Annotated in this window: 43 protein-coding genes and 1 tRNA gene; 14 read left to right on the top strand and 30 right to left on the bottom strand. The window is 68.7% G+C overall.

The genetic code is table 11. The annotated features are described in order from the left end of the window. The 6 genes from C5F48_RS08205 to C5F48_RS08180 form a co-directional block, all read right to left on the bottom strand. On the bottom strand, nucleotides 1-672 hold a 672-nt coding region (locus C5F48_RS08205), incomplete at its 3' end, for an HK97 family phage prohead protease (RefSeq protein ID WP_107663421.1). Continuing rightward, the gene (locus C5F48_RS08200) at nucleotides 669-1,001 is read right to left on the bottom strand and encodes a gene transfer agent family protein (protein WP_107663420.1); all 333 of its coding nucleotides are present in this window, start codon (nucleotides 999-1,001) and stop codon (nucleotides 669-671) included. The genes C5F48_RS08205 and C5F48_RS08200, both read right to left, overlap by 4 nt. A 22-nt stretch (nucleotides 1,002-1,023) precedes the next feature. Next, nucleotides 1,024-1,686, bottom strand: coding sequence for a tail assembly protein (locus tag C5F48_RS08195; RefSeq protein ID WP_107663419.1), 663 nt, complete (start codon nucleotides 1,684-1,686; stop codon nucleotides 1,024-1,026). Further along, on the bottom strand, nucleotides 1,683-2,891 hold the full coding sequence (locus tag C5F48_RS08190; RefSeq protein ID WP_245941432.1) for a phage portal protein: 1,209 nt from the start codon (nucleotides 2,889-2,891) through the stop codon (nucleotides 1,683-1,685). Before C5F48_RS08190 ends, C5F48_RS08195 begins: the two co-directional genes overlap by 4 nt. A gap of 93 nt (nucleotides 2,892-2,984) precedes the next feature. After that, complete coding sequence (locus C5F48_RS08185; protein WP_107663418.1) at nucleotides 2,985-4,688, bottom strand: site-specific integrase; 1,704 nt, start codon at nucleotides 4,686-4,688, stop codon at nucleotides 2,985-2,987. 91 nt (nucleotides 4,689-4,779) lie between these two features. Further along, nucleotides 4,780-4,855, bottom strand: a tRNA-Ile gene (locus C5F48_RS08180). A gap of 159 nt (nucleotides 4,856-5,014) precedes the next feature. Here C5F48_RS08180 and purM point away from each other — a divergent pair. From purM to rnd, 3 genes are all read left to right on the top strand, one after another. Then, nucleotides 5,015-6,061: a phosphoribosylformylglycinamidine cyclo-ligase gene (gene purM, locus C5F48_RS08175; RefSeq protein WP_107663417.1), complete on the top strand. Its 1,047-nt coding sequence runs from the start codon at nucleotides 5,015-5,017 to the stop codon at nucleotides 6,059-6,061. Next, the gene (gene purN, locus C5F48_RS08170) at nucleotides 6,058-6,648 is read left to right on the top strand and encodes a phosphoribosylglycinamide formyltransferase (RefSeq protein ID WP_107663416.1); all 591 of its coding nucleotides are present in this window, start codon (nucleotides 6,058-6,060) and stop codon (nucleotides 6,646-6,648) included. Before purM ends, purN begins: the two co-directional genes overlap by 4 nt. A 114-nt stretch (nucleotides 6,649-6,762) precedes the next feature. Continuing rightward, the gene (gene rnd / locus C5F48_RS08165) at nucleotides 6,763-7,920 is read left to right on the top strand and encodes a ribonuclease D (protein ID WP_107663415.1); all 1,158 of its coding nucleotides are present in this window, start codon (nucleotides 6,763-6,765) and stop codon (nucleotides 7,918-7,920) included. On the opposite strand, the gene C5F48_RS08160 is transcribed toward rnd, so the two are convergent. Continuing rightward, nucleotides 7,917-8,366 (bottom strand): hypothetical protein, encoded by a 450-nt coding sequence (locus C5F48_RS08160; protein WP_107663414.1) that lies wholly within the window; start codon nucleotides 8,364-8,366, stop codon nucleotides 7,917-7,919. The genes rnd and C5F48_RS08160 overlap by 4 nt on opposite strands. A 140-nt stretch (nucleotides 8,367-8,506) precedes the next feature. On the opposite strand from C5F48_RS08160, the gene C5F48_RS08155 reads away from it, so the two are divergent. Continuing rightward, on the top strand, nucleotides 8,507-8,935 hold the full coding sequence (locus C5F48_RS08155; protein ID WP_107663413.1) for a SufE family protein: 429 nt from the start codon (nucleotides 8,507-8,509) through the stop codon (nucleotides 8,933-8,935). On the opposite strand, the gene C5F48_RS08150 is transcribed toward C5F48_RS08155, so the two are convergent. The 5 genes from C5F48_RS08150 to cobS all read right to left on the bottom strand — a co-directional run bounded on the left by C5F48_RS08150 (nucleotide 8,929) and on the right by cobS (nucleotide 14,484). Further along, nucleotides 8,929-9,270, bottom strand: a complete 342-nt coding sequence (locus C5F48_RS08150; protein WP_107663412.1) for a DUF427 domain-containing protein — start codon at nucleotides 9,268-9,270, stop codon at nucleotides 8,929-8,931. The genes C5F48_RS08155 and C5F48_RS08150 overlap by 7 nt on opposite strands. Nucleotides 9,271-9,334: 64 nt before the next feature. After that, nucleotides 9,335-11,131 carry an aminopeptidase P family protein gene (locus C5F48_RS08145; protein WP_107663411.1) on the bottom strand — a complete coding sequence of 599 codons (1,797 nt, stop codon included), beginning with the start codon at nucleotides 11,129-11,131 and terminating at the stop codon, nucleotides 9,335-9,337. A gap of 107 nt (nucleotides 11,132-11,238) precedes the next feature. Then, nucleotides 11,239-13,107: a cobaltochelatase subunit CobT gene (gene cobT, locus C5F48_RS08140; RefSeq protein ID WP_107663410.1), complete on the bottom strand. Its 1,869-nt coding sequence runs from the start codon at nucleotides 13,105-13,107 to the stop codon at nucleotides 11,239-11,241. Nucleotides 13,108-13,168: 61 nt separating this feature from the next. After that, nucleotides 13,169-13,501, bottom strand: coding sequence for a hypothetical protein (locus C5F48_RS08135; RefSeq protein ID WP_107663409.1), 333 nt, complete (start codon nucleotides 13,499-13,501; stop codon nucleotides 13,169-13,171). Then, on the bottom strand, nucleotides 13,498-14,484 hold the full coding sequence (gene cobS, locus C5F48_RS08130; RefSeq protein WP_107663408.1) for a cobaltochelatase subunit CobS: 987 nt from the start codon (nucleotides 14,482-14,484) through the stop codon (nucleotides 13,498-13,500). The genes C5F48_RS08135 and cobS overlap by 4 nt, the downstream gene beginning before the upstream one ends. 203 nt (nucleotides 14,485-14,687) lie before the next feature. Here cobS and msrB point away from each other — a divergent pair, with 203 nt between their 5' ends. After that, nucleotides 14,688-15,161: a peptide-methionine (R)-S-oxide reductase MsrB gene (gene msrB / locus C5F48_RS08125; protein ID WP_107663407.1), complete on the top strand. Its 474-nt coding sequence runs from the start codon at nucleotides 14,688-14,690 to the stop codon at nucleotides 15,159-15,161. A 59-nt stretch (nucleotides 15,162-15,220) separates the two neighbouring features. Here msrB and C5F48_RS08120 read toward each other — a convergent pair whose 3' ends face one another. Then, nucleotides 15,221-15,856, bottom strand: a complete 636-nt coding sequence (locus C5F48_RS08120; RefSeq protein WP_107663406.1) for a J domain-containing protein — start codon at nucleotides 15,854-15,856, stop codon at nucleotides 15,221-15,223. 74 nt (nucleotides 15,857-15,930) lie between these two features. Between C5F48_RS08120 and C5F48_RS08115 the strand changes: the two genes are divergently transcribed. Continuing rightward, on the top strand, nucleotides 15,931-16,188 hold the full coding sequence (locus C5F48_RS08115; protein WP_107663405.1) for a BolA family protein: 258 nt from the start codon (nucleotides 15,931-15,933) through the stop codon (nucleotides 16,186-16,188). 184 nt (nucleotides 16,189-16,372) lie between these two features. On the opposite strand, the gene C5F48_RS08110 is transcribed toward C5F48_RS08115, so the two are convergent. The 3 genes from C5F48_RS08110 to C5F48_RS08100 all read right to left on the bottom strand — a co-directional run bounded on the left by C5F48_RS08110 (nucleotide 16,373) and on the right by C5F48_RS08100 (nucleotide 20,448). After that, on the bottom strand, nucleotides 16,373-16,798 hold the full coding sequence (locus C5F48_RS08110; protein ID WP_107663404.1) for a GlcG/HbpS family heme-binding protein: 426 nt from the start codon (nucleotides 16,796-16,798) through the stop codon (nucleotides 16,373-16,375). Continuing rightward, nucleotides 16,795-18,960 (bottom strand): malate synthase G, encoded by a 2,166-nt coding sequence (locus C5F48_RS08105; RefSeq protein ID WP_107663403.1) that lies wholly within the window; start codon nucleotides 18,958-18,960, stop codon nucleotides 16,795-16,797. The genes C5F48_RS08110 and C5F48_RS08105 overlap by 4 nt, the downstream gene beginning before the upstream one ends. Before the next feature lie 195 nt (nucleotides 18,961-19,155). After that, complete coding sequence (locus C5F48_RS08100) at nucleotides 19,156-20,448, bottom strand: FAD-binding domain-containing protein (RefSeq protein ID WP_107663402.1); 1,293 nt, start codon at nucleotides 20,446-20,448, stop codon at nucleotides 19,156-19,158. A 90-nt stretch (nucleotides 20,449-20,538) separates the two neighbouring features. Between C5F48_RS08100 and pepN the strand changes: the two genes are divergently transcribed. The 3 genes from pepN to C5F48_RS08085 all read left to right on the top strand — a co-directional run bounded on the left by pepN (nucleotide 20,539) and on the right by C5F48_RS08085 (nucleotide 25,329). Further along, a complete protein-coding gene (pepN, locus tag C5F48_RS08095) occupies nucleotides 20,539-23,091 on the top strand; it encodes an aminopeptidase N (protein WP_107663401.1) in 2,553 nt (850 codons plus the stop codon). 163 nt (nucleotides 23,092-23,254) lie between these two features. Next, on the top strand, nucleotides 23,255-24,142 hold the full coding sequence (locus C5F48_RS08090) for a lysophospholipid acyltransferase family protein (protein WP_181247681.1): 888 nt from the start codon (nucleotides 23,255-23,257) through the stop codon (nucleotides 24,140-24,142). Nucleotides 24,143-24,222: 80 nt separating this feature from the next. Continuing rightward, nucleotides 24,223-25,329 (top strand): pyridoxal phosphate-dependent aminotransferase, encoded by a 1,107-nt coding sequence (locus tag C5F48_RS08085; protein WP_107663400.1) that lies wholly within the window; start codon nucleotides 24,223-24,225, stop codon nucleotides 25,327-25,329. Nucleotides 25,330-25,332: 3 nt separating this feature from the next. Here the strand turns inward: C5F48_RS08085 and C5F48_RS08080 are convergent, their stop codons facing one another. Together C5F48_RS08080 and gatB are read right to left on the bottom strand one after the other, a co-directional pair. Continuing rightward, entirely contained in the window at nucleotides 25,333-25,860 is a 528-nt protein-coding gene (locus C5F48_RS08080) for a DUF4177 domain-containing protein (protein ID WP_107663399.1), read from the bottom strand. A 105-nt stretch (nucleotides 25,861-25,965) separates the two neighbouring features. After that, nucleotides 25,966-27,477, bottom strand: coding sequence for an Asp-tRNA(Asn)/Glu-tRNA(Gln) amidotransferase subunit GatB (gatB, locus tag C5F48_RS08075; RefSeq protein ID WP_107663398.1), 1,512 nt, complete (start codon nucleotides 27,475-27,477; stop codon nucleotides 25,966-25,968). Nucleotides 27,478-27,646: 169 nt separating this feature from the next. Between gatB and C5F48_RS08070 the strand changes: the two genes are divergently transcribed. Further along, complete coding sequence (locus C5F48_RS08070; protein ID WP_107663397.1) at nucleotides 27,647-28,249, top strand: transglycosylase SLT domain-containing protein; 603 nt, start codon at nucleotides 27,647-27,649, stop codon at nucleotides 28,247-28,249. A gap of 168 nt (nucleotides 28,250-28,417) precedes the next feature. Here C5F48_RS08070 and C5F48_RS08065 read toward each other — a convergent pair whose 3' ends face one another. From C5F48_RS08065 to C5F48_RS08055, 3 genes are all read right to left on the bottom strand, one after another. Beyond that, nucleotides 28,418-28,738: a DnaJ family domain-containing protein gene (locus tag C5F48_RS08065; protein WP_107663396.1), complete on the bottom strand. Its 321-nt coding sequence runs from the start codon at nucleotides 28,736-28,738 to the stop codon at nucleotides 28,418-28,420. A gap of 5 nt (nucleotides 28,739-28,743) precedes the next feature. Then, the gene (locus C5F48_RS08060) at nucleotides 28,744-31,722 is read right to left on the bottom strand and encodes a valine--tRNA ligase (protein ID WP_170139657.1); all 2,979 of its coding nucleotides are present in this window, start codon (nucleotides 31,720-31,722) and stop codon (nucleotides 28,744-28,746) included. 178 nt (nucleotides 31,723-31,900) lie between these two features. Beyond that, nucleotides 31,901-32,332, bottom strand: coding sequence for an Lrp/AsnC family transcriptional regulator (locus C5F48_RS08055; RefSeq protein WP_107663394.1), 432 nt, complete (start codon nucleotides 32,330-32,332; stop codon nucleotides 31,901-31,903). A gap of 218 nt (nucleotides 32,333-32,550) precedes the next feature. Here C5F48_RS08055 and C5F48_RS08050 point away from each other — a divergent pair, with 218 nt between their 5' ends. Both C5F48_RS08050 and C5F48_RS08045 read left to right on the top strand, forming a co-directional pair. Further along, nucleotides 32,551-33,696, top strand: a complete 1,146-nt coding sequence (locus C5F48_RS08050) for a type III PLP-dependent enzyme (RefSeq protein ID WP_107663393.1) — start codon at nucleotides 32,551-32,553, stop codon at nucleotides 33,694-33,696. Between the two features lie 163 nt (nucleotides 33,697-33,859). Next, a complete protein-coding gene (locus C5F48_RS08045; RefSeq protein WP_107663392.1) occupies nucleotides 33,860-34,951 on the top strand; it encodes a T6SS phospholipase effector Tle1-like catalytic domain-containing protein in 1,092 nt (363 codons plus the stop codon). Here C5F48_RS08045 and C5F48_RS08040 read toward each other — a convergent pair. Further along, nucleotides 34,941-35,417, bottom strand: coding sequence for a PaaI family thioesterase (locus C5F48_RS08040; protein WP_107663391.1), 477 nt, complete (start codon nucleotides 35,415-35,417; stop codon nucleotides 34,941-34,943). The two genes, C5F48_RS08045 and C5F48_RS08040, sit on opposite strands and share 11 nt — an antisense overlap. A gap of 107 nt (nucleotides 35,418-35,524) precedes the next feature. Here C5F48_RS08040 and aguB point away from each other — a divergent pair, with 107 nt between their 5' ends. Beyond that, a complete protein-coding gene (gene aguB, locus C5F48_RS08035; protein WP_107663390.1) occupies nucleotides 35,525-36,397 on the top strand; it encodes an N-carbamoylputrescine amidase in 873 nt (290 codons plus the stop codon). A gap of 51 nt (nucleotides 36,398-36,448) precedes the next feature. Here aguB and gltA read toward each other — a convergent pair whose 3' ends face one another. Next, nucleotides 36,449-37,735, bottom strand: a complete 1,287-nt coding sequence (gltA, locus tag C5F48_RS08030) for a citrate synthase (RefSeq protein ID WP_107663389.1) — start codon at nucleotides 37,733-37,735, stop codon at nucleotides 36,449-36,451. Nucleotides 37,736-37,825: 90 nt separating this feature from the next. Then, nucleotides 37,826-39,229: a glutamate--tRNA ligase gene (gene gltX, locus C5F48_RS08025; RefSeq protein ID WP_107663388.1), complete on the bottom strand. Its 1,404-nt coding sequence runs from the start codon at nucleotides 39,227-39,229 to the stop codon at nucleotides 37,826-37,828. Between the two features lie 159 nt (nucleotides 39,230-39,388). Here gltX and C5F48_RS08020 point away from each other — a divergent pair, with 159 nt between their 5' ends. Beyond that, nucleotides 39,389-41,365, top strand: coding sequence for a ComEC/Rec2 family competence protein (locus C5F48_RS08020; protein WP_107663422.1), 1,977 nt, complete (start codon nucleotides 39,389-39,391; stop codon nucleotides 41,363-41,365). Here C5F48_RS08020 and lexA read toward each other — a convergent pair. From lexA to C5F48_RS07990, 6 genes are all read right to left on the bottom strand, one after another. Further along, on the bottom strand, nucleotides 41,359-42,045 hold the full coding sequence (gene lexA, locus C5F48_RS08015; protein WP_107663387.1) for a transcriptional repressor LexA: 687 nt from the start codon (nucleotides 42,043-42,045) through the stop codon (nucleotides 41,359-41,361). The two genes, C5F48_RS08020 and lexA, sit on opposite strands and share 7 nt — an antisense overlap. 64 nt (nucleotides 42,046-42,109) lie before the next feature. Then, entirely contained in the window at nucleotides 42,110-43,285 is a 1,176-nt protein-coding gene (locus C5F48_RS08010; RefSeq protein ID WP_107663386.1) for a molybdopterin molybdotransferase MoeA, read from the bottom strand. Then, the gene (moaC, locus tag C5F48_RS08005; RefSeq protein WP_107663385.1) at nucleotides 43,282-43,776 is read right to left on the bottom strand and encodes a cyclic pyranopterin monophosphate synthase MoaC; all 495 of its coding nucleotides are present in this window, start codon (nucleotides 43,774-43,776) and stop codon (nucleotides 43,282-43,284) included. The genes C5F48_RS08010 and moaC overlap by 4 nt, the downstream gene beginning before the upstream one ends. Next, the gene (gene trpC, locus C5F48_RS08000; protein WP_107663384.1) at nucleotides 43,776-44,588 is read right to left on the bottom strand and encodes an indole-3-glycerol phosphate synthase TrpC; all 813 of its coding nucleotides are present in this window, start codon (nucleotides 44,586-44,588) and stop codon (nucleotides 43,776-43,778) included. The genes moaC and trpC overlap by 1 nt, the downstream gene beginning before the upstream one ends. A gap of 41 nt (nucleotides 44,589-44,629) precedes the next feature. Next, nucleotides 44,630-45,646 (bottom strand): anthranilate phosphoribosyltransferase, encoded by a 1,017-nt coding sequence (gene trpD, locus C5F48_RS07995; protein ID WP_107663383.1) that lies wholly within the window; start codon nucleotides 45,644-45,646, stop codon nucleotides 44,630-44,632. Then, nucleotides 45,643-46,230, bottom strand: coding sequence for an anthranilate synthase component II (locus C5F48_RS07990; protein ID WP_107663382.1), 588 nt, complete (start codon nucleotides 46,228-46,230; stop codon nucleotides 45,643-45,645). Before C5F48_RS07990 ends, trpD begins: the two co-directional genes overlap by 4 nt. Nucleotides 46,231-47,157 lie beyond the last annotated feature (927 nt).

Below are 47,157 nucleotides of genomic sequence, written 5' to 3'. Positions count from 1 at the left end.
CGCCTTGCGGTCGAAATCGCCGCCTTGCAGGAACGAGGTGAAGGCCTTCCGCTCGGGCTGGTCCGGGCCGGTGATGGTCACGCCCTGCGGGCGGGCGGCTTTGGCTTCGATCCGGTCGAGCCGAGCCTTGATCTCGTCGAAGGCCTTCGTGTCGATCTGGGGCGCGTTGGCCGGGGTGTTGGGGTCGTCGTTTTCCAATGGTGCGATATCCTTTGCGGGGTAGGGTGCCTGATCGGCGGTTTTGACGGAGGTGATCTGCGCGCCCGGATGACACGGGACGGCAACAACGGAGATTTCGTGCAGGTCGAGCGCGGTAATCGTGCGGCCACGCGCGCGGGGGCTGGCGGTCTTGGTCACGAAGCCGATGGACAGGCCGGAGACTGCGCCCGCGTGGATCATCGCCCGGACCTCGCGAGCGCGGGCCACGTCGTCCACCAGCAAGCGGCCCTTTACGGTCAGGCCCGCCTCGGTCTCGGAGATCTGATCCCAGACGCCGATAACCTGCGCCTGATCGTGGCCGAACAGCATCGGCAGCGTGGCCGGGCTGGTGATCGCGCCCTTCTCGATCACGTCGCCGACGCGATCCGGGGTCCCGAACGGCCACGCTATGCCGGTGATCGCGCCCGCGTCATCGACAGTCAGAGCGGCCTTGATCTCGATCCGGTCGCTCATGCTGCAACCTCCTGCCCTTGAGGGCTGCCGGACCAGCGGGCGTCGAGGATGTCGAGGGCGAGCGGGAACACCTCCGCCATGGGGCGATTGCGCGCGTAGGTGTCGGTGAGCCGGGCGGCGTCCTGGGGAGCGGTGCCGCCGCCGATCAGGCCAAGCCGGATGATCTCGGGCAGGTCGATCATGCTGAAAGCGCCCGCGACCACGCGCTGATAGATCGCACCGATCCCGGTGTCGGTCAGGCGCTCAAGCTCGGCGATCATTGGATCGGTGAGGGCGAAGACGAAGTTCATCGTGCCAAAATAGGCGTGATGCCGGATCGTGGTGGTCATTGGTCGTCTCTCTCGGTGTTGTTCATCGGCTTGTCGCCCCTTGCTCGCCGCTCTTGCTGAAGAGGTTGAGCGCGGTGTTGATCGGCTGGCCGTCCTCCCCCTTGAGCTGGTCAATGTCCATTTCGGCGGAGATCAGGACGCCGCCGGTGATGACCTCGCCATAGACGATAGGAACAATGCTGCCCTCGCGCCCGGCATTGGTCGGGCCGGTCATCAGGAACGACTCTTCGTCGTTCTCCGCTTCCATTTCGGGGGCGAGCATCGTCGAGATCCCGGCAACCGCCAAGCTCAGGCCCAACGTGCCGACAATGCTGCCGACTGTCGTCGTCCCGAACACCGCCGCCCCCATGATGCCGCCCGTAAAGCCGAACGAGAGACCCATCAGGGCCACGCCCATAACCACCTTCAGCAGCCCGCCCCGCTTCGCGCCGACCAGCGCCGGGACGAAGTGCAGATCGCGGCTGCCGAGATTGAAGCCTTCAACCCCCTCAATATCGAGGTCGAGGCCGGTCTCGACCGTCTTGCCGACCACGACATGCCAGGCGCCGAACTGGAACTCGTCGCGGAAGCCCGGCAGCACCACCGTGAGCGCGCGCACGGCCTCGGGGATGGTCTGCACGTCGAGCTTGATCTGATGGCCGAACTTCTCGCCCAGCGAGCCGTGCAGGTGGATGGTGCGCATCATGCTGCTTCGCTCTCTGCGTCGTTGGCTGCCTCGGGGGTGCCGGTCGAGGTGTAGGGGTTGGCGAGGTCGTCGCCCTCGGGGCGCGGGGGCAGGTTCAGGCCCGCCCGGACCTCGTTCGCGGTCATCACGCCCATGCCGCGATACTGGCCGTAGGCGGTGGCGCGGGCGGCGTGGCTGGTGGTCAGCAGATCATCGGTGACGAACTCGACATAGAACTGCGCCCGCTCCGCCGGTGTCAGCAAGCAACGCGCATAGGCCCATGACCAGCTCGTCAGCCACGGCTTCAGGGTGACGGACAGGAACTGCCGGGCCATTTCCTCGGTGTTGCTCCACGTCCCGCGCGTCAGCTCGAAGAGCATCGTCGGCGGCACCCTGAAGACGCGGGCGATCTCGCGGATTTGTTCGAGGCGGTTCTCGGCGAACTGTGCATCGGCGAGGGTGGTCGAAAGGGCCTGATATTCCATCGCCTCGTCGAGCACTGCCGTGCCGCCAGCGTTACGCCCTGAGTGGGTGCTGAACCAGCTCGCGGCCAGCTTCTTCTTTGACTCCACGTCGAGGATCTTCGGCGACTTGATGATACCGGAGGGTCGTCCGCCGTTGCGGAAGAGGTCGCCGATATGGGCTTCGAACGCGACGGCCAGCGCGATGGCCTCGCGGCCAAGGGTGATGGGGGCAACACCCCCGAACGCCCGGACGTGCAGGATGTCGGTGAAGGGGCGCAGCTCGCTGCCGGAGCTGGTCGAGACGCGATAGAACGGGGTGCCGTCCGTATCCTCTTGCAGCGCCACGGTGCCGGGCTTCAGCCGGTGCAATTCCAACGGCCTGCCGTCCAGACCGCGCACGACAAGGGCGAAGCCGCCAGCGTCGTGCAGCAGAGCGTCGGCGGTGAGCTGTGTGCGCAGCTCCTCGGCGCTGGTCCACTCGTTCGCCTCGCCGTGCATGAGCCGGAAGGCGGGATGATCGCGCACCGTCGCCTTGTCGGCGCGGTTGAACAGCTTCAGGGGCAGGGTGCCGACCGTCTCTGAGATCAGCCCGACGGCGCAAGCGACAGCAGGAACGCGCATGGCGCTGCCGGGGCCGATGTGCATCCCGGTGGCGGTGGGCTGCCCGGCGAACAGCGCCAGCGCCTCGGGGCTATTCAGGCCGAACGCCTTCTCCTCGGTCTTGAAGCCGAAGGCGGTCTTGATCTTCTGGCCGATGGTCACGCGCGTTTCCTGTCAAGAATTATCTTGACAGTAGAATCTCACATCGCGAATCAGCCGACAAGAAAAATGTTATGTTATAACTCATCTGGTCCGCTAGAGGGTCAGCGGGTAGTCCGGTAGGGCGTCGATGACCCTCGCCTTCGCGACCAGCGTCACGTCGCCGTAGTTCTCGCCTGCGGTTCGGCCTGAGTGTCCCTGCATGGCGTCGATGACCCTCATGGTCAGGCCAAGCTCAAGAGCCTGCGTCTTGAGCCGGTGCCGCCATCCGTAGTTTGGGCGCACGCCCGGCGGAACCAGCTTCAGGCTGCGCAGCCACTTTCCCAGCTCGTCGGAAACGCTCTGTGCTGCTCTGGCGTAGTGCTTGGGGTCAGTCGCGCCGTGGAACAGCGGCCCCGGCGTCGCGGCCTGCACGAACTTCCCGAACCCCAGCGCGATTATCTGCCGGTGCAGGGGCACGTCGCGATAGCCGCCGGACTTCACACTTCCCGCGTCCGGGGTGATCCGCGCGATCCAGCGGTCGCCCTCTTGCCGTATATCCTCCTTCCGGAGCTGCGTGATCTCGGAGATCCGCGCGCCCGTGAAGGCAGCCAACAGGGGAGCCCAGTGCTTCGCGGCTGTCATGTGGGAGGTCTCGCGCACAAAGCCGAACTGGTTCGGCTTTGGCACATGGGCGCGGGACGCGCGCAGCAGGGCGACGGCCTCCTCGTCCGTGAAGCCTTTCTCCCTGCCATCGGTCTTCCGGGGTTTCGGCTGCCTGACCTTCTCCGCCACGTTGTCCGGCAGCCGCTCGTTCTCATAAGCCCAAGCGAACACGGATCGCACGGTGGACAAGTAGATGTCGCTCACGGTCTTGGCGGCGAGGTTGTCGATGGTCATTAGCTGCTCGCGCCACGCGATCAGGTCTCGCTTTGTGACCTTCCGGGCGTCGTCGTGCTTCAGGTAGGCCCGGAGGTGGCGCATGACCGGCTCCTGACGCCGCCCTTTGTCCCGGAGGAAGCCAGCCTGAATCCGACTGTCGCGATAGTCCTCCCAGAGCTTCGACAGCCGGACGGGCTCTAGCTCTTCCGTCTTCGCGGGCGGCTTCACCACGGGGTCAGAGGGTTGACCGCCGAAGTCGCCCTCGTCGCGTTCGAGGGTGCGCTTCAGTGCCTCAATCTCGGCCCGCATCATCTGGTTCGCCAGCACTGATCGTTCTGCGCTGCCCTCCTCCGCCGTCAGGCCGTGGCGGTCGAGGTAGTCGTCAATCTCGTGCTGCACCTGATGCGTCTCGCCCGCTGCAAACTCCCGCCGGAGCGCTGCCAGACGGGCTTCCCGGATCGCTCGGTCGATAGAGCGGGCGTCTCGCACAAGCAGGAAGTCGAGCGAGGCCGCAAGCTGGGAAAGAGCGTCATCGCCGATCAGGCCCGCCTTTGCGTCCTGCATCAGCTTGTCGCGTTCGCTCTTGATGTCGGCCTTGCCCGGATAGCTGGCACGTGCGGCTTCGTCGGCTTCCAACGCAGCCGAGTAGCGCTGCCATATGGCGCGACCGAAGTCGGCGGTCGTGATCGGCGCGCGTGTGGAAGGGGCCTTGATCGGTTCTTTTCCCGAACCTGCTCGGCTCTGGGCAAGGTCGATTTCGTGCTGAAGCCGTGCAACCGCTGCCGGGTGAAGGCGCAGTGCAACGCGCCGATCTGCGCCAAGCGCCTCGATTAACTCGCTGCGCGGGCGGTCGAGATAGGGCTGAAGGTGCTTGGGGACAGCGATCCTCGCGAAGAAGCGCCCGCCCTTTTCCTTCCAGTATCGCAACTTTCCGGCCATCGCTTACCCCGTTTCTGGCACCAGCTCTGGCACGAAAAACGGCACAACTAGCCGAAAATCAAGGTTTTTCTTTGGTATCAACAGGTTGCTTTGGTAGGCCCGGAGGGACTCGAACCCCCAACCAAGGCGTTATGAGCGCCCTGCTCTGACCATTGAGCTACAGGCCCGGCCGGGGTCTGGACTAAAGCCAACGGGGGAAGGGGTCAAGCCTTCGCTGCCGGGCGGGGTCCGTCCCAAGAGCGCGGCGAAGGGGGCTGGCTTCGCGTTGCGCGGGGGGCGGGGATCGTCTATGCGGAGGCAGTCTGATTGCTTGCAGGGGCCGCGCCATGACCACGACTCACAACGGGATGACCTATGCCGATGCGGGGGTGGATATCGACGCCGGCAACGCGCTGGTCGAGCGGATCAAGCCTGCCGCCAAGCGCACCCAGCGCCCCGGCACCATGTCGGGTCTCGGCGGCTTCGGCGCGCTCTTCGACCTGAAGGCGGCGGGCTATGCCGATCCGGTGCTGGTGGCCGCGACCGACGGCGTCGGCACCAAGCTGCGCATCGCCATCGACACCGGCGAGGTGGACAGCATCGGCATCGACCTCGTGGCGATGTGCGTCAACGATCTGGTCTGTCAGGGCGCGGAACCCCTGTTTTTCCTCGACTATTTCGCCACCGGCAAGCTTGAGGTCGATCAGGCCGCCCGCATCATCGAGGGCATCGCCGCGGGCTGCGAGGCCTCGGGCTGCGCGCTGATCGGCGGCGAGACGGCGGAAATGCCGGGGATGTATCACAAGGGCGATTTCGATTTGGCCGGTTTCGCCGTGGGCGCGATGGAGCGCGGGCAGGATCTGCCGCAGGGCGTGCAGATCGGCGACGTGCTCTTGGGCCTCGCCTCGGACGGGGTCCATTCCAACGGCTACTCCTTCGTGCGCAAGGTGGTCGAGGTTTCGGGGCTGGATTGGGAGTCCGACGCGCCCTTCGCCGAGGGCAAGCTCGGCAAGGCGCTGCTGACGCCGACGCGGCTCTATGTGAAGCAGGCGCTGGCCGCGGTGCGCGCGGGCGGGGTGCATGCCTTGGCGCATATCACCGGCGGCGGTCTGACCGAGAACCTGCCGCGCGTCCTGCCCGAGGGCCACGGCGCGCTGATCGACCTCGGCGCCTGGCAGCTGCCCCCGGTGTTCCGCTGGATGGCCGAAACCGCCAACATGGCCGAGCCGGAGCTCTTGAAGACCTTCAACTGCGGCATCGGCATGATCGCCGTGGTCGCCGCCGACCAGGCCGAGGCGCTGACCGCGCTGCTGCAGGAGCAGGGCGAGACGGTCGTGCCGCTTGGCAAGGTCACCGCCGGGCAGGGGGTCAGCTACACCGGCGCGCTGCTGTGAAACGCGTTGCCATCCTGATTTCCGGGGGTGGCTCCAACATGCTCGCCCTTGTCGCCAGCATGACCGGCGACCATCCGGCGCGGCCCGTGCTGGTCGCTTCCAACGATCCCGGGGCCATGGGCCTGAAGCGCGCGGCAGAGCTCGGCATCGCCACGGCGGCGGTGGAGCATCGCCCGTTCAAGGGCGACCGCGCGGCCTTCGAGGCGGCGCTGCTGCAGCCGATCCTCGCGGCCGAGCCCGACATCCTCTGCCTCGCCGGCTTCATGCGGGTGCTGACGCCCGCTTTCGTGGCGCGCTTCGAGGGGCGGATGCTGAACATCCATCCCTCGCTGCTGCCGAAATACACCGGGCTGCACACCCATCAGCGCGCGCTCGATGCGGGCGATACCGAGGCGGGCTGCTCGGTGCATGAGGTGACGGCGGCGCTGGACGAAGGCCCGCTGCTCGGCCAGGCGCGGGTGCCGGTGCTGCCGGGCGACACGGCCGACAGCCTCGGCGCGCGGGTGCTGGCGCAGGAGCATCGACTCTATCCGGCGGTGCTGCGGCGCTTCGCGGCGGGCGACCGCAGCCCGATCTTCCTGTCCTGAAGGCCGATCCGCCACGGTTTCCACGCCAAGCGCCGCGAGACCTTTATTTTTCCGGTCACGCCGCCTATAGCGGTCTGGCGGGATGCCCCCGTTAACCCCAGACGCGGGACATTGATGCAGACCATTACCACGACCGAGGCTCTGGCCGCCTTTTGTGAAGCCGCCAAGAAAGCCCCTTACGTCACCATCGACACGGAGTTCCTGCGGGAGCGCACCTACTGGTCGAAGCTCTGCCTGATCCAGATGGCGCTGCCCGGCAAGACCGGCGAGGCCGTGCTGATCGACCCGGTGGAGGGCGAGGACATGTCGCTGGAGCCGCTCTACGACCTGTTCCGCCACGAGGCGACGGTCAAGGTGTTCCACGCCGCCCGCCAGGATCTCGAGATCTTCTTCGTCGAGGGCGGGGTCTTCCCGACGCCGCTGTTCGACACGCAGGTGGCCGCCATGGTCTGCGGCTTCGGCGAGCAGGTCGGCTATGAGACGCTGGTGAAGAAGATCGCCAAGGAGCCGCTCGACAAGACCTCGCGCTTCACCGACTGGTCGCGCCGCCCGCTGTCCGAGGCGCAGAAGGCCTATGCGCTGGCCGATGTGACGCATCTGCGCGTGATCTACGAATGGCTTGCGGCGCAGATCGCCAAGACCGGCCGGCAGAAATGGGTGGAGGAGGAGCTGGCCATCCTCACCGACCCGGCCACCTATACCGTGCATCCCGAAGAGGCCTGGCTCCGGATCAAGACCCGCACCACCTCGGGCCGATTCCTCGCCGTGGTCAAGGAACTGGCCCGTTTCCGCGAGGTCTATGCCCAGAGCCACAACGTGCCGCGCAGCCGGGTGCTGAAGGATGACGCTCTGCTGGAGATCGCCTCCACCCGCCCGAGCAACAGCGAGGAGCTGGGCCGCTCGCGCCTGTTGATGCGCGAGGGGCGGCGCGGCGACATCGCCGACGGCATCCTCGCCGCGGTGAAGGCCGGGGTGGAGACGCGGCCCGAGGATCTGCCGAAGCCCGACCTCAGCCGCGAGCAGCTGCAGGTGAACCCGGCGCTGGCCGACCTGCTGCGGGTGCTGCTGAAGGCGAAGTCGGAAAGCCTCGGCGTGGCGGCCAAGCTCATCGCCTCGTCGGGCGATCTCGACGCCATCGCCGCGGGCGAGCGCGACCTGCCGACCATGCGCGGCTGGCGGCTGGAGGCCTTCGGCAATGACGCGATCCGGCTCTGCCGGGGCGAGATCGCGCTGTCGGCCAAGGGCAGCGAAGTCCGGGTGGTGACGCTCTAGCGGCCGCTGGTCAGGGCGTTGCCGGCGGATTGCACCGTGATCTGCCGGATGCCCTCCAACTGGTAGCTGCTGATGAAGGTCGCCACCGAGATCTCGCGCGAGCGCTGGGTCGAGACGGCGTTCGGAACCGGCGGCGGGCTGACGCGGAACTCGTAGACCTGCACCCCGTCGACCAGCGGCCGGGCCACCAGATCGGCCTGCCAGAAGCCTTGCGTCGGCGGCAGGCCCACGGCGCGCACGATGGCCCCGCCCTGCATCCGCTTCACGTCGAGCGAGATCACCTGCGCCACCAGCGGCCTTGTGTCGACCCGGGTGACCGGCCCCTCGACCGAGGCCACCGGCGCGGTTTCGCGCGCCCCGCCGAACCAGTTCATCGGGTTCAGTCGCGATCCACAGGCGCCAAGCGCCAGCACCAGCGCAAGTCCGGCCAGCAGCGGTGTTTTCATCCCCAGATCCCTCTTCTTCCGCCGGTCGCGCGGCTTTTCCCTTGGGTAGCCGATGCGGCACCGTTTGAAAAGCCGCAGCGCGCAGGGCTGGACCTTCCGCCGCCGGGGTCTTACGTCTGGACCCGACAGAGGAGACGCCGATGGCCACGCCCGCATTCGAAGAGATCGCCGAAACCTTCGACTTCCTCGATGACTGGGAGGACCGCTACCGCCATGTCATCGATCTGGGCAAGGCCTTCCCGCCCTTGCCCGATGCGCTTAAAGTGCCCGCCACCAAGGTCGAGGGCTGCGCCAGTCAGGTCTGGATCGTGCCGAAGATCGAGGGCGAGGGCGCCACGGCGCGGTTCGACTTCGCCGGCGAGAGCGACGCGATGATCGTGCGCGGCCTGATCGCCGTGCTGCACGCGCTCTATTCCGGGCTGACGGTGGCCGAAGTGGGCCGGGTCGATGCCGTGGCCGAACTCGGCCGGCTCGGTCTCAACGAACACCTCTCCTCGCAGCGCTCCAACGGGGTGCGCGCCATGGTGGAGCGCATCCGCCGCGTCTCGGCCGAGGCCGCCGCTCAGTAGCGCGCGACCTTGCTGTAGTCGGGCGAGAAGGCCAGATGGCCGGCGATCGCCTCCATCCCCGGCTTGGGCGATTCGTAGGACCAGGCCGCATCCTTCACCGTGCCGCTGGCGCCGACGATGGAGTAATAGGTGGCCTCGCCCTTGTAGGGGCAGGTGGTGACGGTCTCGCTCTTGTCGAACATCACCATCGCCACATCCTCACGCGGGAAATAGATCACCGGCTCGCGGTCGCCCTCGGTCAGCTCGATCCCGTCCAGCGTCTCGCCCAGCACGCCGGCCTCGGCGCGGATCACCCATTTGCCGACCGCCTTGCGCAGGTGGATATGGTCGCTCATTGGTTTGCCCCCAGAATTGCTGCGTTGCGGCAAGATTAGCCGCAACGCGCCCGAGGGCAAGACGTCAAAGCGGCGCAGTCGCCGCTTCGAGCCAGTCGCGCACCGCGCCCGAGACCCGCGGCCCGATCTTCTCGCGCACCTCAACGTGATAGGCATCGACCCAGGCCCGCTCGCCCGGCGCCAGCCGCTCGGTCAGGATCAGCCGCCGGTCGAAGGGCACGAAGGTCACCGTCTCGAAGCAGAGCTGCGCGCGGTTGTCGCCGAGGGCAGGGGCCTCCTCGACCACGATCAGGTTCTCCAGCCGGATGCCGAAGGCGCCCTCGCGGTAATAGCCCGGCTCGTTCGACAGGATCATCCCCGGCTCCAGCGGCACCTCCGAGATCCGCGACAGACGCTGCGGCCCCTCGTGCACCGACAGGAAGGCGCCGACGCCATGGCCGGTGCCATGGTCGTAATCCAGCCCCATCAGCCACAGGTTGTAGCGGGCCAGCCCGTCGAGATCGCGTCCCGCCAGCCCCTTCGGCCAGCGCACCCGGCTGATGGCGATCAGCCCCTGCAGCACCGCCGTATAGCACTCCCGCGCCTCGCCGCCCGGATCGCCGACGGCGACGGTGCGGGTGATGTCGGTGGTGCCGTCGAGATATTGCGCGCCGGAATCGACCAGCAACAGTTCGTCCTGACCAACGGCCCGGTTCGAGCCCTCGGTCACGCGGTAATGCATGATCGCCCCGTTCGGCCCGGCGCCGCAGATCGTGTCGAAGCTGATGTCATGCAGCGAGTTGGTGGCCCGGCGGTAGCCCTCCAGCGCCTTGACGACGTCGATCTCGGTCAGCCCGCCCTCGGGCGCCCGCCCGTCGAGCCAGGCGAGAAACTCTACCACCGCCGCCCCGTCGCGCAGATGCGCCTCGCGGGTGCCGGCGATTTCGGCCGGGGTCTTGCAGGCCTTGGGCAGGCGGCAGGGGTCGTCGCCCGCCGCCACCGCGATGCCCGCGTCCTGCAGCTCCAGCGTCACCGCCAGCGGCGCGGTCATCCGGTCCACCCGCACCGGGCCCTGCAGCGTGCCCAGCGCCGGCACGAAAGCCTCCGGCGGGCGCAGGGTGACATGCTCGCCCAGCTCCGCCCGCAGCTCGTCGTCGAACTTCGCCGGATCGGCGAACAGCGTCACCCGCCCGTCGTCATGCAGCACCGCAAAGCCATGCAGCACCGGGTTGCGCGGCACATCCGCCCCGCGCAGGTTCAAAAGCCAGCAGAGCGAATCCGGCAGGGTGATCACCGCCGCCCGCTGCCCCTCGGCCCGCAGGCCCTCCGCCAGCTCCGCGCGCTTCTCGGCGCTCGACCGCCCGGCCAGCGCCTCGGGATGGGCGAAGGCCCGGCCCTGCGGCGGGGCGGGCTGGTCGGGCCAGATCCGGTCGACGTAATTCTCCACCGGGCGCAGGCTGACGCCGCTGCCCTTCAGCGCCGTCTCCAGCCGCTCGATCTCGTCGGCGGTGTGCAGCCAAGGATCGAAGCCCACGACCCCCTCCGTCAGATGCTCCCGCAGCCATTCGCCTGCCTTCACCTCGGGCCAGGGCACCGGGGTGAAATGCCCGAGATCCACCTGATGCTTCACCTGCACCCGGTAGCGCCCGTCAATGAAGACGCCCGCGATCTCCGGCAGCACGATGGCGAACCCCGCCGATCCGGTGAACCCGGTCAGCCACTGCAGCCGCCCGTCGCGCTCGGCCACATACTCGCCCTGATGCGCATCGGCCCTCGGCACGAGAAACCCGGCAAGCCCGTCAGCCGCCAGAAGCGCCCGAAGATGCGCCAGCCGCGCCGGCCCCTGCGCCGGGGAAGAGGTTGCATCGAAGGATTGGAACATGTTGGCCCCGTTGAGATATGCGGTTGTGAGCGCACGAAGGCGCCGCTCTTGTCAGATGTGTCTATGTGCCCTGCGGGGGCCGGTCGTCGGGACTGCGGAAAGCCGCCTCACGCCACCCGCCGCCCCTTGCCCGAGCGCTTCTTGGGGTCGGCGTCGAACAGGCTCGCCAGCTGTTCGGTCATCGCGCCCGCCAGTTGCTCCACATCGGTGATCGTTACCGCGCGCTGGTAGTAGCGGGTCACGTCATGGCCGATGCCGATGGCGATCAGCTCCACCGCCTTGCGCCGCTCGACCATGGCGATCACGTCGCGCAGGTGCTTCTCCAGATAATTGGCCGGGTTCACCGAGAGGGTGGAATCGTCCACCGGCGCGCCGTCCGAGATCACCATCAGGATCTTGCGCGCCTCGGGTCGGGCCAGCATCCGCCGATGCGCCCATTCCAGCGCCTCGCCGTCGATGTTCTCCTTCAGGAGCCCTTCCTTCATCATCAGCCCGAGGTTCTCCCGCGCCCGCCGCCAAGGCGAGTCGGCCCCCTTGTAGATGATGTGGCGCAGGTCGTTCAGCCGCCCGGGCTGCTGCACCCGACCCGCCGCCAACCATTTCTCGCGGCTCTGCCCGCCCTTCCAGGCCCGCGTGGTGAAGCCGAGGATCTCGACCTTCACCTGGCAGCGCTCCAGCGTCCGGGCCAGCACGTCGGCGCAGATCGCGGCGATCGAGATCGGCCGCCCGCGCATCGAGCCGGAATTGTCCAGAAGCAGCGTCACGCAGGTGTCGCGGAACTCGGTGTCCTTCTCGACCTTGAAGCTGAGCGGCGTCGTGGGGTTGGCCACCACCCGCGCCAGACGGCCCGCGTCCAGCGTGCCCTCCTCCAGATCGAACTCCCAGGAGCGGTTCTGCTGCGCCTGCAAGCGCCGCTGCAGCTTGTTGGCCAGCCGCGACACCGCCCCCTTCAAGGGTTCGAGCTGCTGGTCGAGATAGGCGCGCAGCCGTTCCAGCTCCGCCGCCTCCGCCAGATCCTCGGCCTTGATCTCCTCGTCGAACTCGGTGGTGAAGACGGTGTAGAGCGGATCGGCGTCGGAATGCGGGGCAGGGGGCGGCGGCTCCAGCGGCGCCTCGCCCTCGGGCAGCTCCGCCTCGTCGCCCTGTTCCATGTCGGCGGCATCGTCCATCGACACCTGGGCCTGGCTCGCATCCTGCTGCTCGTCCTGGCTCTGCTCCGGCTGGGCGTCGGCCTCGTCGCTCTCGTCCTGATCGTCGCCGGTCGACTCCGGCTGATCCTCGTCCTGCTCGGCCTCCTCGCCGCTCTCGTCCGAGGGTTCATCCACGTCCGGGTCATCGCCCAGCTGGTCGCCATAGCCGAGGTCCGAGATCACCTTGCGCGTCAGCCGGGCGAAAGCCGCCTGATCGGCCAGCACCTCGTCCAGCGATCCCAGGCTGCCGCCCGCCTGTTCGGCGATATGCTCGCTCCACAGGTCGAGTACGGTCTGCGCCCCCTTGGGCAGCGGCCGCCCGGTCGCCATGTGCCGGACGTAGTATCCCGCCGCCACCGCGAGCGGCGCATCGGCGGGCTGGGTGATCTGGGCATAGCCCTTGCGCTCGGCCTCATGGCCGATCTTGGCGTCGATGTTCCCCGCCGTGCCCGGCATCACCCGCGCGCCGACCGCCTCGCAGCGCGCTGTCTCCATCGCGTCATAGATCTCGCGCGCCAACTGCCCCGTCGGGGCATAGCGGGCCGAGGTCTTCTCGTCGTGGTATTTCCGCTTCAGCGCGAAGGCATCCGCCGTGCCGCGCGCCAGCAGCACCTCGTCCCGCGTCATCCGGCGCGAGACCTGCGGCAGCCGCATCCCGTCCTTGTTCATGCCCGGCGGATCGACCGAATAGGAGACGGTCATTTCCGGGTCGTCGGCCATGGTCTTGGTGGCCTCGGCGAGGGCCTTCTTGAACGGATCGGCGGGGTTGTCGCTTGGCTTGCTCATGGTAGAGATAAATCACCCGTCTGTGCTCTCGGCAAGGGGCCGCCCCGAGGAAAGCGGAAGCTCAGCGAAACGCCTTCCAGCGCGAGGTCCGGCCGACCGCCTGCGCGATCCGGTAGCGTTCGGTCACGCGCGCCACCTCCGCCGGATCCTCCGCGCTCAGCCGCGTCAGAGCCCGGCCGCGCAGCGCCAGCGACAGCCGCACCGACAGGAAGGCCGCCAGCCCGACGATCGCCGCCCCGGCCAGCGAACCCGAAAGCCCGCCGCCCTCGCGCGATCCGGCATAGGCGCCGAGCAGGACCCCCGCCGCGATCTCGATCCGCCCACGGCTGCGACGGCGCTCCATCGCCTCCAGCGCGCGCGTGACGCGCTCCGCCAGAGGGGCGGGGCCGCTCACTTCATCGCCATCGAAGCGGCGCTCTCCGGCAGTTCCTCGTTGAAGCAGCGCTGGTAGAACTCGGCCACGGTCTGCCGTTCCAGCTCGTCGCATTTGTTGAGGAAGGTCAGCCGGAAGGCATAGCCCACATTGCGGAAGATCTCGGCGTTCTGCGCCCAGGTGATCACCGTGCGTGGGCTCATCACCGTCGAGAGATCGCCGTTCATGAAGGCGGTGCGCGACAGATCCGCCACAGTCACCATCTGGCTGATCTGCCGGCGGCCCTTCTCGGTGTTGTAATGCGGGTTCTTGGCCAGCACGATCGCCACCTCGGCGTCATGGCTCAGATAGTTCAGCGTCGAGACCAGCGACCAGCGGTCCATCTGGCCCTGGTTGATCTGCTGGGTGCCGTGATAGAGCCCGGTCGTGTCGCCCAGACCCACGGTGTTCGCGGTGGCGAACAGCCGGAAGCTCGGGTGGGGGGTGATGACCTCGTTCTGGTCCAGAAGCGTCAGCTTGCCGTCGGTCTCCAGCACCCGCTGGATCACGAACATCACGTCGGCGCGGCCCGCATCATATTCGTCGAAGACGATGGCGCAGGGGTTGCGCAGCGCCCAGGGCAGGATGCCTTCCTGGAAGGCGGTGACCTGCTTGCCGTCGACCAGCTTGATCGCGTCCTTGCCGATCAGGTCGATCCGGCTGATGTGGCTGTCGAGGTTGACCCGCACGCAGGGCCAGTTCAGCCGGCTGGCGACCTGTTCGATATGCGAGGATTTTCCGGTGCCGTGATAGCCCTGGATCATCACGCGGCGGTTGTAGGCAAAGCCCGCGAGGATGGCGAGCGTGGTGTCGGGATCGAACTTGTAGGTGCTGTCCTCGTCCGGCACCCGGTCGGTGCGCTCGGCGAAACCCTTGACCTTCATGTCGGTGTCGATGCCGAAGACATCGCGGACAGAGATTTCTTCGGTGGGTCTCACAGTCATATCCAGCATTCCGTCCGCCATGTTTCGGGTGCGCGGCGCGGGCCGCCCGGAGGGGCCATCGACGCCAACGGCCTTTGATGGAACATATCCTGCAGGGGTGCAAGGGGCAGGCGGGCCGCGAAGGCGCTTCGCGCGCGATCCCGTTTGCGTGAGACTTTGCAACTTCGCGCCGCGGCGACCGTAGATCTGGCATAATCCCGCATCACCGAACCGGAGGATCCCCCATGCTGCGCAGAACCGTCCTGACCGGAGCCGCCGCGCTCCTCGGCCTCGCCACCCTCGGCCGCCGCGGAGCAGCCGCGACTGGCCGCTTCGAGATCACCCTGACCGAGGAGGAGTGGCGGGCGAGGCTCTCGCCCGCAGCCTATGCCGTGCTGCGCGAGGAGGACACCGAACGTCCCTTCACCAGCCCGCTGAACGACGAGAAACGCGCCGGCGCCTTCCATTGCGCCGGCTGCGATCTGCCGGCCTATGCCTCGCAGGCGAAATACGACAGCGGCACCGGCTGGCCCAGCTTCTGGCAGGCGCTGCCCGACGCGGTGGGCACCAAGGAAGACAACACGCTGTTCACCACCCGCACCGAGGTGCATTGCCGGCGCTGCGGCGGGCACTTCGGCCATATCTTCGACGATGGTCCCGAACCGACCGGCAAGCGTCACTGCCTGAACGGCGTGGCGCTGCGCTTCCAGCCGGCCTGAGCCTCTCCTTGCCGAAATACTCCCGCCGGAGGCTCCCACAGGAGCCCCCGGCGCCGCGGTCAGTCGCGGAAGAACCGGCTGTCCTTGATCTGGTCCCAGGCCCAGACAACCTCCTGCAGCCGCTCCTCGTCATCGCGGTTGCCGCCGTTCATGTCGGGATGCAGATCCTTCACCAGCGACTTGTACTGCTTGCGGATTTCCGGCTTCGTCCAGGTGTCGCGCGCGTCGAGGATCTCCAGCGCCTTGCGCTCGGTCGGCGGCAGCTTGCGGGTCGAGCTGCTGGCCGGGCGGCCGGGGTTCTGCGTCGCCTTCTCGCCGAGGATCTCGATCGGGTCGTTCACCCCCAGCCGCGACCAGACCCGGCCCTCGTCGGGCCGCTTGGTGAAGGCCTGCGTCTCGCGGCCCCAGACCCGGTCCTTGTCGAGGAACTTCTGGAAGTCATCCTCCGAGGTCCCCTGGAAGAAGTTCCATTTCAGATTGTACTCGCGGACATGGTCCTTGCAAAACCACAGGAACTCGTCGAGCTGGTCCGGCGACTTCGGCGCGCGGTAGACCCCGGCCTCGCTGCAGCCCGGATAGTCGCAGCTCCGCGTCGAGGTCTCGAAGGCGCCGGACATGCCCCGCCGCCCGGTCTTGCGGCGTTTCTTGTCCGAGGACACCCGGATGTCGAACTCGAAGGGGGGGCGGTTTGTCATGAGCACTGGCCTTTCCGACTCGGAGGCGAGAGTTTACGGGTTATGGCGCGAGATTGAAGAGGGGAACGGACGAAATGGCGGTAACCGACGAAATTCGTGATCGGCTGCAACAGGCCTTCAGCCCGGAAGTGCTTGAGGTGATTGACGAAAGCGAGAAACACCGCGGCCACGGCGGCTGGCGCGAGGGTGGCGAGACCCACTTTCTCGTGAGAATGCGGGCGGCGGCGCTCGGCCCGATGACCCGCATAGCCCGGCACCGCGCCGTGCATGGTGCGCTCGGCCCGGACCTGGTGGGCCGGATCCACGCGCTGGCGCTGGAGGTGGGCGGCTGACCCCGGCGGCGCCGGAGGGTGGGGGCTCCCCCACCCGCCAGAACCGTCGACCCTGAACAGAAGAAGTCTTCTGCGAAGACTTCCAGACACGATCTTTCTGCGAAAGATCTGTCTCCCATGTTTTCGCAGAAAACATGAATCGCTCCGGATTTTTGCAGAAAATCCGCCGGCGTGAACGGCGCCGTCAGGCCTCCGCCACCAGCCCGACCGCTTCGATGCCGGCCACCGCCGCGGCGGCGTCATTCTCGCTGCTGTCCCCCGTGACCCCCAGCGCGCCGATCACCGCCCCGGTCGCATCGCGGATCAGCGCTCCGCCCTGCACGGCGACGAAGCGCCCGTCGAAAGCCCCGTTCATCGCCTGGACGAAATGCGGCTGCGCCTCGGCCCGCCTGCTCAGCACCGAGCCGCTCATGCCGAGCATCAGGCAGCCATAGGCCTTGCCGCGCGCCAGCTCGAAGCGCCCGGGGCTGCCGCCCTCGGCCCGCTCGAAGACCAGCGGATGCCCGCCGGCATCCAGCACCACCACCGACAGGGGCTGCATCCCGTTGTCGCGCCCATGCGCCATCGCCGCCGCAACCATGCGGCGCGCCGTCTCCACCGTCAGCGTCATGCCCGTCCTCCCGTCACCTGCGGCGTCAGCGACGCCTTCACCTGAAGCCTGCGCGCATGCAGGACCGGCTCGGTATAGCCCGAGGGCTGCAGCCGCCCCTTGAACACCAGATCACATGCCGCCTGGAAGGCGGGCCCGTCATAGGCGGGCGCCATCGGCCGATAGGCCGGGTCCTCCGCGTTCTGCCGGTCCACCACCTCGGCCATCTTGCGCAGCGCCGCCTGCACCTGCTCCTCCGATACCACCCCGTGGTGCAGCCAGTTGGCCAGCGCCTGGCTCGAGATCCGGCAGGTCGCGCGGTCCTCCATCAGCGCCACGTCATGGATGTCCGGCACCTTGGAGCAGCCGACCCCTTGGTCGACCCAGCGCACCACATAGCCGAGGATGCCCTGAGCGTTGTTCTCGATCTCCTCGCGGATCTCCGCCTCGCTCCAGTTCACCCCCTCGGCCAGCGGCAGGGTCAGCAGGTCCTCCAGCCGGCCGCGCGGACCGCCCTCGGCGATCTGCTGCTGCCGCTCCAGCACGTCGACCTTGTGGTAATGCGTGGCATGCAGCGTCGCTGCGGTGGGCGAGGGCACCCAGGCGCAATTCGCTCCCGCCGTCGGATGCGCCACCTTCACCGCCAGCATCTCGGCCATCCGGTCCGGCGCCGCCCACATGCCCTTGCCGATCTGCGCCCGGCCGCGCAGGCCGCAGGCCAGCCCGATGTCGACATTGCGGTCCTCATAGGCCTTGATCCAGGCTGCGGACTTCATGTCGCCCTTCCGGACCATCGGCCCGGCTTCCATCCCGGTGAAGATCTCGTCCCCGGTGCGGTCGAGGAAGCCGGTGTTGATGAAGGCCACCCGGTGCTGCGCCGCCCGGATGCACTCCTTCAGGTTCACGCTGGTGCGGCGCTCCTCGTCCATGATGCCGAGCTTCACCGTATGGGCCGGCAGCCCCAGCACGCTCTCGACCCGGTCGAACAGCGCGTCGGCGAAGGCGACCTCTTCCGGCCCGTGCATCTTCGGCTTCACCACATAGACCGAGCCTGCGACCGAGTTGCGCAGCCCGCCCGTCTTCTTAAGGTCATGCATGGCGCAGAGCACGGTGACGAAGGCGTCGAGCATCCCCTCGAAGATCTCCCCGCCCTCGGCATCCAGCACCGCCGGCGTGGTCATCAGATGGCCGACATTGCGCACCAGCATCAGCGCGCGGCCCTTCAGCACCATCTTGCCGCCGCCGGGCGTGGTGTATTCCGGGTCGGGGGCCAGCTCGCGCAGGATCATCCGGCCGTTCTTGCTGACCGCCTCGCGCAGCTCGCCGGTCATCAGCCCGAGCCAGTTGCCATAGGCCAGCACCTTGTCCTCGCCATCGACCGCCGCGACCGAATCCTCGCAATCCATGATCGCCGACAGCGCCGATTCCAGCCGGATGTCCGCGACATGCGCCGGGTCGGTGCGGCCGATCGGGTGGGCGGCGTCGATCTCGATCACCAGGTGCAGCCGGTTGTTGCGCAGCACGATGGCGCTCGGCGCCTCGGGCTGGCCGGCATAGCCGACGAATTGCGCCGGGTTCATCAGGGCAGGGCGCAGCGCGCCGTCCTCCACGCTGTAGGCCGCGCCGTCGGCATGGCTGCCCTCGGCCAGGGGGGCGACGTCGTCGAGGAAAGCCCGGCCCCAGTCGACCACCTTCGCGCCGCGTTCGGCGTCGAACCCGCCCTTCGGCGGCAGATCGCCCAGCGCGTCGGTGCCGTAGAGCGCATCGTAGAGTGACCCCCAGCGCGCGTTGGCGGCGTTCAGCGCGTAGCGCGCGTTCATCACCGGCACCACCAGCTGCGGCCCCGGCACATCGGCGATCTCCGGGTCCACCCCGGCGGTGGCGATGGCGAAATCCTCGCCCTCGGGCAGCAGGTAGCCGATCCCGCGCAGGAACTCCCGGTATTCCGCCGGATCCGAAGGCTTGCCGCGCCGCTGGATGTGGAAGCTGTCGATCTGCGCCTGAAGCTCGGCGCGGCGCTCCAGCAGCGCCCGGTTCCGCGGCCCGAGGTCGCGGACGGCGGCGGCGAAGCCGCTCCAGAATGCGTCCTCGCCGACCTCCAGCCCCGGCAGGGCCTCGCGGGCGATGAACTCGGCCAGACGGGCGTCGACCTGCAAGCCATGCTTCTCGATCCGGTCGGTCACGGCGCTCTCCTTCGGCTGTATGCGATGGGGTGCAAGCTAGGCAGGATTTGCCGCCGCGGCAAGTCTGGTCAAATGTTTTTACCAATATTCCGCTTCAGCGCCGCCACCCCCGCATTTTCTGTCGAAAAATATCCTCGGGGGTGAGCGCGCAGCGCGAGGGGGCGGAAAGCCCCCTCTCTTCGCCGCCCCGAAGCGCTACAGATCCAGCCGCAGCTGCGCCGCCGGACCCGGCCGCCGCGGCGGGTCCAGTCCCTCCAGCACCTCCTCCGCCATCCGCCAGCGCAGCCGGTCGCGCGCCGCCCGCGCCGCCGAGGCCGGGTCCACCACCGGCTCCGGATAGCGCCGCCCGAGCAGCCGCCCGGCCCCCACCCATTTCCACGGCGCCTGCAGCCGCGCATCGGGCACCGGCGCCAGTTCCGGCAGCCAGCGCCGGGTGAAGCTGCCCGCCGGGTCAAGCTCCTCGGCCAGCGCCAGCGGGTTGGCGATCCGCCCCTCGGCCACCCGCCGCATCTGCGCCCAGTGGATCGCCGGGTCATAATCTGTGGAGAGCCGCGCCAGCACCCGCCCCGCCGCCGCCTCGGGCAGGCCCAGATGCTGCACCGCCACCGCCGCCAGCAGCCCGCGCATCCGCGCCGTCTGCCAGCCGGTCGCCGCCAGATAGCGCATCCCGGCATCGACGAAGGGCAGCCCGGTCTCGCCCGCGGCGAAGGCCGCGAGCAGCGCCGGGTCGCCGTCCTCATCCGGCGCCACCTCCACCGCCCGCCGGGTCAGCGCCGCCTGAAACGCCGCCAGACTGCGGCCCCAGCCGCCGCCCGGCCGTTCCGCCTGTCGCGCCGCCACAGCCGCCAGCACCTCGCGCCGCGACAGCGCCCCCCAGGCCAGATGCGGCGACAGCCGCGAACAGCCGCGCTCGCCGCTCGCCGGCCCGTCGCAATCGCGGTAGCCCTCGCCGCGGCTGCCGAGGAAGCTCTCCAGCAGCAACAGCCCGCGGCCCCGGCCCCCGGCCTGCCGATGCGCGCAGCGGTCCTCCGCCAGCCGCAGCACCCGGGCCGAGGGGATCGGCCCCGGTTCCACTCCGGACACCGCCTGCAGCGCCACGGTCTCGGCCTCGCCTTCGGCCACCACCTCCCAGGCGATGCCCGCCTCGCGCGCCCAGTCGGCCACCCGGCGATCCTCCGCCCGCTCCGCCGCCGAGCGCGGGGCGAGGGCGAGGATTCGCCCGACCTTGTGCAGGCGGCAGAGCTTGGCCAGCACCGTCACCGGATCGCCGATCCGGACGGCCAAGGGTGCCCCCAGCCGGCGCAGATCCTCGCGCAGCTCGGTCAGGGTTTCCGCCACGAAGTCCCATTGCCGCGCCGAGCGTTCGGGAAGCGCCCATTGCGCCGGATCGACGATGAACAGCGGCAGCACCGGGGCTCCTGCCGCCGCCGCCAGCGCCGGGTGATCCGTCACCCGCAGATCGCGTCTGAACCAGATGAGAACATTCATGGAACATGACCTAACCGATCCGGCGAAAAGGTAAAGCCCCCGCTTGCGCCCGCCCCGCCGCAGGATAACCTGCGCGGCAAGGAGCATCCCATGACCGATACCGCCATCCGCCTTGCCGACTACCTCGCCCCGAGCCACCTGATCGAGAGCGTGGCCCTCACCTTCCGTCTCGCGCCGGAGGCGACGCGGGTGCTGTCGACGATCCGCTTCACGCCGAACAAGGCGCGGCCGGGCAGCCACGACCTGCGGCTGGATGGCGAGAACCTCACCCTGATCGCCGCCGCCATCGACGCCGTACCCGTCACCGCCGAACCGGACGCAACCGGGCTGACCCTGCCTTGGGCAGACCTGCCGGAAGGCCCCTTCACCTTCACCGCCGAGGTGGAGATCTCGCCCGCGACAAATACCGCGCTCGAGGGGCTCTACATGTCGAACGGCATGTATTGCACCCAATGCGAGGCCGAGGGCTTCCGCAAGATCACCTTCTACCCCGACCGCCCCGACGTGATGGCGCCCTTCCGCGTCCGCATCGAAAGCGACATGCCGGTGCTTCTCTCCAACGGCAACGAGACCGCCACCGGCCCCGGCTGGGCGGAATGGACCGACCCATGGCCGAAGCCCGCCTATCTCTTCGCCCTCGTGGCGGGCGATCTCATCGCCCATTCCGCCAGCTTCACCACCATGTCGGGCCGCCCGGTCGCGCTGAACATCTGGGTCCGCCCCGGCGACGAGGGCCGCTGCGCCTATGCGATGGACAGCCTGATCCGCTCAATGCGCTGGGACGAACAGACCTATGGCCGGGAATACGATCTCGACGTGTTCAACATCGTCGCGGTCGATGATTTCAACATGGGCGCGATGGAGAACAAGGGGCTGAACATCTTCAACTCCAAATATGTCCTCGCGCTGCCGGAAACCGCGACCGACGACGATTTCGCCCGGATCGAGGCGATCATCGCGCATGAGTATTTCCACAACTGGACCGGCAACCGCATCACCTGCCGCGACTGGTTCCAGCTCTGCCTGAAGGAAGGGCTGACCGTGTTCCGCGATCAGCAGTTCTCCGGCGACATGCGCTCCCATGCCGTGAAGCGGATCGAGGATGTGCTGACGCTGCGCGCCCGCCAGTTCCGCGAGGACGGCGGCCCCTTGGCGCATCCGGTGCGGCCCGAGGAATATGTCGAGATCAACAACTTCTACACCGCCACCGTCTACGAGAAGGGGGCCGAGGTCATCGGCATGCTGAAACGCCTCGTCGGCGACGACGGCTATGCCAGGGCGCTCGATCTCTACTTCCAGCGCCACGACGGCGAGGCGGCGACCATCGAGGACTGGCTGAAGGTCTTCGAGGACGCCACCGGCCGCGACCTCGCGCAGTTCAAGCGCTGGTATTCCGAGGCCGGCACCCCGCGGCTCAAGGCGACCGAGGACTGGGCCGACGGTGTCTGGACCCTGCATCTGGAGCAGGTGACCCCGCCCACCCCCGGCCAGCCGCTGAAACATCCCAAGGTGATCCCGGTGGCCCTGGGCCTCTTGAACGGCAATGGCGACGAGGTGCTGCCGACCACCGTGCTGGAGATGACCGAGGCAAAGCAGAGCTTCCGCTTCGACAAGCTCGCGACGCGCCCCATCCCCTCGATCCTGCGCGGCTTCTCGGCCCCGGTGATCCTCGAGCGCGCGACCTCGCCCGAGGAACGCGCTTTCCTGCTGGCGCATGACACCGACCCGTTCAACAAATGGGAGGCGGGCAGGGCGCTCGCCAAGGATCTGCTGGCCCGCATGGTCACCGACAACGCCAGCCCGGGGCCGGACTGGCTCGATGCGCTGGCCCGGGTGGCGACCGATGACAGCCTCGATCCCGCCTTCCGCGCGCTGGCGCTGCGGCTGCCGGGCGAGGATGATATGGCCCAGACCCTGCATGCCTCGGGCATCACCCCCGACCCGGCCCGCATCCACGCGGCCCGGCGGCAGATGGCCGACGCGCTGGCCCGCCGCCTGCAGCCCGAGCTTGCCGGGCTGATCGACAGCCTCGCCGAGCCCGGCCCCTTCACCCCCGAGGCCCGCGCCGCCGGTCGTCGCGCCCTGCGGCTCGCCGCCCTCGCGCTGGTCACCCGCACCGACGGCGGCCTGCGCGCCGCCGAGGCCTTCCGCAGCGCCAACAACATGACCGAGGAGGTCGGGGCGCTGGCCTGCCTGCTCGACATCGGCCGCGGCCAGTCGGAACTCGACACGTTCGAGAGCCGCTGGGGCAAGGATCGGCTGGTGATGGACAAGTGGTTCTCGTTGCAGATCCTCTACGCCGCGCCCGAGGCCACGGCCGAGACCACGCGCCGGCTCACCGACCACCCGGCCTTCGACTGGAAGAACCCCAACCGCTTCCGCTCGGTGATCGGCGCGCTCTCCGGCAATCACGCGGGCTTCCACCATGCCTCGGGCGACAGCTACCGGCTGCTGGCCGACTGGCTGATCAGGCTCGATCCCCTGAACCCGCAGACCGCGGCGCGGATGTCCACCGCCTTCGAGACCTGGGCGCGCTACGACGCCGACCGGCAGGCGCTGATCCAGGCCGAGCTCGACCGCGTGCTCGCCGCCCCCGGCCTCAGCCGCGATCTGGCCGAGATGGCCGAGCGGATGCGCCGCTGATGCAAGCTTCGATCACGAAGCCGAGAGGAACCAAACCCTTGCACGGACGTTCAAACTGGCGGATGACTGCCGACCGGGCGGGCAAAGCGGCCCCCGGGCTTGCCAGCGTCTCGACCGGGCCTGCATGTCATACCCAAGACGTCACTCCATGGTGCAGTTCATGATGCAGTCCCGAATCGACCCTCTCATCGCCGAACGTGCGCCATGGCTGTTTTCCGGCCAGCCGCATCACGAGGCCGCACGCCAGCTGCTGACCCGGCTGCTCAGCTATCCGCGCACCGTCGCCATCGCCGAGCGGCTGGAGGACAAGACCTCGCCCGAGATCATGCGCCATGTCGGCGACATGATCGCCCGCGATGTCGAGGTCTCGGGGCTGGAGAACCTGCCGCGCAACGGCCCGGCGCTGGTGGTCTGCAACCATCCCACCGGCATCGCCGACGGCATCATCCTGCACCGCGCCATCGCCCCGTTGCGGCCCGACCTGTTCTTCTACGCCAACCGCGACATCCTGCGGGTCCTGCCGCAGATGGAAGACCTGATCGCCCCGGTGGAATGGCGGCAGGAAAAGCGCAGCATGCAGAAGACGCGCGAGACGATGGATTACACCCGCCGCGCCATCGAGGCCGGGCGTCTGGGCGTCATCTTCCCGGCAGGCCGACTGGCCAAGCGCACAGGGCTCAAGCTGATCGAGCGGCCCTGGATGGCCTCGGCGGCGATGATCGCGCGCAAGTTCGACCTGCCGGTGATCCCGGTGAACATCCGCGCCCGCAACTCGACGATGTTCTACCTCTTCGACCTGATCCACCCGACGCTGCGCGACATCACCCTGTTCCACGAGGTGCTGAACAAGCATCGCCAGCCCTTCCGCCTGACCATGGGCCGGCCGATCCCGCCCGAGCGTCTGCCGGTGAAGTCGGAGGAAGGGATCGAGATGCTGCGCGCCGCCACGCTGGCTCTCGGCGGCGAACATGCCCCCGCCGTCAGCCTGGTGCAGATGACCAGCCTGCGCAGCGCCCTGCGGCTGCGCGCCCCGGCCGAACGGGCCTCCTGAACCGGGAGGGGCCCCGGGCCCCTCCGGCGTTCTGACGCGGCCTCTTGCGAAGCCGCGCCGGATCGCGTTCAACTCCGGCCATGTCTGGTCCCCGCTACACCCCGCTTGTCGCCAGCCTTCCCGCCACCGTGCCCTTCGTCGGGCCGGAGACGCAGGAACGCTCCCGTGGTCGCCGCTTCAAGGCCCGTCTCGGCGCGAACGAGAGCCTGTTCGGCCCCTCGCCGAAGGCTGTCGCCGCCATGGCCGAAGCCGCCGCCGAAGTCTGGATGTATGGCGACCCGGAGAACCACGAGCTGCGCGCCGCGCTCGCCCGGCATCACGGCTGCGCCCCGAGCAACATCGTGGTGGGCGAGGGGATCGACGGCCTCCTTGGCTACCTCGTGCGGATGCTGGTCGCCCCCGGCGATGCGGTGGTGACCTCTGACGGGGCCTATCCGACCTTCAACTTCCATGTCGCGGGCTTCGGCGGGGTGCTGCACAAGGCGCCCTACCGCGGCGACCACGAAGACCCCGAGGCGCTGCTGGCCAGGGTGCGCGAGACCGGCGCACGGCTGGTCTATCTCGCCAATCCCGACAACCCGATGGGCTCGCACCATCCCGCCGCCACGATCCGCGCCATGATCGAGGCGCTGCCCGAGGGCGTGCTGCTGATCTTGGACGAGGCCTATGTCGATCTCGCCCCCGAGGGCGTCGCGCCCGAGATCGAGGCCGACGACCCGCGGGTGATCCGGATGCGGACCTTTTCCAAGGGCTATGGCATGGCCGGGCTGCGCGTCGGCTACGCCATCGCCGCGCCGGGGCTGGTCGCGGGCTTCGACAAGGTGCGCAACCACTTCGGCGTCGGCCGCATCGCCCAGGCCGGGGCGATGGCGGCGCTGCAGGACCAGCCCTGGCTGGCCGAGGTGCAGCGCCGCGTCGAGGAGGCCCGGGCCGAGCTTGGCCGCATCGCCCGCGCCAACGGTCTGACCCCGCTGGCCTCCGCCACCAATTTCGTGACCATCGACTGCGGCGGCGATGGGGCCTTCGCCCGCGCCGTGCTGCAGGCGCTGATCGCCCGCGACATCTTCGTTCGCATGCCCTTCGTCGCCCCGCATGACCGCTGCATCCGGGTCAGCTGCGGCGGCCCGGCGGAGCTCGCCGCCTTCGCCGCCGCCCTGCCGGAGGCGCTGGCCGAAGTGCGGGGCTGAGGCCTATTCCGCCGCCACCCCGTTGCCGCGCGCCGGACCCAGCGAGGGCGCCGCGCCCAGCGGCGCCTCCACCGCCGGGGCAGGGGTGCGCGGCGGCTCCGCGTCGGACGGACGGGCGGTCAGCGTGGCCGACAGCGCCGCCGGGGTCGGCTCCTCGTCACGACGGAAGAAGGCAGGCACCGGATCGGCGGCGGGCGCCGCCACAGGGGCTGCGGCCGGAGCGGCCATGACCGGCGCCGCGACGTGCGCGGACGCTGCGGCGACAGGCTCGGCCACGCGCGGGGCAGTGGCAGCCGCCTCCAGCGCGCGGCGGAACACCAGCATGTTCTGGAAGCTGGTGCTCTTGCCGGTGAAGCCGACCCGCTCCTCGCAGGGCAGGGTGTCGGAGCGCTGGTATTCCCAGCCGTCGCGGCCGAGCTCGTTCATCAGCTGGGTCAGGGTCAGCGCGAAGCGGTCGGCCAGCGTCTTGGCCCCGCGCGCCTTCTCGCCCTTGAGCGGCGCGGGAACCACCTTGTATTCATATCGCTGCATCGCCGTCCCCCTGCTCGGTCAAAAAAACCATGCTAACCGGACTCGGCATTTGCCGCCAAGCCCTCCCGATCCACGGCCCCGGCGCGGTGGCGGAACCGCGCCGGATCAGAGACCCAGCTTCTGCGCCACCAGCGCGTTGACGGTGGCCGGATTCGCCTTGCCGCCCGTGGCCTTCAGCACCTGCCCGGTGAACCAGCCCGCGAGCTTGGGGTTCGCCTTGGCCTTCTCCACCTGACCCGGGTTGGCCGCGATGATCTCGTCCACCGCCGCCTCGATGGCCCCGGTGTCGGTCACCTGCTTCATGCCATGTTTGGCCGCCTGCTCCGCCGGATCGCCGCCCTCGGTCCAGAGGATCTCGAACAGCTCCTTGGCCATCTTGCCGGAAATCTCGCCCGAACCGATCAGGTCGATCATCCCGCCGAGCTGCGCGGAGGAAACCGGCGTCTCGGCGATGGTCAGACCCTGCTTGTTCAACCGGCCGAACAGCTCGTTGATCACCCAGTTCGCCGCCATCTTGCCGTCGCGGCCCTTGGCCACCGTCTCGAAGAAGGCCGCCGATTCGAGATCCGCCGTCAGCACGTTGGCGTCGTAGTCGGTCAGGCCGAAATCGCCCATGAACCGCGCCTTCTTGGCGTCGGGCAGCTCCGGCATCGAGGCCGCGATGTCGTCGACCCAGCCCTGCTCGATCTCCAGCGGCAGCAGGTCGGGGCAGGGGAAGTAGCGGTAATCATGCGCCTCTTCCTTGGAGCGCATCGAGCGCGTCTCGCCCTTGTCCGGATCGTAGAGCCGGGTCTCCTGCACGATCGACCCGCCATCCTCGAGAATAGCGATCTGCCGCCGCGCCTCGTAATCGATGGCCTGCGTCATGAAACGCATCGAGTTCATGTTCTTGATCTCGCAGCGCGTGCCCAGATGCGAGAAGTCCTGCGTCGCCTGATATTTCTCGTATTGCCCCGGCAGACAGACCGAGACGTTCACATCGGCCCGCAGGTTGCCGTTCTGCATGTTGCCGTCGCAGGTGCCCAGATAGCGCAGGATCTGCCGCAGCTTGGTGACGTAAGCCGCCGCCTCCTCCGGCCCGCGGATGTCGGGGCGGCTGACGATCTCCATCAGCGCCACGCCGGTGCGGTTGAAATCGACGAAGGACATGTTCGGGTCCATGTCGTGGATCGACTTGCCCGCGTCCTGCTCCAGATGGATGCGCTCGATCCGGACCAGCCGCGCCACGCCCGGGCCCATCTCGACCAGCACTTCACCCTCGCCGACGATGGGATGGTAAAGCTGGGAGATCTGATAGCCCTGCGGCAGGTCGGGGTAGAAATAGTTCTTCCGGTCGAAGGCGGACCGCAGGTGGATCTCGGCCTTCAGCCCCAGCCCGGTGCGCACCGCCTGCTCGATGCAATACTCGTTGATCACCGGCAGCATCCCCGGCATGGCGGCGTCGACGAAGGCCACGTTGCTGTTCGGCTCGGCGCCGAAGCGGGTCGAGGCGCCCGAGAACAGCTTGGCGTTGGACGAGACCTGCGCATGGATCTCCATGCCGATCACCAGTTCCCAGTCGTGCTTCGCCCCGGCGATCACCTTGGGCTTCGGGGTTTCGTAGGTCAGGTCAAGCATGGCAATCGTCCCTCTGGTCGCAGCATGGTTCTAGGCAAGCGAGCGCCTGAGGGCAAGGCCGCCACGGGCGGATTGACGCCGACCGCTTTTTGCACGGGTTGCCAGACCGCCTGCCGGATTGGCACAAGATGCCGTCGCACAAGGATGCGGCGCCACGAACGCAGGACCGATGCAGTTACGAATGATCTTCCTTGGCCTTGCGCTGGCTCTTCCGATCTCCTGCTCCGAAGCGGGAGCCCCCAAACCGGATACTCTTCCCGCCATGCGCTGGGACTTCCGACCGGAAGCCGAGATCTGGACGCAGAAAACCCTGCTCGCCGTGGCCGAGAACGATCCGCAACTGACGATGACCGTCCCCTCCGATATCGAGACCTGGTGCCCCGGCTATCCCGAAGCCTCGGTCGAGGAGCGCCGCGCCTTCTGGTCGGGCATCCTCTCGGCGCTGGCCAAGCACGAGAGCACCTGGAACCCGCTGGCCTCGGGCGGCGGCGGCCGCTGGATCGGCCTGACCCAGATCGCCCCCGGCACCGCCCGCGCCCATGGCTGCGACGCAACCAGCACCGGCGCGCTGAAGGATGGCGGCGCCAACCTGACCTGCGCGGTGGAGATCGTGGCCAAGCAGGTGAGCCGCGACCAGATGGTCGCCGGCAACGGCCGCTTCGGCCTCGGCCGCGACTGGGCCCCGTTCCGCAACGCCAACAAGCGCGCCGACATGGCCGCCTGGACCCGCGTGCAGCCCTATTGCCAGCAGAAGGGCGGCCTGCGCGGCTGAGACATCGGCGGCAGGCTTTGCGGTGATTGCTTGCGAAGGATGCTTGCGGAAGGCCCTCACGATCTGCCGGACCGGAAGCCGCAGGAGCGGCCCCGATGCCTTGCCCGACCTGCCGCTATGGCTTTCCGTCAGGGAGAGACCCGCGTCAGCCTGTCCTGACCCCGCGCGTCAGCCCTTCATGAAGCGCCGTCGCGCCTCTTCGGCTATGGCCTGCCGCATCTCCAGCCGCGCCAGTTCCGCCATCGCCGCCTTGCGCTCCGCCGGATCGGTGAGCCCGGCCAGAACCGCGCGCTGCGCCTGAGCCTGCTTCTTCAGCACGATCTCCTCGGGCACCACCCCCGCCGCCGCCATGATGCCGAAGCCCACGGCATCGGCGCCCGCGGCGGGCCGGTCGGGCAGGGGTTTCCCCTCGCCCTCCAGCCCCGAGAGCTTGCCCTCGGCCCGGGCCTTCAGCATCTGCCGTTCCGCGATCCGGTCCAGCCAGCCCATGAGGCTCACCCCACCTCTGCCAGACGCACCAGCGCCGCGCGCAGCTTCACCGCTTCGGCCTCGCCCTGTTCCAGCTTCTCGCGGGTCTCCTCCACCACCTCTTCCTTGGCCGAGGCCACGAAATTGGGGTTGTTCAGCCGCCCGCGCAGCCCGCCCATGTCCTTTTCCAGCTTCTCCAGCGTCTTCGACAGCCGCGCCTTCTCCTCGGCGATGTCGATGATGCCTTCCAGCGGAATGGCGAAACTGCCGCCCTCCACCGCCACGGTCAGCGCGCCCTTGGGCATCATCGCCGCCTCGGTCAGGCTCTCCAGCCGCGCCAGCCGCTTGATCAGCGCCTCGTTGCGCGCCCAGGCGCCACGCCCGGCCTCATCGAGTGACAGCTGCAGCATGTCGAGCTTCAGCCCCGCCGGCACATGCATCTGCGCCCGGGCCGAGCGAATCTCGTCGATCAGCCCGATCACCCAGGTCATCTCGCGATCCGCCGCCTGGTCCACCAGCTCGGCCCCGTAGGTGGGCCAGTCGGTGTGCACCAGCATCTTCGCCCGCGTCCCCGTGGTCGCCCAGAGTTCCTCGGTGACAAACGGCATGATCGGATGCAAGAGGATCATGCACTGATCCAGCACCCAGCCCATCGTCGCTCGCGTCTCCGCCGCCTGATCGCCGTCGAACAGGGGCTTGGCGAACTCCACATACCAGTCGCAGACCTTACCCCAGACGAAGGCGTAGAGCGCATTGGCCGCCGCGTCGAAGCGGTAGGCCGCCAGAGCCGCATCGACCTCCTCGCGCACCCGGCCGGTCTCGCCGATGATCCAGCGGTTCACCGTCGCCTGCGCCGCCGGGGCGGGGCCGGTGGCATGGCCTTCCCAGACGCCGTTCATCTCGGCAAAGCGGCAGGCGTTCCACAGCTTGGTGCCGAAGTTGCGATAGCCCGCGATCCGCGCCGTCGACAGCTTCAGGTCGCGCCCCATCGCCGCCATCGCCGTCACCGTGAAACGCACCGCATCGGCGCCGTAATCGTCGATCAGCTCCAAGGGGTCGAGCACGTTGCCCAAGGACTTCGACATCTTCTTGCCCTTCTCGTCCCGGACGAGCGCATGGACATAGACGGTCTTGAACGGCACCTGATCGACCACGGCGAGCTGCATCATCATCATCCGGGCCACCCAGAAGAAGATGATGTCGAAGCCGGTGATCAGCACGTTGGTCGGGAAGTAGCGCTCGAGCTCCGGCGTCGCCTCCGGCCAGCCCAGCGTGCCGATCGGCCAGAGTCCCGAGGAGAACCAGGTGTCGAGCACATCCGGGTCGCGCCAGACCGGATAGACCAGCTGCGTCGGGTCCTGGCTGAGGTTGTACTGCGCCAGGCTCTCGGCCAGCCGGTCGATCGCCTCGGCCCGGTCGGCCACCTCGACGATGCGGGCATGGTTCAGCGGCGCGGGCAGGGCGGCGACATCGTCAAGGAACTTCGCCTCCACGCCCGCCAGATCGGCAGCGCAATGATGCACCGGTCCCGCGTGGTTGAAGGCGCCGTCCGACAGCAGGCGGAAGATCTCCACCTCGTCCAGCGCCTGATCGCCCTCGTCATCGCGGAAGCCGGTCGGCCAGATGTCGAGCCCGTACCACACCGGAATCTGATGCCCCCACCACAGCTGACGCGAGATGCACCAGGGCTCGATGTTCTCCAGCCAGTGGAAATACACCTTCGCATCGCGCTCCGGCAGGATCTCGGTGTCGCCATTGCGAACGGCGTCGATGGCGGGCTGCACGATCTTCGCGGTATCGACGAACCACTGGTCGGTCAGCATCGGCTCGATGACCACCTTCGAGCGGTCGCCGAACGGCTGCATGATCTTCTTGGCTTCGACGTAGGGCACCAGATTGCCCTCGGCGTCCTCGATCATGACCGCCAGACCCTCGGCGGTGATGTCCTCGATCACCTGCGTCCGGCAGGCGAAACGGTCCAGCCCGCGATAGCGGTCGGGCACCATGTTGTCCTCGGCATCGTCGCGCCGCATCACGCCCTTGGTGTCCATCAGCGGATAGAGCGGGATGCCATGCCGCATCGCCACGCCATAGTCGTTGAAGTCATGCGCCCCGGTGATCTTCACCGCGCCCGAGCCGAAGGCCGGATCGGGATACTCGTCGGTGATGATCGGGATCAGCCGCCGCTCGCCCTTCGGCCCCACCGGGATCTCGCAGAGCTTGCCGACGATCGGCGCATACCGCTCGTCCGAAGGATGCACCGCCACCGCGCCATCGCCCAGCATGGTCTCGGGCCGGGTGGTGGCGATGGAGATGTAGTCGCGCTCCTCCGACAGGGTGATGTTCCCCTCGGCGTCCTTCTCGACATAGGTATAGGTCTCGCCGCCGGCCAGCGGATACTTGAAGTGCCACATGTGGCCCGCGACCTCGATGTTCTCCACCTCGAGATCCGAGATCGCCGTCTCGAAATGCGGGTCCCAGTTCACCAGCCGCTTGCCGCGGTAGATCAGCCCCTTGTCGTAGAGATCGACGAACACCTTGATGACCGCCTGCTGGAAGTTGGCGTCCATCGTGAAGGCGTTGCGCGACCAGTCGCAAGAGGCGCCGAGCCGCTTCAGCTGGTTGATGATCGTGCCGCCGGATTGCTCCTTCCACTCCCAGACCTTCTCGAGGAAGGCCTCGCGGCCCAGTTCGCGGCGCGAGGGCAGCTGGCTTTTCGCCAGCTCGCGCTCGACCACCATCTGCGTGGCGATCCCGGCATGGTCCTGCCCCGGCTGCCAGAGCGTGTCGAAGCCGCGCATCCGGTGCCAGCGGGTGAGGATGTCCTGCAGGGTGTTGTTGAAGGCATGGCCCATGTGCAGCGAGCCCGTCACGTTCGGCGGCGGAATCATGATGCAGAAGGTCTCGGGCCGCGAGGCATTGGCCCCGGCCTTGAACGCGCCGGCCTCTTCCCAGGCGGCATAGAGCCGGGCCTCGGCCTCGGCGGCGTTGAACGTCTTTTCCATCATGGCATGGCCCCGTTTTTGCTTGGGCTTGGTCTAGCGAAGCCGGGGGGCAAGGCCAAGCCTTCTATTGCCGAAGCCCCGCGTCGGATGCGCATGACCTGTGCATCGGATGTGCATGCGCGGTGCATCGGGCGGAAGGCGGGGGGCGGGGGATGGTGGGGTAAAACCTCACCGCCCGTCACACCGCCCGGTCGATCCGCGTGCTCAGATGGATCAGGCTCTCCGACGATTTCACCCCGGTCATCGCCCCCACCTGGTCCAGCACCTGGTCCAGCACCTGCGTGCTCGGCGCCGCGATCTGCAGCAGCAGGTCGAACCGCCCCGAGGTGGTCGAGACCCGTTCCACCTCGGCGATGGCCTTCAGCCGGGTGAGGATGTTCGCCTGCGCCCGCGGCTCGATCGTCAGCAGCACCGAGGCCCTGAGCCGCCCCTGCCGCGCCGATTCCCCGAGCTTGAGCGTATAGCCCGCGATGACGCCGGAGGTCTCCAGGCGCTCCAGCCGCGCCTGGATGGTGGAGCGCGCGACCTTCAGCCGGCGGGCGAGCGTCGCCACCGAGGTGCGCGCGTCGGCCCCAAGCAGGCCGAGAATGTTGCGATCGAGGTCATCCATGCATTGTGCCCGATTTTTTCGTCATTATAACGAATATATCTGGCAAATCTACACTTTTGATCGGTGAAGTTGTGCGCCATTTCAAGCATCCTTGTTTTCAGGAAAAGGGCGGCTCATACGCACCTGGCCTGGTTTTAGATAACCGCGCGCAGGTGCCTCCCACTCCCTTTCATCATGGGCAGAGGGCTTGCGTCTTGTTGGCAGAAGGGAATGCGCCGATGGGACTCTCGAAAACAATCTGGACCAATCCGGCAGAATACCTGCGGTCCGTGGCCCCGGAAACCCCGGTGCTGTTCATCTCGCCCGCAGTGCTGCAGGCGACTGCCCGTCGCTTCATCGACGGCTTTCCGGGCATGGTCACCTATGCGGTGAAATCGAACCCCGAAGAGGTGGTGATCGAGAACCTCGCCGCCGCCGGGATCCGCGGCTATGACGTGGCCTCGCCCTACGAGATCCGCATGATCCGCCGCCTCGCCCCCGACGCGGCGCTGCATTACAACAACCCCGTCCGCTCCCGCGCCGAAATCGCGGTGGGCGTTGAGATGGGCGTCAAAAGCTGGTCGGTCGATTCGAAGACCGAGCTGGCCAAGCTGATCGAACTCGTGCCTTCCGACGGCTGCGAGATCTCGGTGCGCTTCAAGCTGCCGGTCTCGGGCGCCGCCTACAACTTCGGCGCCAAGTTCGGCGCGACGGTCGAGCTGGCCGAAGACCTGCTGAAGACCGTGGCCGAAGCGGGCTTCATCCCCTCGCTCACCTTCCACCCGGGCACGCAATGCACCGACCCGGCGGCTTGGGAGACCTACATCCGCACCGCCGCCGAGATCGCGCAGATCGCCGGCGTCACCATCGCCCGGCTCAACGTCGGCGGCGGCTTCCCGTCGCACCGGCTGAACGGGGTGGAGCCGGAGCTGGAGGCGATCTTCGACCTGATCGACCGCGTGGCGACCGAAGCCTTCGGCGACAACCGTCCGCTCTTGATCTGCGAGCCCGGCCGCGGCATCTGCGCCGACGCCTTCACGCTCGCGGCGCGGGTCAAGGCGGTGCGCGACGACAGCCACGTCTTCCTCAACGACGGCGTCTATGGCGCGCTGACCGAGCTGCCGCTGATCGGCGTGATCGACCGGGTGGCGGTGCTGACGCCGGAAGGGAAGCGCCGCGAGGGCGACACCCAGGACCGCATCATCTTCGGGCCGACCTGCGACTCGGTCGATCGCCTGCCGGGCGAGGTGGCGCTGGCCGCCGATGTGCAGGAGGGCGACTTCGTCGTCTTCCAGGGCATGGGGGCCTATTCCACCGTCACCAACACCCGCTTCAACGGCTTCGGCGAGCTGAGCATGGCCACCGTCCTGTCGCTTAAGCTGTAATTCAGCCTTTCGACGAAAACTTGGCCTCCGGCGGGAACCGACCCGCCGGGGGCTTTCTTTTGTCCCTGTACCCGTGCCTGTAACAGTGGATGAATGTGATGGCTCTGCCCGTGCAGCCGACGTCCCGACGCCGCGGACCCGACGGTCCCGAAACGGAGGCGTCATGTCGCTGATCAAGCGTCTCCGGCACTGGTTCCGCCCGCATCCCGTCGTCTCGACCGAGCCCGCCACCCCGCCGAAATCCGGCGCCCGCCGCGGGGTCGTGCATCATGTCATCATCCTCGACGGCACCATGTCCTCGCTGGAGCCGGGGCGCGAGACCAATGCCGGGCTCACCTTCCGCCTGCTGCGCGAGGGCCGGCGCAGCGCGCATCGCACCGTCTACTACGAGCCGGGCCTGCAATGGGGCGGCTGGATGCGCTTTGGCGACGTGGCGCTGGGGCGCGGCATCAACCGGCAGATCCGCCGCGCCTATGGCTATCTCGCCTCGCATTACCAGCCCGGCGACCGGATCTATCTCTTCGGCTATTCGCGCGGGGCCTATGCGGTGCGCTCGCTGGCCGGGGTGATCGACCGCGTCGGCCTGCTGACCCGCGAAGAAGCGACCGAGCGCAACGTGCAGCTGGCCTACCGGCACTACCAGTTCGGCCCCGACCGCCCCGCCGCCCGCGCCTTCGCCCGCGCCTGCTGCCATCCCGAGGCGATGATCGAGATGGTCGGCGTCTGGGACACGGTTAAGGCGCTTGGCTTCACCCTGCCGCTGCTGTGGAAGCTGACGGAGGAGCAGCATTCCTTCCACAGCCACCGGGTCGGCCGCTCGGTCCGGCACGGCTTCCAGGCGCTGGCGCTGGACGAGACCCGCGACGTGTTCGAGCCGGTGCTCTGGGAATGTCCGCGACACGGCCAGATCGTGCAGCAGGCCTGGTTCCGCGGCAGCCACGGCGACATCGGCGGCCAGATCGGCGGCCGGGCCGAGGTGCGGCCCCTGGCCAATATCCCGCTGGTCTGGATGCTGGAGCGGGCGGAGAGCTGCGGGCTGGAGCTGCCGGAGGGCTGGCGGGCGCGCTTCCCCTGCGACGCCTCGGCGCCGATGACCAGCACCTTCGCCGGCTGGGGCAAGATCTTCCTGCTGCGCCACCGCCGCCGGGTGGGGCAGGACCCGACCGAATACCTGCACCCCAGCGCCGGACCGCCGCGCCGCCGCTGGAGGGGGTGGCTGCCGGCGGGGCACGGCACTGCCGATCCTAGCCCATGATTATGCAGGTGGTGGAGCCGGTGGCGTAGAGCCGGCCGTCCTCGGCGCCGCGGATGCGGCCCAGCGAGACGGCGGTGCTGCGGCCGGAATGCTCGATCTCGCCCTCGGCGATGATCTCCATGCCGACCGGCAGCGCCCGGCTGATGTTCACCTTGAACTCCAGCGTCGTGTACCAGCGGCCCTTCGGCACCGTGGTCATCACCGCACAGCCCATCACCGAATCCAGCACCGTGCCATACCAGCCGCCATGCACCCCGCCGAACGGGTTGGTGTGGCGGAACTCCGGCGTGCCGCGAAAGCTGGCGCGACCCTCGCCGACGCTTTCCAGCCGGTAGTTCAACAGCCCGGCGATGGTGGGTTGCGGCATGGTCCCGGCCAGCATCGCCTGCATGAATTCCATCCCCGACATCGACAGCAGCGTCTCGCGGTCGGGCAGGTCGGCGGCGCTTTCAGCAAATAACGGCATCGGGGACTCCGGGTTTTCCCCCTTGTCGCAAGCCTGCCCGCCGCTGTCGAGGGGGCTTCCCCCGGCCGCTGCGTCCCGGCAGAGTGCCGAAAAACCGGAGGACCACCATGCGCCAGATCACCGTCGCCGCCACGCAATTCGCCTGTTCCTGGGATCTGCCCGCCAATGCCGACCGCGCCGAGGCGCTGGTGCGGCGGGCGGCGGGGCAGGGGGCGCAGGTGGTGCTGATCCAGGAGCTGTTCGCCACGCCGTATTTCTGCATCACCCAGCGCCCCGAGTATCTTGCCCTCGCCGCCCCGATCGAGGGACATCCGCTGGTCGCGCGCTTCGCCGCGCTGGCGCGCGAACTGGGCGTGGTGCTGCCGCTCTCGATCTTCGAGAAGGCGGGGCAGGCGCATTTCAACTCGCTCGCGATGATCGACGCAGATGGCTCGGTGCTCGGCGTCTATCGCAAGAGCCACATCCCGCAGGGGCCGGGCTATGAGGAGAAATACTACTTCTCGCCCGGCGATACCGGCTTCCGCACCTGGAACACCGCCTTCGGCCGGATCGGCGTCGGCATCTGCTGGGACCAGTGGTTCCCCGAATGCGCCCGCGCCATGGCGCTGCAGGGGGCTGAGCTGCTGCTCTACCCCACCGCCATCGGGTCGGAGCCGCCCGCGCCCGGCTATGACAGCCAGCCGCATTGGGAGATGGTGATGCGCGGCCATGCCGCGGCGAACATCGTGCCGGTGGTCGCCTCGAACCGCATCGGCGCCGAGGCGGCGCCGGAGGGGACCGAGGTCACCTTCTACGGCTCCTCCTTCATCGCCGACCAGACCGGACAGCTTCTGGCCAAAGCGGGCCGCGATGCGGAGGAGGTTCTGGTGGCGACGCTGGATCTGGAGGCCATCGCCGCGCAGCGCGCCAGCTGGGGCCTGTTCCGCGACCGGCGGCCGGAGCTCTATCGGGCGGTCGCCACATTGGATGGGCGGGCCTGACGCCCCGGCTGCAAAGGAAAAGGGCGGCTCCGCAGAGCCGCCCCGTCAATCTCAGCGGTGACGCACATCCGTGTAGTCGCGCCGCTTCTCGCCGGTATAAAGCTGGCGCGGACGGCCGATCTTCTGGGTGGGGTCGCCGATCATTTCCTTCCACTGCGAGATCCAGCCGACGGTGCGCGATAGCGCGAAGATCGGCGTGAACATCGAGGTCGGGAAGCCCATCGCGTCGAGGATGATGCCCGAGTAGAAGTCGACGTTCGGATAGAGCTTCTTCGAGACGAAATACTCGTCCTCGAGCGCGATGCGCTCCAGCTCCTTGGCGACCTGCAGCGTCGGGTTGTTCTCGATCCCGAGCAGGCCCAGCACCTCGTCGGCGCTCTCCTTCATCACCTTGGCGCGCGGGTCGAAGTTCTTGTAGACCCGGTGGCCGAAGCCCATGAGGCGGAACGGATCGTCCTTGTCCTTGGCCTTGGCGATGTATTCCGGGATGCGGTCCACGGTGCCGATCTCGCGCAGCATCTCGAGGCAGGCCTGGTTCGCCCCGCCATGCGCCGGGCCCCAGAGACAGGCGATGCCGGCGGCGATGCAGGCAAACGGGTTCGCGCCCGACGAGCCCGCCAGACGCACGGTGGAGGTCGAGGCGTTCTGCTCGTGGTCGGCATGCAGCATCATGATCCGGTCGAGCGCCTTGGCCAGCACCGGGTTCACCACATAGGGCTCGGCCGGGACGGCAAAGCACATGTGCAGGAAGTTGCCCGCGTAATCGAGATGGTTCTGCGGATAGTTGAACGGCTGGCCGACCGAATACTTGTAGGCCATCGCGGCGATGGTCGGCAGCTTGGCGATCATGCGGATCGCGGCCACTTCGCGCTGCCACGGGTCGTTGATGTCCAGTGAGTCATGGTAGAAGGCCGACATCGCGCCGACCACGCCGACCATGGTCGCCATCGGGTGGCTGTCGCGGCGGAAGCCGCGGAAGAAGTAGTGCATCTGCTCGTGCACCATTGTGTGGCGCGAGACGCGGAACTCGAAATCGGCCAGCTGCGCGGCGTTCGGCAGCTCTCCGTAGAGCAGCAGGTAGCAGACCTCGAGATGGTGCGAATGCTCGGCCAGCTGCTCGATCGGGTAGCCGCGGTGCAGAAGCTCGCCCGCGTCGCCGTCGATATAGGTGATGCTGCTCTCGCAGGCGGCGGTGGAGGTGAAGCCTGGGTCGTAGGTGAAGACGTCGCCCTGGGCGTAGAGCTTGCGGATGTCGACGACATCCGGCCCGAGCGTCGGGTGCAGCACCGGCAGGTCGATCACCTTGCCGTCGAGTGTCACGGTAGCGGTCTTGGTCATGGTCGTCCCCTCTTCATGGCGGGGCGGTCCGCGCGGGCGCAGATCGCGTCAGTGCAGGAGCCCCGAAGGGCCGGGGGCGGGAGGGGCCGGTCAGGCCGCAGCATCCTCCAGCCGCGCAATCGTCTCGTCCTGTCCGAGAACCAGCATCATGTCATAGACGCTCGGCGTCACCGTGCGCCCGGCAAGGGCGGCACGCAGGGGCGCGGCGAGCTTGCCGAACCCGAGGCCATGAGCGGTAGCCGTCTCGGTCAGGATCGTCTCCAGATCTTCCTTCGACCACGTAGCACCGCGCAGGCGCGGCGTCAATTCGGACAGTATACTACGGGATACCGTATCCAGCGCCTTGGCCGCGGCCTCGTCGGCGACAAGCGGGCGGGAGGCCAGCGCGAACTCCGCCTTTTCAATGAGTTCCGGGAAGGTTTTCGCGCGGTCCTTCAGGCAATAGAGCCCGCGGCCCAGCCGGTCCTGCTGCAGGTCGGTCAGCGCCGGCTTTCCGGCGGCCTCGAGGTAAGCCAGAATTTCATGCAGCAGCGCAGCATCCTCCATCGCGGCGATGTGCTGGCCGCAGAGGTTTTCCAGCTTCTTGAAATCGAGTCGCGCCGGGGCACGGCCGATTCCCGGCAGGTCGAACCATTCCTTCGCCTGTTCGGTCGTGAAGAACTCCGCATCGCCATGCGCCCAGCCCAGCCGCGTCAGGTAGTTGCGCATCCCGGCGGCGGGATACCCCATCACCTGATATTCCTCGATCCCCACTGCGCCATGCCGCTTCGACAGCTTCTTGCCGTCCGGCCCGTGGATCAGCGGGATATGCGCCCAGACCGGGATGTCCCATCCCATCGCCTGATAGACCATCGTCTGCCGCGCCGCGTTGTTCAGGTGATCGTCCCCCCGGATGACATGGGTCACGCCCATGTCGTGATCGTCGACCACCACGGCCAGCATGTAGGTCGGGGTACCATCCGAGCGTAAACAAACCATGTCGTCCAACTGGTCGTTGCCGAAGCGCACCGTGCCCTGCACCGCATCCTCGATCACCGTCTCGCCTTCGCGCGGGGCGCGCATGCGGATGACATAGGGCGCATCGGGATGGGTCGACGGATCGGCGTCGCGCCAGGGGCTCTGGAACAGGGTGGAGCGGCCCTCGGCCCGCGCCGCCTCGCGGAAGGCCTCGATTTCCTCCTGCGTCGAGAAGCACTTGTAGGCCGCGCCCTTGGCCAGCATCTCGCGCGCCACCTCGGCATGGCGGTCCTTCATCTCGAACTGGCTGACGACGTCACCGTCCCAGTCGAGCCCCAGCCAGGTCAGCCCCTTGAGGATCGCCGCCGTCGCCTCGGGGGTGGAGCGTTCGCGGTCGGTGTCCTCGATGCGCAGCAGGAACTTGCCGCCGCGGCCCCGGGCGTAGAGCCAGTTGAACAGCGCCGTGCGCCCGCCGCCGATGTGCAGATACCCGGTCGGCGAGGGGGCGAAACGGGTGACGACGGGCTTCGGGGACATGTCTTAACCTTTCGGAAACCACGGGGCGGATAGGGTCGGGCTTGTCTAGGCAATCGCGGGGCAGGTGACAAGGTGCGCGTCCTCGGCAGGCTTCTGGCTCACCCGGTGCAGGCGCTGGCCGAGGCGCGGGGCATCCTGTTTCCCTGGGTGCCGGTGTTCATGGCCTGCGGCGCAGGCTGGTGGTTCGCCCTGCCGTGGGAGCCGGGTCTCGCCTTCTATCTCGGCGCCGCGGCGGTGCTCGGGCTCTCGGCGCTCGGCTGGCGGCTTGGGCCGGAGCTTGCGCATCCCTTCTGGGTGGCGCTCGGCTGTCTCGCGCTCGGCGTGCTGGCGGCAGGCGGGCGGGCGCATCTGCAGGCGGCGCCGATCCTCGGCTTTCGCTATTTCGGCCCGATCGAGGGGCGGATCGTCGAGATCGACCGCTCGCAGGCCGACCTGATCCGCCTCACGCTCGACCGCGTGGTGCTGGAACGCGTCGCGCCGGAGCGCACGCCCGCCCGGGTGCGGATCTCGCTGCACCACCCCGTCACCTACATCCGCCCCGAGCCCGGCCTGACCGTGATGACCACCGGCCATCTCGCCGCCCCGCCACAGCCGTCGGAGCCGAACGGCTTCGACTTCCCGCGCATGGCCTTCTTCCAGCGGCTGGGCGCCGTCGGCTACACCCGCGCGCCGCTTCTGGCGCTGGAGCCGCCCGCGCCGGGCGAGCAGCGCATCAACCGGCTGCGCGCCCGGCTCTCGGCGGCGATCCAGAGCCGCATCCCCGGCCAGCCCGGCGCCTTCGCAGCGGGGGCGGTAACGGGCGATCGCTCGTCCATCGCCCAGGCGACGGTGGAGGATCTGCGCGCCTCGAACCTGTCGCATCTCCTGGCGATCTCCGGCATGAACATGGCTTTCCTCACCGGCTTCGTCTTCGCCGCGCTGCGCTACGGCCTCGCGCTGATCCCGCCGATGGCGCTGCGCCTGCCGGTCAAGAAGCTCGCGGCCTTGCTGGCGCTCGCCGTCGCCGCCTTCTACCTCGCCCTCTCCGGCTTCAACGTGGCGACGGAACGCGCCTTCGTCATGGTGGCGGTGATGCTTGGCGCGGTGCTCTTCGACCGGCGGGCGCTGTCGCTGCGTTCAGTGGCGATCTCGGCGACGATCCTGCTGCTCCTGCAGCCGGAGTCGTTGCTCAGCCCCGGCTTCCAGATGTCCTTCGCCGCCACCGTCGCGCTGATCGCGGGCTTCGGCATGGTGGAGCGGCGGGTGCTGCGCGAACAGCTGCCACGCTGGACGCTGCCGCTGTTCACCGCCCTGCTCTCCACCCTGATCGCGGGCTTCGCCACCGCGCCCTACGGGGCCGCGCATTTCAACCGCTACACCGATTACGGGCTGCTCGCCAACCTGCTGACCGTGCCGACCATGGGGCTCCTCGTCATGCCCGGCGCGGTGATCGCGGCGCTGCTCGCCCCCGTCGGCCTCGCCCAGCCGGGCCTCTGGCTGATGGAGCTCGGCGCGCGCTGGATCCTCGCCGTCGCCCATTGGATCGCCGGGTGGGAGGGGGCGGTGACCGGCCTGCCGACGCCGGGACCATGGGTGCTGCCGCTGCTGACGCTGGGCGCGCTCTGGGTCGTGCTGTGGCGCGGGCCGGTGCGGCTGCTGGGGCTGGGGCCGATGGCACTCGCCTTCGGTCTATGGGCTGTGGTGCAGCGCCCGCCTTTGTTGGTCAGCCCTGACGGTGCGCTGGTCGGGCTGCTGACGCCGCAGGGCCGGGCGCTGTCGGCGGCGAGCGGCGCGGGCTTCGCCGCCGAGACCTGGCTGCAGAACGATGGCGATCTGGCGGATCAGCCGGCGGCCGCGGCGCGGGCCGGTTTCGACGGCCCGAAGACCGCGCGCCGCTTCACGCTGGGCGGGGCGCCGGGGCTGCTGCTGAAGGGGAAGGACGCGCCGCTGCGCCTCGCCGAGGCCTGTCGCAGCGCCGGGCTGGTGATCCTGGCCGGGACGGGGCAGGGACCGCCCCCGCCGGGCTGCCGGGTGATCGACGAAAACGTACTCGCCCGCACCGGGGCCATCGCTCTCTGGCCGGAGGAGGGCGGGCTGAGACTGCAACCCGCCGTGACCGGCGCGCGGCTGTGGCGGCCGGCCCCAAACGGTCAGTAGCTGCGGATCAGCCCGACCAGCCGGCCCTGGATCTTCACCCGGTGGTCCGGATAGATCTGCGTCTCATAGGCGGCATTGGCCGGCTCCAGCGCGATGCTGCCCGACTTGCGGCGGAAGCGCTTCAGCGTCGCCTCGTGGTCATCGACCAGCGCCACGACGATCTCGCCATTCTCCGCCGTGTTCTGCTCGCGGATCACCACGATGTCGCCGTCGTTGATCCCGGCCTCGATCATCGAGTCGCCCTTCACCTCCAGCGCGTAATGCTGGCCGCGGCCCGAGAGCATCGAGCCCGGCACGGTGACATGCTGCATCGCATCGCCGATCGCCTCGATCGGCAGACCGGCGGCGATGCGGCCCATCAGCGGCAGCTCCAGCGCGTTGCGGGTCTCCACCGGGATGGCGTTCCACGGCGTTGCAGGTCTGTCGCCCTCGATCACCCGCGGCTTGAAGCCGGGACGCTCCATCGCCTCGGGCAGTTTCACGATGTCGATGGCGCGGGCGCGGTGGGCGAGCCGGCGGATGAAGCCGCGTTCCTCCAGCGCCGTGATCAGCCGGTGGATGCCGGATTTGGAACGCAGGTCCAGCGCCTCCTTCATCTCGTCGAAGGAGGGCGGCACGCCGTCGCGATCCACTCTCGTCTTGATGAAATCCAGAAGTTCCATCTGCTTGCGGGTCAGCACGGGCCGTCCTCCGGGATAAAGGTTCACCCCCTGTTCTGCCCGTGTTCCCGCTTTGTGTCAAGCGTCAGAGCGGAATGTAGCGCACCATTTCGCCGCTCTCCCGCGCCGGATCGCCCGGCGGGCGCAACAGCAGGGCGTCGGCCTCGCTCAGCTCGCGCAGCAGCGCCGAGTCCTGCCGGGGGAAGGCCGCGATCTGCGGCAGCCCGTCGGTCTCGGCCAGCTTCGCCCGCATGTAATGCGCGCGCGGGCCATTGGCCGGAACCGGCTCGGCCAGCCGGGCGCGGCGATGCGGCGCGGGGGCGGCGGGCAGGCCCAGCATGACCCGCAGCATCGGCAGGAGGAAGAGATGCGCACAGACGATGGAGGAGACCGGGTTGCCCGGCAGCCCCAGCATCGGCCGCCCGTTCAGCCGGCCGGCGATCAGCGGTTTGCCCGGGCGCATGGCGATCTTGTAGAAGGCCTGCTCCAGCCCCATCTCGCCCGCCACCTTGCCGACGAGGTCGTGATCTCCGACCGAGGCCCCGCCGATGGTCACCACGATGTCGGCCCCCGCCGCCATCTCCAACACGGTGCGCAGCTCGGCCTCGGTGTCGCGGGCGATCGGCAGCAGCCGCACTTCGGCGCCCTCGGCCTCGGCCAGCGCCTTCAGGGTGAAGCTGTTCGAGGCGATGATCTGGTCGTCGCGCGGCGTCTCGCCCGGCATCACCAGCTCGTCGCCGGTCGCCACCAGAGCCACCACCGGGCGGCGGGTCACCGGGACCTCTGCGATGTTCATCGCCGCCAGCAGCGCCAGATCGTTCGGCCGCAGCCGGCGCGGCGAGAGGCTGTCCCCGGCGCGGAAATCCTGCCCGGCGGGGCGGATGTTGCGGCCGTCCGAAGCCTCGGTCAGGCGGATCGCGGCGCCCTCGGCCTCGACATTCTCCTGGATCACCACGCGGTCGGCGCCCGCAGGCAGCGGCGCGCCGGTGAAGATCCGCACCGCCTCGCCCGGGCCGACCCGGCCGGTGAAGGCATGGCCCGCGCCCGCCTCACCGATCAGCGTGAACCGATCCCCCGCCGCAGGATCGCCCGCCAGCGCATAGCCGTCCATCGCCGAGGCCGCGAAGGGCGGCTGGTCGCGCCGCGCCACGGCAGGGGCGCACATGAAGCGCCCGCAGGCCTCTGCCAGCGCCACCGTCTCCGCCTCCAGCGGCGAGACCAGCGCCAGCGCGCGCTCCAGCGCCTCCTCGACCGAGATCACGCCCCGGCCTCGAAACGCCCGGACTTGCCGCCATCCTTCAACAGCAGCCGGATATCGGTGATGGTCATCGTCTTCTCCACCGCCTTCACCATGTCGTAGATGGTCAGGCAGGCCACGCTCACCGCCGTCAGCGCCTCCATCTCCACCCCGGTCTGGCCGCCGGTCTTCACCGTGGCCTCGACCGTCACGCCGGGCAGGGAGGGGTCGGCGGTCAGCTCCAGCGCGACCTTGGTGATCGGCAGCGGATGGCAGAGCGGGATCAGATCGGCGGTCTTCTTCGCCGCCATGATCCCCGCCAGCCGCGCCACGCCCAGGACGTCGCCCTTCTTCGCCCGGCCTTCCGAGATCAGCGCCAGCGTCTCGGCGCTCATCAGCACCGAGCCCCGCGCCACCGCCACCCGCGCCGTCACCGGCTTGTCCGAGACATCGACCATATGCGCATGGCCCTCGGCGTCGAAATGGCTGAGCCCCGGAGCCTTGGTCTCGGCCATCAGATGCCGCCCTGCGCGGTCAGCGGCGCCGCCAGAAGCCGCCGCGTCGCCGCCGCCACATCCTGCTGCCGCATCAGCGCTTCGCCGATCAGGAAGGACCGCGCGCCGTAGCGGGCGATCTCGGCCAGATCCTCGGGGGTGAAAAGCCCGCTTTCCGACACCATCAGCCGCTCCTCCGGCACCCGCCGCGCCAGATCGCGCGTCACGTCCAGCGACACCTCGAACGTGTCGAGATTGCGGTTGTTGATGCCGATCAGCCGGGATTTCAGCTGGCTGGCCCGCTCCAGCTCCTCGCGGTTGTGCACCTCGATCAGCGCATCCATGCCCCAGCGGATCGCGGCATCCTCCAGCTCCAGCGCCTGCGCGTCCGAGACCGAGGCCATGATGATCAGGATGCAATCGGCCGACAAAGCCCGCGATTCCGCCACCTGCCACGGATCGTAGAGGAAGTCCTTGCGCAGGCAGGGCAGGCTGGTCGCGTCATGCGCCTGGGTCAGGAAGGCGTCGGCGCCCTGGAAGGAGGGGCCGTCGGTCAGCACCGACAGGCAGGTGGCGCCGCCTTCCTCGTAGGCCTTCGCCAGCTCCGCCGGGTTGAAGTCCTCGCGGATCAGCCCTTTCGACGGGCTCGCCTTCTTGATCTCGGCAATCAGCCCGTAGCCGCTCGGCACCGCGGCGCGCAGCGCCTTGAGGAACCCGCGCGGCGCAGGGGCGGCGCGGGCCGCATCCTCCACCTCGGACTGCGGGCGCGCGGCCTTTCGGGTGGCGATCTCTTCCAGCTTGTAGGCCTTGATACGGTCCAGGATCGTGCTCATCGGGCCTCCTTCGCTTGGTTCTGGGGGGTCTGATCCCCTGTCTAGCCCGCCGAGGTGATCCGGGCAAGGGCGGCGACCTTGGCCTTCGCCGCGCCGGAGTCAAGACTTTCGCGCGCCAGATCAGCCCCTTCGGGCAGCGTGTTCACCTTGCCGGCCACCACCAGAGCCGCCGCCGCGTTCAACAGCACCGCATCGCGGAACGCGGTCTGCGCCCCGTCGAGCAGCGCGCGGAAGGCCACTGCATTCTCGGCGGGCGTGCCGCCGACGATCATCTCGAACGGATGCACCGGCAGACCGGCCTCCTCGGGATGCAGCTCGAATTCGCGGATCTCGCCATCCTCCAGCGCCGCCACCTTCGACGCCGCGGAAATGGAAAGCTCGTCCGACCCGTCGCCGCCATGCACCAGCCAGGCCTTCTCCGACCCGAGCGCCTTCAGCACCTCGGCCATCGGCCGGATCAGCCGGGGTGAGAAGGCCCCGGTCAGCTGCCGCTTCACCCCGGCGGGGTTGGTCAAGGGCCCGAGGATGTTGAACAGCGTCCGCGTCCCCAGCTCCATCCGCACCGGCATCACATGCCGCGTCGCCGGATGGTGCATCGGCGCCATCATGAAGCCGATCCCGACCTCGGTCAGGCAGCGCTCCACCAGCTCCGGCCCGATCATCACGTTGAGCCCCATTTCGGTCAGCGCATCGGCGGCGCCCGATTTGGACGACAGGTTCCGGTTGCCATGCTTGGCCACCACCACGCCCGCCCCGGCCACCACGAAGGCCGTCGCGGTCGAGATGTTCAGCGTGCCCTTGCCATCGCCCCCGGTGCCGACGATGTCCATCGCCCCCTCCGGCGCGCGGACCTTGTTGCATTTCGCCCGCATCACCGAGGCCGCGGCGGCATATTCGTCCACCGTCTCGCCGCGCACCCGCAGCGCCATCAACAGGCCGCCCATCTGCGCCGGGGTGGCCTCGCCCTCGAACAGGCATTCGAAGGCCAGCTGCGCCTCGTCGCGGGTCAGCGCCCGTTCGGCGGCGATGCCGATCAGCGGCTTCAGACGGTCGCTCATGCCGGCGCCCCGGCCTTGGCGGCGTCGAGGAAATTGCGCAGCATCTGGTGGCCATGCTCCGAGGCGATGCTCTCGGGGTGGAACTGCACCCCCTCGATCGGCAGCGTCTTGTGCCTGAGCCCCATGATCGTGCCATCCTCGAGCCAGGCGGTGACCTCCAGGCAGTCGGGCAGGCTGTCGCGCTCCACCACCAGGCTGTGATAGCGGGTGGCGAGGAAGGGCGAGGGCAGGCCCGCGAAGACGCCTTTGCCCTCGTGCAGCATCTTTCCCATCTTGCCATGCACGATCTCGTGGCAGCGCACCACCTTGCCGCCGAAGGCCTCGCCGATGGTTTGGTGCCCGAGGCAGACACCCAGGAGCGGGATCTTCGCCTCGGCGGCGGCGGCAGTCAGCGCGAGGCAGATCCCCGCCTGCGCCGGGTCGCAGGGCCCGGGCGACAGCACGATCGCCTCGGGGTGCAGCGCCATCGCGGCCTGAACGTCGAGCGCGTCATTGCGGCGCACTGCCACATCCGCCCCGAGTTCGCCAAGGTAATGGACGAGGTTGTAGGTGAAACTGTCGTAGTTATCGATGAGCAGCAGCATCTTGCGGGGCCCCGGTGCAAAGTGGTGGATAGGGGGTGAACCCTTGCGACGGTCGCGGTATACATGGGCCGAGCCATGCGGGGGCGTCAAGGGCAACCATGCCCCCGCCCCCGCGCGCAAAGGCCCCAGCAGAGGGAAACAGCGATGAGGAGCAGCGCGTGAGCCGCGGATACGTGTCGGGGGTGATCTGGGGCGGCCTCGTCGGAGCGGTCGGTCTGGCCGTCGCCTCGCAACTGGCCCCACCGCCGGCGCGGGCGCCCTCCGTTGCAGTTTCTGGCGGCGACATGGGCCTTCCCGAGGCCGGGCCCGCAACCGTGGACGATGTCGCCGCGCCCGGAGCAGCGCCTCGGCCCTCGGGGACCGAAGAGGCAGGGCCGACGCCCGAGGCCGCGACGCCCGAGGTCGGGGAGCCGCCGGCGCCTGCCGTACCTGTGCCCACAGAGGCGCCTGCCGCGCCCGACATCCCGCGCCCGTCTTCTGCGACCGGAGAGGCATCGTCGCCGCCCGCTGCGACGGCGCCTGAACCCGGAGACCAGCCGGCGCCCTCCACGAGCGATCTCCCGTCCCCGCCCTCCGCAACCGGCGACGCAGAGCTTTCTGATGCGGCGAAGGGCGTAGGGGAGCCGCCAGCGGCCTCTGTGACCGAAGCCTCACCCACCCCCTCCGCGACCGGCGAGGCGCCGTCGCCCGCTGCTGCGGCGCCCGGCTCCGGTGATCCATCCGACGCCGCCGCAGAGATGCCGCGCCTGCCGTCCACAACCGGAGAGCCTGCGACCCCGGCGCCGGAGGCCGCCCCGTCGCCGCGCGCTGCGGAAGGCCCGGCCTCTCCCGCCCCGGCGAGTTCGCTTGCTCTGCCGGCGGGTCGGAGTTCTTCCGGCCTTTGCCCGACATCGACCCGGTGCTGCCCCGTCCGGATGCCTCGGTAAC

Origin of the sequence: Cereibacter changlensis JA139 (genome assembly GCF_003034985.1) — a bacterium.
GTDB lineage: Bacteria > Pseudomonadota > Alphaproteobacteria > Rhodobacterales > Rhodobacteraceae > Cereibacter > Cereibacter changlensis.
The sequence above is the reverse complement of the archived record's forward strand: the minus strand, read 5'-3'. Positions and strand labels throughout refer to the sequence as shown.

Bases quoted from the DNA above. Each gene is read 5' to 3' on its own strand.
- C5F48_RS08200 (WP_107663420.1), bottom strand. From the start codon at position 1,001: ATGACCACCACGATCCGGCATCACGCCTATTTTGGCACGATGAACTTC.
- C5F48_RS08195 (WP_107663419.1), bottom strand. From the start codon at position 1,686: ATGATGCGCACCATCCACCTGCACGGCTCGCTGGGCGAGAAGTTCGGC.
- C5F48_RS08185 (WP_107663418.1), bottom strand. From the start codon at position 4,688: ATGGCCGGAAAGTTGCGATACTGGAAGGAAAAGGGCGGGCGCTTCTTC.
- purM (WP_107663417.1), top strand. From the start codon at position 5,015: ATGACCACGACTCACAACGGGATGACCTATGCCGATGCGGGGGTGGAT.
- rnd (WP_107663415.1), top strand. From the start codon at position 6,763: ATGCAGACCATTACCACGACCGAGGCTCTGGCCGCCTTTTGTGAAGCC.
- C5F48_RS08160 (WP_107663414.1), bottom strand. From the start codon at position 8,366: ATGAAAACACCGCTGCTGGCCGGACTTGCGCTGGTGCTGGCGCTTGGC.
- C5F48_RS08155 (WP_107663413.1), top strand. From the start codon at position 8,507: ATGGCCACGCCCGCATTCGAAGAGATCGCCGAAACCTTCGACTTCCTC.
- C5F48_RS08150 (WP_107663412.1), bottom strand. From the start codon at position 9,270: ATGAGCGACCATATCCACCTGCGCAAGGCGGTCGGCAAATGGGTGATC.
- C5F48_RS08145 (WP_107663411.1), bottom strand. From the start codon at position 11,131: ATGTTCCAATCCTTCGATGCAACCTCTTCCCCGGCGCAGGGGCCGGCG.
- cobT (WP_107663410.1), bottom strand. From the start codon at position 13,107: ATGAGCAAGCCAAGCGACAACCCCGCCGATCCGTTCAAGAAGGCCCTC.
- cobS (WP_107663408.1), bottom strand. From the start codon at position 14,484: ATGGCGGACGGAATGCTGGATATGACTGTGAGACCCACCGAAGAAATC.
- msrB (WP_107663407.1), top strand. From the start codon at position 14,688: ATGCTGCGCAGAACCGTCCTGACCGGAGCCGCCGCGCTCCTCGGCCTC.
- C5F48_RS08120 (WP_107663406.1), bottom strand. From the start codon at position 15,856: ATGACAAACCGCCCCCCCTTCGAGTTCGACATCCGGGTGTCCTCGGAC.
- C5F48_RS08115 (WP_107663405.1), top strand. From the start codon at position 15,931: ATGGCGGTAACCGACGAAATTCGTGATCGGCTGCAACAGGCCTTCAGC.
- C5F48_RS08110 (WP_107663404.1), bottom strand. From the start codon at position 16,798: ATGACGCTGACGGTGGAGACGGCGCGCCGCATGGTTGCGGCGGCGATG.
- C5F48_RS08100 (WP_107663402.1), bottom strand. From the start codon at position 20,448: ATGAATGTTCTCATCTGGTTCAGACGCGATCTGCGGGTGACGGATCAC.
- pepN (WP_107663401.1), top strand. From the start codon at position 20,539: ATGACCGATACCGCCATCCGCCTTGCCGACTACCTCGCCCCGAGCCAC.
- C5F48_RS08090 (WP_181247681.1), top strand. From the start codon at position 23,255: ATGCAGTCCCGAATCGACCCTCTCATCGCCGAACGTGCGCCATGGCTG.
- C5F48_RS08085 (WP_107663400.1), top strand. From the start codon at position 24,223: ATGTCTGGTCCCCGCTACACCCCGCTTGTCGCCAGCCTTCCCGCCACC.
- C5F48_RS08080 (WP_107663399.1), bottom strand. From the start codon at position 25,860: ATGCAGCGATATGAATACAAGGTGGTTCCCGCGCCGCTCAAGGGCGAG.
- gatB (WP_107663398.1), bottom strand. From the start codon at position 27,477: ATGCTTGACCTGACCTACGAAACCCCGAAGCCCAAGGTGATCGCCGGG.
- C5F48_RS08070 (WP_107663397.1), top strand. From the start codon at position 27,647: ATGCAGTTACGAATGATCTTCCTTGGCCTTGCGCTGGCTCTTCCGATC.
- C5F48_RS08065 (WP_107663396.1), bottom strand. From the start codon at position 28,738: ATGGGCTGGCTGGACCGGATCGCGGAACGGCAGATGCTGAAGGCCCGG.
- C5F48_RS08060 (WP_170139657.1), bottom strand. From the start codon at position 31,722: ATGGAAAAGACGTTCAACGCCGCCGAGGCCGAGGCCCGGCTCTATGCC.
- C5F48_RS08055 (WP_107663394.1), bottom strand. From the start codon at position 32,332: ATGGATGACCTCGATCGCAACATTCTCGGCCTGCTTGGGGCCGACGCG.
- C5F48_RS08050 (WP_107663393.1), top strand. From the start codon at position 32,551: ATGGGACTCTCGAAAACAATCTGGACCAATCCGGCAGAATACCTGCGG.
- C5F48_RS08045 (WP_107663392.1), top strand. From the start codon at position 33,860: ATGTCGCTGATCAAGCGTCTCCGGCACTGGTTCCGCCCGCATCCCGTC.
- C5F48_RS08040 (WP_107663391.1), bottom strand. From the start codon at position 35,417: ATGCCGTTATTTGCTGAAAGCGCCGCCGACCTGCCCGACCGCGAGACG.
- aguB (WP_107663390.1), top strand. From the start codon at position 35,525: ATGCGCCAGATCACCGTCGCCGCCACGCAATTCGCCTGTTCCTGGGAT.
- gltA (WP_107663389.1), bottom strand. From the start codon at position 37,735: ATGACCAAGACCGCTACCGTGACACTCGACGGCAAGGTGATCGACCTG.
- gltX (WP_107663388.1), bottom strand. From the start codon at position 39,229: ATGTCCCCGAAGCCCGTCGTCACCCGTTTCGCCCCCTCGCCGACCGGG.
- C5F48_RS08020 (WP_107663422.1), top strand. From the start codon at position 39,389: ATGGCCTGCGGCGCAGGCTGGTGGTTCGCCCTGCCGTGGGAGCCGGGT.
- moaC (WP_107663385.1), bottom strand. From the start codon at position 43,776: ATGGCCGAGACCAAGGCTCCGGGGCTCAGCCATTTCGACGCCGAGGGC.
- trpC (WP_107663384.1), bottom strand. From the start codon at position 44,588: ATGAGCACGATCCTGGACCGTATCAAGGCCTACAAGCTGGAAGAGATC.
- trpD (WP_107663383.1), bottom strand. From the start codon at position 45,646: ATGAGCGACCGTCTGAAGCCGCTGATCGGCATCGCCGCCGAACGGGCG.
- C5F48_RS07990 (WP_107663382.1), bottom strand. From the start codon at position 46,230: ATGCTGCTGCTCATCGATAACTACGACAGTTTCACCTACAACCTCGTC.